General features: G+C 40.0%; 49 protein-coding genes (1 of these 49 cut by a window edge). 39 read left to right on the top strand and 10 right to left on the bottom strand.

Annotation, left to right across the window (positions count from 1 at the left end; translation table 11 throughout):
• The 7 genes from ACU696_RS20420 to ACU696_RS20390 form a co-directional block, all read left to right on the top strand.
• Nucleotides 1–1,124, top strand: the 3' portion of a protein-coding gene (locus tag ACU696_RS20420) for a class I adenylate-forming enzyme family protein (RefSeq protein WP_117162604.1). The gene continues 394 nt to the left of window position 1, outside the view; only the last 1,124 of its 1,518 coding nucleotides appear in the window; its start codon lies off the left edge, out of view; the stop codon is at nt 1,122–1,124.
• A 67-nt stretch (nt 1,125–1,191) separates the two neighbouring features.
• Entirely contained in the window at nt 1,192–2,760 is a 1,569-nt protein-coding gene (locus ACU696_RS20415; RefSeq protein ID WP_109912756.1) for an acyl CoA:acetate/3-ketoacid CoA transferase, read from the top strand.
• Nucleotides 2,761–2,786: 26 nt separating this feature from the next.
• Complete coding sequence (gene fabG, locus ACU696_RS20410; protein WP_209101757.1) at nt 2,787–3,524, top strand: 3-oxoacyl-ACP reductase FabG; 738 nt, start codon at nt 2,787–2,789, stop codon at nt 3,522–3,524.
• Nucleotides 3,525–3,533: 9 nt separating this feature from the next.
• Nucleotides 3,534–4,718 (top strand): thiolase family protein, encoded by a 1,185-nt coding sequence (locus ACU696_RS20405; RefSeq protein WP_109912755.1) that lies wholly within the window; start codon nt 3,534–3,536, stop codon nt 4,716–4,718.
• Between the two features lie 123 nt (nt 4,719–4,841).
• Entirely contained in the window at nt 4,842–6,182 is a 1,341-nt protein-coding gene (locus ACU696_RS20400; protein ID WP_123382220.1) for an MFS transporter, read from the top strand.
• A gap of 33 nt (nt 6,183–6,215) precedes the next feature.
• A complete protein-coding gene (locus tag ACU696_RS20395) occupies nt 6,216–7,391 on the top strand; it encodes a glycerate kinase (protein ID WP_123382221.1) in 1,176 nt (391 codons plus the stop codon).
• A gap of 14 nt (nt 7,392–7,405) precedes the next feature.
• The gene (locus tag ACU696_RS20390; RefSeq protein WP_004907773.1) at nt 7,406–8,560 is read left to right on the top strand and encodes a CdaR family transcriptional regulator; all 1,155 of its coding nucleotides are present in this window, start codon (nt 7,406–7,408) and stop codon (nt 8,558–8,560) included.
• 12 nt (nt 8,561–8,572) lie between these two features.
• Here ACU696_RS20390 and narL read toward each other — a convergent pair whose 3' ends face one another.
• Together narL and narX are read right to left on the bottom strand one after the other, a co-directional pair.
• Entirely contained in the window at nt 8,573–9,229 is a 657-nt protein-coding gene (narL, locus tag ACU696_RS20385; protein WP_004907776.1) for a two-component system response regulator NarL, read from the bottom strand.
• 21 nt (nt 9,230–9,250) lie between these two features.
• Nucleotides 9,251–10,993: a nitrate/nitrite two-component system sensor histidine kinase NarX gene (gene narX, locus ACU696_RS20380; protein WP_123382222.1), complete on the bottom strand. Its 1,743-nt coding sequence runs from the start codon at nt 10,991–10,993 to the stop codon at nt 9,251–9,253.
• Between the two features lie 331 nt (nt 10,994–11,324).
• Between narX and ACU696_RS20375 the strand changes: the two genes are divergently transcribed.
• From ACU696_RS20375 to narI, 5 genes are all read left to right on the top strand, one after another.
• Nucleotides 11,325–12,725 (top strand): NarK family nitrate/nitrite MFS transporter, encoded by a 1,401-nt coding sequence (locus ACU696_RS20375; RefSeq protein ID WP_102138107.1) that lies wholly within the window; start codon nt 11,325–11,327, stop codon nt 12,723–12,725.
• A 67-nt stretch (nt 12,726–12,792) separates the two neighbouring features.
• Entirely contained in the window at nt 12,793–16,554 is a 3,762-nt protein-coding gene (locus ACU696_RS20370; RefSeq protein ID WP_164529207.1) for a nitrate reductase subunit alpha, read from the top strand.
• Entirely contained in the window at nt 16,554–18,095 is a 1,542-nt protein-coding gene (gene narH / locus ACU696_RS20365; protein ID WP_109912751.1) for a nitrate reductase subunit beta, read from the top strand. The genes ACU696_RS20370 and narH overlap by 1 nt, the downstream gene beginning before the upstream one ends.
• Nucleotides 18,092–18,817 (top strand): nitrate reductase molybdenum cofactor assembly chaperone, encoded by a 726-nt coding sequence (narJ, locus tag ACU696_RS20360; RefSeq protein ID WP_004907791.1) that lies wholly within the window; start codon nt 18,092–18,094, stop codon nt 18,815–18,817. Before narH ends, narJ begins: the two co-directional genes overlap by 4 nt.
• Nucleotides 18,814–19,491 carry a respiratory nitrate reductase subunit gamma gene (gene narI / locus ACU696_RS20355; RefSeq protein ID WP_004907792.1) on the top strand — a complete coding sequence of 226 codons (678 nt, stop codon included), beginning with the start codon at nt 18,814–18,816 and terminating at the stop codon, nt 19,489–19,491. Before narJ ends, narI begins: the two co-directional genes overlap by 4 nt.
• A gap of 115 nt (nt 19,492–19,606) precedes the next feature.
• Here the strand turns inward: narI and ACU696_RS20350 are convergent, their stop codons facing one another.
• Complete coding sequence (locus tag ACU696_RS20350) at nt 19,607–20,389, bottom strand: IclR family transcriptional regulator (RefSeq protein WP_004907793.1); 783 nt, start codon at nt 20,387–20,389, stop codon at nt 19,607–19,609.
• Between the two features lie 245 nt (nt 20,390–20,634).
• Between ACU696_RS20350 and ACU696_RS20345 the strand changes: the two genes are divergently transcribed.
• The 27 genes from ACU696_RS20345 to ACU696_RS20215 all read left to right on the top strand — a co-directional run bounded on the left by ACU696_RS20345 (nt 20,635) and on the right by ACU696_RS20215 (nt 49,053).
• Nucleotides 20,635–21,630, top strand: a complete 996-nt coding sequence (locus tag ACU696_RS20345; protein ID WP_042851494.1) for a 2-dehydro-3-deoxygalactonokinase — start codon at nt 20,635–20,637, stop codon at nt 21,628–21,630.
• Nucleotides 21,631–21,663: 33 nt separating this feature from the next.
• Nucleotides 21,664–22,290 (top strand): 2-dehydro-3-deoxy-6-phosphogalactonate aldolase, encoded by a 627-nt coding sequence (locus ACU696_RS20340; RefSeq protein ID WP_115168032.1) that lies wholly within the window; start codon nt 21,664–21,666, stop codon nt 22,288–22,290.
• 18 nt (nt 22,291–22,308) lie between these two features.
• Nucleotides 22,309–23,745, top strand: coding sequence for an N-acyl-D-amino-acid deacylase family protein (locus ACU696_RS20335; RefSeq protein WP_198641692.1), 1,437 nt, complete (start codon nt 22,309–22,311; stop codon nt 23,743–23,745).
• Between the two features lie 13 nt (nt 23,746–23,758).
• The gene (locus ACU696_RS20330; RefSeq protein WP_004259329.1) at nt 23,759–24,151 is read left to right on the top strand and encodes a RidA family protein; all 393 of its coding nucleotides are present in this window, start codon (nt 23,759–23,761) and stop codon (nt 24,149–24,151) included.
• A 24-nt stretch (nt 24,152–24,175) separates the two neighbouring features.
• Nucleotides 24,176–25,627: a sodium:solute symporter family protein gene (locus tag ACU696_RS20325; RefSeq protein ID WP_004907804.1), complete on the top strand. Its 1,452-nt coding sequence runs from the start codon at nt 24,176–24,178 to the stop codon at nt 25,625–25,627.
• 21 nt (nt 25,628–25,648) lie between these two features.
• A complete protein-coding gene (locus tag ACU696_RS20320; RefSeq protein WP_117162596.1) occupies nt 25,649–26,902 on the top strand; it encodes an amino acid deaminase in 1,254 nt (417 codons plus the stop codon).
• Between the two features lie 243 nt (nt 26,903–27,145).
• Entirely contained in the window at nt 27,146–28,105 is a 960-nt protein-coding gene (locus ACU696_RS20315; RefSeq protein WP_117162595.1) for a D-2-hydroxyacid dehydrogenase, read from the top strand.
• A 30-nt stretch (nt 28,106–28,135) separates the two neighbouring features.
• Entirely contained in the window at nt 28,136–28,945 is an 810-nt protein-coding gene (locus tag ACU696_RS20310) for a class I fructose-bisphosphate aldolase (protein ID WP_196718271.1), read from the top strand.
• A 36-nt stretch (nt 28,946–28,981) separates the two neighbouring features.
• A complete protein-coding gene (locus ACU696_RS20305; protein ID WP_228367282.1) occupies nt 28,982–30,022 on the top strand; it encodes a zinc-dependent dehydrogenase in 1,041 nt (346 codons plus the stop codon).
• Between the two features lie 20 nt (nt 30,023–30,042).
• Nucleotides 30,043–31,545: a xylulokinase gene (locus ACU696_RS20300; RefSeq protein ID WP_117162593.1), complete on the top strand. Its 1,503-nt coding sequence runs from the start codon at nt 30,043–30,045 to the stop codon at nt 31,543–31,545.
• A 135-nt stretch (nt 31,546–31,680) separates the two neighbouring features.
• Complete coding sequence (locus ACU696_RS20295; protein WP_004907815.1) at nt 31,681–33,003, top strand: MFS transporter; 1,323 nt, start codon at nt 31,681–31,683, stop codon at nt 33,001–33,003.
• 80 nt (nt 33,004–33,083) lie between these two features.
• Nucleotides 33,084–34,229, top strand: a complete 1,146-nt coding sequence (locus ACU696_RS20290) for a glycerate kinase (protein WP_209101759.1) — start codon at nt 33,084–33,086, stop codon at nt 34,227–34,229.
• 175 nt (nt 34,230–34,404) lie between these two features.
• Nucleotides 34,405–35,562, top strand: coding sequence for a sugar diacid recognition domain-containing protein (locus ACU696_RS20285; protein WP_209101761.1), 1,158 nt, complete (start codon nt 34,405–34,407; stop codon nt 35,560–35,562).
• A gap of 1,485 nt (nt 35,563–37,047) precedes the next feature.
• Complete coding sequence (locus ACU696_RS20280) at nt 37,048–37,578, top strand: fimbrial protein (RefSeq protein ID WP_004907820.1); 531 nt, start codon at nt 37,048–37,050, stop codon at nt 37,576–37,578.
• Between the two features lie 79 nt (nt 37,579–37,657).
• Nucleotides 37,658–38,209, top strand: coding sequence for a fimbrial protein (locus ACU696_RS20275; RefSeq protein ID WP_109912690.1), 552 nt, complete (start codon nt 37,658–37,660; stop codon nt 38,207–38,209).
• A 20-nt stretch (nt 38,210–38,229) separates the two neighbouring features.
• Nucleotides 38,230–40,920, top strand: coding sequence for an outer membrane usher protein (locus ACU696_RS20270; RefSeq protein WP_209101763.1), 2,691 nt, complete (start codon nt 38,230–38,232; stop codon nt 40,918–40,920).
• A gap of 35 nt (nt 40,921–40,955) precedes the next feature.
• A complete protein-coding gene (locus ACU696_RS20265) occupies nt 40,956–41,708 on the top strand; it encodes a fimbria/pilus periplasmic chaperone (RefSeq protein ID WP_109912689.1) in 753 nt (250 codons plus the stop codon).
• Between the two features lie 13 nt (nt 41,709–41,721).
• Nucleotides 41,722–42,303: a fimbrial protein gene (locus ACU696_RS20260; protein WP_004907828.1), complete on the top strand. Its 582-nt coding sequence runs from the start codon at nt 41,722–41,724 to the stop codon at nt 42,301–42,303.
• Complete coding sequence (locus tag ACU696_RS20255; protein ID WP_004907830.1) at nt 42,296–42,850, top strand: fimbrial protein; 555 nt, start codon at nt 42,296–42,298, stop codon at nt 42,848–42,850. The genes ACU696_RS20260 and ACU696_RS20255 overlap by 8 nt, the downstream gene beginning before the upstream one ends.
• A 10-nt stretch (nt 42,851–42,860) precedes the next feature.
• On the top strand, nt 42,861–43,346 hold the full coding sequence (locus tag ACU696_RS20250; RefSeq protein WP_227024197.1) for a fimbrial protein: 486 nt from the start codon (nt 42,861–42,863) through the stop codon (nt 43,344–43,346).
• Nucleotides 43,346–43,876 (top strand): fimbrial protein, encoded by a 531-nt coding sequence (locus tag ACU696_RS20245; protein ID WP_004907834.1) that lies wholly within the window; start codon nt 43,346–43,348, stop codon nt 43,874–43,876. Before ACU696_RS20250 ends, ACU696_RS20245 begins: the two co-directional genes overlap by 1 nt.
• 17 nt (nt 43,877–43,893) lie before the next feature.
• Nucleotides 43,894–44,736, top strand: coding sequence for an MrpH family fimbial adhesin (locus ACU696_RS20240; protein ID WP_004907835.1), 843 nt, complete (start codon nt 43,894–43,896; stop codon nt 44,734–44,736).
• A 14-nt stretch (nt 44,737–44,750) separates the two neighbouring features.
• Nucleotides 44,751–45,020: a helix-turn-helix domain-containing protein gene (locus tag ACU696_RS20235; protein ID WP_004907837.1), complete on the top strand. Its 270-nt coding sequence runs from the start codon at nt 44,751–44,753 to the stop codon at nt 45,018–45,020.
• Nucleotides 45,021–45,388: 368 nt separating this feature from the next.
• Nucleotides 45,389–46,357, top strand: a complete 969-nt coding sequence (locus ACU696_RS20230; protein ID WP_209101766.1) for a siderophore ABC transporter substrate-binding protein — start codon at nt 45,389–45,391, stop codon at nt 46,355–46,357.
• Between the two features lie 3 nt (nt 46,358–46,360).
• Nucleotides 46,361–47,323, top strand: coding sequence for an ABC transporter permease (locus ACU696_RS20225; RefSeq protein WP_004907840.1), 963 nt, complete (start codon nt 46,361–46,363; stop codon nt 47,321–47,323).
• A complete protein-coding gene (locus ACU696_RS20220; RefSeq protein WP_109912688.1) occupies nt 47,310–48,293 on the top strand; it encodes an iron chelate uptake ABC transporter family permease subunit in 984 nt (327 codons plus the stop codon). The genes ACU696_RS20225 and ACU696_RS20220 overlap by 14 nt, the downstream gene beginning before the upstream one ends.
• Nucleotide 48,294: 1 nt before the next feature.
• Entirely contained in the window at nt 48,295–49,053 is a 759-nt protein-coding gene (locus tag ACU696_RS20215) for an iron ABC transporter ATP-binding protein (RefSeq protein ID WP_102138091.1), read from the top strand.
• A gap of 380 nt (nt 49,054–49,433) precedes the next feature.
• Here the strand turns inward: ACU696_RS20215 and ACU696_RS20210 are convergent, their stop codons facing one another.
• The 7 genes from ACU696_RS20210 to ACU696_RS20180 all read right to left on the bottom strand — a co-directional run bounded on the left by ACU696_RS20210 (nt 49,434) and on the right by ACU696_RS20180 (nt 57,130).
• Nucleotides 49,434–50,897 carry a hypothetical protein gene (locus ACU696_RS20210; protein WP_109912687.1) on the bottom strand — a complete coding sequence of 488 codons (1,464 nt, stop codon included), beginning with the start codon at nt 50,895–50,897 and terminating at the stop codon, nt 49,434–49,436.
• A 39-nt stretch (nt 50,898–50,936) separates the two neighbouring features.
• Complete coding sequence (locus tag ACU696_RS20205) at nt 50,937–52,505, bottom strand: SLC13 family permease (protein ID WP_447343217.1); 1,569 nt, start codon at nt 52,503–52,505, stop codon at nt 50,937–50,939.
• 90 nt (nt 52,506–52,595) lie between these two features.
• Complete coding sequence (locus tag ACU696_RS20200) at nt 52,596–53,228, bottom strand: hypothetical protein (RefSeq protein ID WP_209101769.1); 633 nt, start codon at nt 53,226–53,228, stop codon at nt 52,596–52,598.
• A gap of 10 nt (nt 53,229–53,238) precedes the next feature.
• Nucleotides 53,239–53,709 carry a CYTH domain-containing protein gene (locus tag ACU696_RS20195; RefSeq protein ID WP_109912684.1) on the bottom strand — a complete coding sequence of 157 codons (471 nt, stop codon included), beginning with the start codon at nt 53,707–53,709 and terminating at the stop codon, nt 53,239–53,241.
• A 164-nt stretch (nt 53,710–53,873) separates the two neighbouring features.
• Nucleotides 53,874–54,845 carry a LysR family transcriptional regulator gene (locus ACU696_RS20190; RefSeq protein WP_109912683.1) on the bottom strand — a complete coding sequence of 324 codons (972 nt, stop codon included), beginning with the start codon at nt 54,843–54,845 and terminating at the stop codon, nt 53,874–53,876.
• 242 nt (nt 54,846–55,087) lie between these two features.
• Nucleotides 55,088–55,588 (bottom strand): RidA family protein, encoded by a 501-nt coding sequence (locus ACU696_RS20185; protein WP_004259262.1) that lies wholly within the window; start codon nt 55,586–55,588, stop codon nt 55,088–55,090.
• A gap of 123 nt (nt 55,589–55,711) precedes the next feature.
• Nucleotides 55,712–57,130: an NAD(P)/FAD-dependent oxidoreductase gene (locus ACU696_RS20180; protein WP_004907849.1), complete on the bottom strand. Its 1,419-nt coding sequence runs from the start codon at nt 57,128–57,130 to the stop codon at nt 55,712–55,714.
• Nucleotides 57,131–57,671: the final 541 nt, after the last annotated feature.

Raw genomic sequence — 57,671 nt, 5'->3', positions numbered from 1 at the left:
GTAATCTAATACTTACTGAAGAAATTAACTTTACCAACCAAGTTAATGAGGAAGACCCCGCGGTTGTGATATTTACTTCGGGTACAACAGGTGCACCAAAAGGTGCGGTGATCACACACAAGAATATATTGTCTGCAGTATATGCCTATCAGGAAACATTAAAGTTATCTGAACACGATAAAACAATTTTAGCAGTACCGATTTATCATATTACTGGGCTTTCTGCTATTTTAGCGTTATTTATTCATATTGGTGGGACGGTTTATCTTCAAAAGAAATTTAATGCAAAAGATATTATTTCAACAATTGCAAAAGAAAAAATCACATTCTTACATGGTTCTCCAACTGTGTTTATATTATTAATTCAAAAAATAAAAGAAAATAAAAGTATTAATCTGGAAAGATTTAATTCATTAAAAATGATTGCTTGTGGTGCAGGTCATTTGAATGAAGGCACGATTAAAGAGCTTTCTTATCTATTCGCTAAAACATCCATTCATTCTATTTATGGTTTGACAGAGACATCATCCCCAGCCACCGTATTTCGTGAAGATATTCGGTACAGTGATAAAAAGGCGAGCTCAGGCACTCCGGTTCCTGGGTTACAGGTGGCCATAAGAGATGATAAAGGTGAAGATAAACCTGCTAACAGTACTGGCAATATCTGGGTTAAGGGGGATGTTGTTATCCAACGTTATTGGCCTGATAGCCCTGCGAATAGCACGTCGTTTAATGATGGTTGGTTTTTTACCGGCGATATTGGTTATAGGGATGATGATGGTTTCCTTTATATTCAAGATCGAATTAAAGACATGATTAACCGTGGTGGAGAAAAAATATATTCTATTGAAATCGAAGATTTGATTTCTAATTACCCAGGCGTTAATGAGGTCGCGGTCATTCCAATTGAAAGTACAATATATGGCGAAGAACCCATTGCATTTATTATTCCTGAGAACCAAGTATGTTTAACCAGTAAAGAAATTATTGAATGGTTAAAAGATAGAGTGCCAACGTATAAAGTTCCAGTAAGAATTATGTTTACACGTAATTTCCCTAGAACTTGGAATGGGAAAATAAGTAAGAAAGATTTGAAATTACGCTATTACTCTTTAAATAACTAAAATCTAAATTAGTTTTTAATTAATCAAAAAGGGGCTATGAAATATTAGCCTTCAGGTAGGTTTTATCATGAATAATAAATTTATTTCTAAACAAGATGCCGCTAAATTAATTAATAATGGCGATACAATTTGTACTGTGGGAATGACATTAACCAGTGCTGCTGAATCTATTTTATCGGCAATTGAACAACGTTTTTTATCCGAGGGCGTACCAAATCAATTAACTCTCGTTCATGCGGCTGGGCAATGTAACCGTATTCGCGGGAATCAACACTTTGCCCATGAAGGAATGGTGAAACGGATTATTGGTTCTCATTGGGGGTTAGCGCCTAGATGGATGCAGATGATTAATGACAATCAAGTCGAAGCGTATTGTCTTCCGCAAGGGCAAATGGTGCATTTATATGGCGCAATGGCCGCAGGCTTACCAGGACGCTTATCCAAAGTGGGGTTAGGGACATTTATCGACCCTGATCTTGAAGGCGGGAGGATGAACGTTAAAACGTTGGCGCTTCCTCCTTTAGTTGAAAAAGTGAATTTCAAAGGGGAAGAATGGTTATGGTACCCAGAAATTCCTTTAGATGTGGTGGTGATCAGAGGAACCCATGCGGATAGTAAAGGTAACCTCACCACCGATGAAGAAGCCATGGCGTTAGAAGTTTTACATGCGGTACTGGCTGCTAAACGCTTTGGTGCCAAAGTAATTGCACAAGTGAAGTATTGTGTTGAAGAAGGGACTTTACATCCTAAGCGTGTCACGGTTCCCGCCAGCTTTATTGACCACATTGTCGTGTGTGATAACCCTGAAGAAGACCATCGCCAATCCTCAAGCTGGTTTTTTGACCCAACGCTATGCGGTGATATTCGTACGCCTATCCAACAAACTACGCCATTACCTTTAGATATTCGCAAATTGATTGGGCGAATTGCATGCCGTTATCTATATGAAAACTGTGTGATTAATTTAGGAACGGGAATTCCAAACGATGTTATTGGTTCAATTATTCAGGAAGAAAATGCAACCAAGCGGGTTGATATTACCGTGGAGTCAGGGATCTGGGGGGGCGTTCAAGCCGGCGGTATTGATTTTGGCATAGGCCGTAACCTGTCAGCGATGATTAGTCACCAAGACCAAATGTTGTACTACAACGGGGCAGGCGTTGATATCACCTATATGGGCGCAGGGGAAATGGATGCCAGTGGTCATGTCAATGCGACATTGTTAGGCAATATTTGCCCTGGTGCAGGTGGGTTTATTGATATTACCCAAAATGCTCGGCACGTAGTGTTTTGCTCGACGTTCACGGCAAAAGGGTTAGATATTCGTTGTGAAAATGGGCAATTAACTATTGTGCGGGAAGGGGATATTAGAAAGTTAGTTAACCAAGTACGGCAAATTTCATGGAATGCGGATGTCGCACGAAATATCAACCAAACCATGCATTTTGTCACGGAGCGTGCGGTGTTCACTTTAGGGGGGAAAACACCAGTACTGGTTGAAATTGCCCCCGGTATTGACCTAGAGCGTGACATTCTTGCCCATATGGACTTCGTACCTGAAATTTCGCCTGATCTGAAAGTGATGGACTCTTCATTATTTGAAGAGGCGCCTTTTGGTCTGATTTCGTATTTGTAGTTTCAATATTAAAGAGGAATTTATCCATGTTAGTAAAAGATAAAGTTGCCATTGTGACGGGTTCTGCAAGAGGTATTGGTTTTGCGATTGCTCAGGTACTTGCAGAAGAAGGGGCAAAAGTTGTTATTTCTGATTTAGCCATGTCATCAGGTGAAGAAAGTGCAAAACAGCTACAAGAACAAGGCCATCAAGCCATTTTCATTCCTTGCGACATTGCTAAACGTGAAGAGGTGAATGCCTTATTTTCTAACGCATTAGCACATTTTGGGGTGATTGATGTACTGGTGAATAATGCGGGGATCAACCGAGATGGCATGCTGCATAAATTAACGGAAGATGATTGGGACAAAGTGATTGATATCAATCTGAAAGGGACATTTAACTGCATGCAAGAAGCGGCAAAATTAATGCGTGAGCAAGGAAGTGGCCGAATTGTCAATATTTCCTCGGCGAGTTGGCTTGGGAATGTTGGGCAAGCCAACTATGCCGCGTCCAAAGCTGGGGTTATTGGTCTGACTAAAACGGCTTGCCGTGAACTAGCCCGTAAAGGTGTCACAGTAAATGCGATTTGCCCAGGATTTATTGATACAGATATGACTCGTGGTGTACCTGAAAAAGTTTGGGACATCATGATTAGCAAGATCCCTGCGGGTTTTGCTGGCGATCCACGTGATGTCGGCCAATGTGTTGCATTCTTAGCCTCTGATAAAGCGCGTTATATCAATGGGGAAGTGATCAATGTTGGCGGCGGAATGGTGTTATAGGGGGAAATAATGAAACAAGCGAATGATATTGTCATTGTCAGTGGTGTGAGAACAGCAATTGGCACGATGGGAGGAAGCTTTGCAAATACGCATCAACACGACCTTGGGGCCGCGGTTATTCGTGAAGCCGTGAAAAGAGCTGGAATTGCTCCCGAAGATGTCGATGAAGTCATTGTGGGTAATGTTGGGCAAATTGCAGAAAGTGGTTTTATCGCCCGTATTTGCCAGCTGCGAGCTGGGCTACCAAAAGAAACTACAGCATATTCGGTTAACCGCCAATGTGGTTCCGGGTTACAAGCTTTAGCCGATGGCATGATGTTACTGCAGACTGGTCAATCCGATGTTGTGGTGGCATGCGGTACAGAAAATATGACGATGCTGCCGTACTACTTACGCAAAGCGCGTTATGGCTACCGCATGGGGAATGATGTGCTCGAGGATGGATTAACGTCCATCCTAACTTGGCCAGAGGGCCCTTATCACAACGGAATGACTGCAGAAAACGTTGCAGAACAGTTCAATATTACCCGCGAAGAGATGGACGATTTTGCATGGGACAGCCAGCAAAAAGCGTTAAAAGCGATTCAAGCGGGTTATTTTGCTGACCAGATATTGCCAGTAGAAATACCGGAAGGCCGTAAAGGCACACGTATTTTTGATACCGATGAACATCCACGTGATACACCACGTGACAAATTGGCTAAGTTGCGCCCTGCATTTAAAGCCGACGGTGTGATCACGGCGGCAAACTCGTCAGGGATTAATGATGGCGCTGCGGCATTAGTGATGATGCGACGTGAAGAAGCAGAAAAACGTGGTCTGAAACCAAAAATGAAAGTGGTCGATTGGGCAGTTGCGGGTTGTGAAGCGGCCATTATGGGCTTTGGGCCTGCACCAGCGACGCGCCGACTCATGGAAAAGCTCAAGATGAATGTAAAAGACATTGACTTAATTGAGCTAAATGAAGCATTTGCGGCACAAGCTATCGCAGTTATGAATGATTTATCTCTTGATAGCACTAAGGTGAATGTGAATGGTGGCGCAATTGCTTTGGGTCACCCAGTGGGTGCCAGTGGGGCTATTTTGCCCGTGAAGTTAATGTATGAAATGGAACGCCGTCAGGTTGCCACCGGGTTAGTCACGATGTGTATTGGTGGTGGCCAAGGGATTTCAATGTTGTTCGAAAGAGAATAAGAAAAACTGCAAGCAGAAAGCCCGACGTGGGGCGTCGGGCTGTTGCTGAAGTAAAAGCTACAGGTATGGGTCACTTAGAACCAAGAGCCGTACCTGTTTCACTACAACATGAGGATCTTATCTATGTTTTCTACAAATGCAAAGTTAGATTATGCGGCTCAGGGGAAAAAAACCAACGCAAAGATATACCGTAACCTGATGCCGTTGTTGATTTTAGCGTACATTATTAGCTTTATTGACCGAACGAATATTGGCATGGCAAAAAATGCGATGTCGATTGATTTAGGATTATCTGCAACCGCATTTGGTATCGGAGCAGGGCTTTTTTTCCTAACCTACTCAATTCTTGAGATCCCAAGTAATTTGATCATGGAAAAAGTAGGCGCGCGTTTTTGGATCACGCGGATCATGATCACGTGGGGGTTATTATCTGCGGCGATGGCATTTGTGACAGGGCCGACTTCTTTTTATATCTTACGGTTATTACTGGGAGCAGCTGAAGCGGGTTTATATCCCGGGGTTATTTTATATATGACATATTGGTTTAGCCAAGAGGAACGAGCTAAAGCAACGGGGTTATTTTTACTTGGGGTCTGTCTTGCGAATATTATTGGAGCACCGCTAAGTGGCTTATTGCTGAGTATGGATGGCTTATTAGGTTTCCATGGTTGGCAATGGATGTTTGTTATTGAAGGTTTACCCGCGGTGATCCTCGCATTTGTTGTGTGGTTTGTGTTGCCGAATAAACCGGAAGATGCGAAATGGTTAGATGAGGATGATCGGAATTATATTAAATATAAACACGACCAAGATAAAAACAGCATTAGTGTGAGTAATAGTAAATTCTCACTTAAGGCGGCATTTAAAAATAAAGCCTTTATGATGATTGTTGCTATCTATTTTACTCACCAGTTCTCCGTCTATGGTTTAAGTTACTTTTTGCCTACTATTATAGGTGAGTATGGCAAACTGACACCGATTCAAATTGGCTTATTAACGGCGATCCCTTGGATTTCAGCTGCAATTGGTGGCATTTTTGTGGCGAGAAAAGCCAATACACCGCGTCGTTCATCACGTATTTTAATTTCAGGTTATGCCGTGATGGCGGTTGGATTAGTGATAGGTGCACTGGGAGGCCCAGTTGTCGGCTTAATAGGCTTTTGCTTGACTGCATTTATGTTTTTTGTGGTTCAATCGATTATTTTCTCTCTTCCACCCACTTATATGAGTGGCAGTATGCTGGCGGGAAGTTTAGCATTATTGAACTGCTTAGGATTATTTGGTGGTTTCCTCGGCCCGTTTATTCTTGGTTTTTTTGAGGATTACACTGGAACAGCGACTTCTGGATTATGGTTTGGTGTCGGTTTGTTAGTTATCGGAACGATTATTGCTTCACGAGTGAATACTAACGGTATGAGCGAACCTCAACCATTACAAGTATCGGCTTCAGAGGAAAGCAAATAATTCAACATCGCCATTTACAATAGGAAAGTCTGCATGAAAATTGTTATCGCACTTGATTCCTTTAAGGGAAGTTGTTCTGCAAGGTTAGCATGTCAAGCCGTTGCTGAGGGTTTCAAGCGTGTATCCTCTGAATTAGATATGACGTTAGATATGACGTTATTACCCATATCTGATGGCGGAGAAGGTTTGTTGGAGTCACTGGAACATAGCCCGGCGCTTTCTGGTGTAACACCTTATATTTTTAGCTGTACTGGACCTTATGGTAGTAAGGTTGATGCAGGATTATTAGTGCTGGAGGAAAAAACTGCTTTTATTGAAATGGCACAATGCTGTGGGCTGGAATTAGTTCAACGCGAGCACCGTCGCGTTGAAAATGCCTCGACTTATGGTTTGGGGGAAATGGTCAAGCATGCACTCGATATGGGTTGCTCTCGTATTGTCATAGGGATAGGAGGAAGTGCAACTAATGATGGTGGTGCAGGGTTTGCTCAAGCATTAGGTGCTTTGTTTTATGATAAAAATTCTCAGCTTATTGAGGCGCCAATTTGCGGTAAAGACCTCATTAATATTGCAAAGATTAATTTTGATAAATTTGACTCGCGAGCCGCTAAGGTTGAATTTAATGTTTCTTGCGATGTTGAAAACCCTTTATTAGGCAATAACGGCGCGACTTATATTTATGGTCCTCAAAAGGGAGCGGACAAAGCCACACTTGATCAGCTTGAAATGGGAATGGCTCACTATGCGAAATTAATGTCAGCAATAACGGGAAAAGATGTTTCGCTGGAGGCGGGCAGTGGCGCTGCGGGTGGATTAGGTGCGGGGCTTCGTTGGTTTGTTTCGGCAAAGCTCGAAAAAGGAATCGATCTCGTTTTGGGGCTCCTTGGTGCGAAATCCTATATTCAACAAGCGGACTTAGTCATTGTAGGAGAAGGGCGGCTTGATAGCCAAAGTGCGAACGGTAAGGCTCCTGTGGGAGTGGCTCGTATGGCCAGTCATTATGGTGTGCCTGTTATTGCGCTTTGCGGAGGATACAGTGAAGATAGCCGTATCCTATATCAACATGGTATTAGCGCAATGTGGTCATTGTGCCCTGGGCCGATTTCCCTTGAGCAAGCCATGACAAATGGTGAGCGTTACTTGGCAGATACAGCAGAAAATTTGCTGCGAACCGTACTAGCGAATCCGAATAAGCAAATAAAACCCTAAAGTGAGGCGGTAAGATGCTACTGACTGAAAAATTAGCCAATGATATTGTCACGCGTGCAATGGGGATTATCCATCACAACGTCAATGTGATTAATAGTCAGGGCGTGATTATCGCCTCAGGGGAAAAAAAGCGTATTGGTGAAATTCATGAAGCCGCAGTGGAAGTGATTCGCTGCGGCAAACGGATCACTATTTACAATGAAAATGAAGCACGAGCTTATTCGAATGTAGCTCCGGGGATAAACCATCCGATTGTTGTGGCAGATAAAGTGGAATTAGTCATTGGGGTGAGTGGTGACCCTGTTGTGATCCAGCGTTATGCTGAGCTTGCCATACTGACGGCTGAGCTGCTAATTCAACAAGAAATTGAGCGGCGTAGTATTAACTGGCAGCACCGTTTGCGAGATATGTTATTTGTCCAGTTTATAGAAAGTACAACGCAAGCTCAGGGGCGCAGTGCGTTACTCAAACTGCATAACTCTGGTTTTGCATTCACTTTACCGACTATTCCTGTGATTATTAATATTGAAGCTATTCAGTATCGTCCTGAAATACTCGATACGATCATTACTGAATTATCAGCCATGGAAAAAAGTGATGTGTTATTGCTTAATAGCCGCGAAATTTTGATGCTATTTCCATCAACTCATTATCAAAATGAATCATTTATTCCTAATCTTCATTTCATTCTAGATAGCCAGCTTAGCCAATATTATATTGGTGTTGGTGTCCAGGCAGATACGCAGGAACATGTGAGGGATGCCGTTCATTTCGCACGTTCAGTCATTGAAGTTGGCCGGCTAACTGTGCCCGATAAACAAGTTTTTCTATTTAAAGAAATGGCATCTTTATGCCTCTTTAATGAATTGGAAAATAGCTATCTATTTAATTTCTTTTTGGATATTTGCCATAAAATATTGTTGCATGATTCGGGGGATATTTTAATTGAAACCCTTGAGTTATTCCTATCGCAAAATGGGGAAATAGGCAGTACCGCACAGCAATTAGGCATTCACAGAAATACATTAAGTTATCGGTTACAGCAAATTAAAAAGCAAACCAGTTTGGACCCGACAAGGTTTACGGATCTGATTCAATTATCTGTTGCTATGCATGGCTATCGTCGACGTTACCCAAAACAACAGCCATGGCTTGATGCATTAAGTTAAGGTGCAGTGTCATTACTTTTGTTGTAAAACCCAAATAGCCGCTTCAACGCGTGATTTTAAATTGAGTTTCTTTAGTAGGTGTTTGACATGGACTTTGACGGTGCTCTCTGTGATTTGTAATTTATTAGCAATCATCTTATTTGATAGCCCCTGAGAGATTAAATCTAAGATATGGGTTTCTCTTGGGGTTAATGCCGATAAATTATGCTCTGTAGAGGCTCGGTTATCTCTTAAGGATTCAGCTAAAATAGAGGCGAGCGTTGGGCTAACGACCATTTTACCACTTGCTGCTTCTTTTAATGCAATAATTAATTTTTCGGGTTCCATGTCTTTCAGTAAATAGCCATCAGCACCTCGTTTTAATGCATTAATTAAGTCTTCACCGTAATTGGATACTGTAAATAAGATAATACGGCCTGAAAGTTCGCGGCTACGTAAACTATCGAGTACTTCAAAGCCATTCATACCCGGCATATTGAGATCTAATAGGATTAAATCGGGGTCTTGCTCTTCAGCAATTTTAATACCCGTTATTCCATCGTCTGCTTCACCAATTACTTTTAATGTGGGTTCTAAACTAATTAATTGTTTAACTCCGTTACGTAGCATCGGGTGGTCATCAATCAGTAAAATGGTGGATTGCCCAGTTAGTTTATTTTCATTTTTCATTAATGAGTTACTCCAATTCAATTAAGCCACAGTCAGTGGAAATTCGACATTAACAGTAGTGCCTCCTTGAACTCTTGGCGAAATTTGATATTTCCCATTTAGGCTCAGAGCTCTCTCCCTCATAATAATCAATCCGTAATGGTTATTTTTTGTTGGCTGAGGCTGAATCCCTTCCCCATTATCTTCTATCGTCATGGTGATTAATCCGTTATTTTCAATTAATGAGACTTGTGACCAGTTTGCATTAGCATGTTTGAGAATATTGCTTAAAGCTTCTCGGATTATCTGGATAATATGGATAGATTGATGTGGGGAGAGGCTTTTTGCTGGAATTTGGTAATTTAATCCAATTTGAAAACCAAGGCGCTGACTGAATTCTTGGATTGTGCTTTCTAAAGCCGGGAATAAGCCGGGTTCAGTTAATTTTAGCCTGAAGGTTGTTAAAAGTTCACGTAATTGGCTATAAGCGGAATTTATTTCATTACGCATTTCGTTTAATAGTTCTTGGTGCTTAGTTGGCAATGTTTTAGGTTGCATTTGCAGATAACTAATTTGCATTTTGAGACAAGATAATGATTGTGCGATTGAATCATGCAATTCTCTCGCAATCGCCGAGCGTTCATCCATAATCAGTAACTGCTGTTGTTGTTCTAATTGGTGCTCCATCGCTAACATTCCCGCAATTTGTTTAACTAGCATCAGCACTAAATTATTTTGCTCTTCAGATAATGGCTGATTTATATCTATTTCAGCCAAAATCATGCCATAACGCTGTAAGTTATCGGAAATCTCCCATGATATTACTTTAAGTTGTTCAGTTACCTTGGGTGACTTGAGAGAGTGCTCTTCGTTTTCTGGGCAATGAATTTCATGAAAGTAGGTATCATTATTTTCTTCGTATAGTCTCAAGCTGATATTCTGTAGCGGTATTAAGCTTTTAAGCTCAGATAATACTTTTTCTAACCTGACTGATAATGGCCCAATGGCATGTAAGGTGCGATTAGATTGGTATAAATAGAGTAATACTTTATTTTTATTTTGCAGGTCAGCCGTTTTTTCGATAACTCGGGATTCTAATTGATGGTAACTTTGTGCAAGCTCATCCGACATTTGATTTAACGTTTGGCCCAGTGAATTTAGCTCATCTTGTTTTTTGCCTGCAGGAAAGCGCTGACTAAAATCTTGGTGACTAATCGCATTCACCATATGAAGTAACTTAAGCCAAGGTGTATAAATTTTCTTTCTAAAATGGCAGATAGCAAAAATAAGTAGCAACGAAACGAGGCTAATAAATACCATTTGAGTGATTGCTACATAGGTTATCTTTCGTTCTGTTTTTTCATCAATATTGCGAACTAATGCATCAAGCTTATTAACAAAAGCAACGACCGCAAGCCGTGCATCATTAGGCGAAACTGCATGGTTAAGTGCAGGTTTTAATTCTGTAACCCAATATTGATAAATCTCAGAAAATTGCGGTTTTAAATCTTCTATTTCGACGACTTGTGTCAGTTCATCGCTTAATAAATTTTTCTCAAGTTCACTTACATATACGTCAGAATATTGGTTGAGTGGTACTAATGAAAGTAAATGATAGCTTTGCATCCGCAATGAGCCTGATTTATTAATTGCATGTGCATTTCCTTGCACACTAATGATCATACTATTTGAGATTGTCATGCCAATAATACCGAGTACGGCAATCAATAACATTAAACCAATAACTTGGTTAATGATTGAAAATCGGTGATAAGCAATAGACATAAATAATCCTTTCTACGGTACATGTTTATTCATTATTTTTGATAACGTAGATATTGTTTCTCTATTATATAAAATTGAATATGCCACTTCGGTATTACTCCTTAATATCCCATTGAAATATTCGCTTTAAATTCCAATACATAAAATTACCGAGTAATAAATTTTTTTGTTTTAATTCAATTTGTTATTGGCTTGTACTCCTAATACCCCTCTAGTGGTTAACGAAAAAAAACGCGAATATTTCATTTAAGTCTCTCTTGATTTAGATCAGCTTCACGGTGGTCTATTCGCCACACACTGCGAACAGAAATTGTATTTATCGGGGTGATTTATGTCTCAACGAGATAATGTTAATAACGTAGTTGCACCGTCAAATAACGGAGTTATACAGGATTGGCGTCCTGAAGATACTCGGTTTTGGCAGCAAACAGGGCAGCGTATTGCAAATCGTAATTTATGGATTTCTATTCCATGTTTATTGCTCGCATTTTGCGTATGGATGTTATTTAGTGCAGTTGCAGTTAACTTAAATAAAGTGGGTTTTAATTTTACGACAGACCAATTATTTTTATTAACCGCATTACCTTCCGTTTCAGGCGCTTTATTAAGAGTCCCTTATTCATTTGTTATTCCTATTTTTGGTGGGCGTCGCTGGACGGCGATTAGTACACTATTTTTAGTGATCCCATGTATTTGGCTAGGTTATGCGATTCAAAACCCTGCCACGCCTTATCAAGTCTTTGTCATTATTTCCCTACTTTGTGGTTTTGCTGGCGCTAACTTTGCGTCCAGTATGGCCAACATCAGCTTCTTCTTTCCTAAAGCTCGCCAAGGCGGGGCACTTGGTCTAAATGGTGGGTTAGGCAATTTAGGGGTCAGTGTCATGCAATTGGTGGCTCCTTTCATTGTAGGTGTTGGCGTATTTACTTTTGTGGGTGGAGCTGGAGCGGCTCAGCCGGATGGCTCAACGTTGTGGTTAGAAAATGCCGCTTGGATTTGGGTGCCATTTCTGCTGCTTTTTACTGTGATGGCTTGGTTTGGCATGAATGATTTAGCGGCGAATAAGGCATCTCTTAAAGCGCAGTTACCTGTTTTGAAACGGGGTCATCTATGGGTATTAAGCCTGTTATATCTGGCAACATTCGGCTCATTTATCGGTTTTTCTGCCGGTTTTGCTATGTTATCGAAAACGCAGTTCCCAGACGTCATTATTTTGAAGTTTGCCTTTTTTGGCCCTTTCCTCGGAGCTCTAGCTCGTCCAGTCGGCGGCATGTTGTCTGACCGTTTTGGTGGTGTGAAAGTCACATTACTGAACTTTGTGGTCATGGCGGTTTTCTCCGGCTTGCTATTTTTTACGTTACCAGAAAACGGCCAAGGAGGCTCTTTTGGAGCATTTTATGGCGTATTTATGGTGTTGTTTTTAACGGCAGGGCTAGGTAGTGGCTCAACCTTCCAAATGATTGCTGTCGTTTTCCGTAAATTAACTATGGACAAAGCCATCTTAAGAGGAGCTTCAGAGCAAGAAGCCCAAAAAGAGGCGGTAACAGAAAGTGCTGCGGCTCTAGGGTTTATTTCTGCAATTGGGGCAATAGGTGGCTTCTTTATTCCAAAAGCGTTCGGTACATCACTAACACTGACGGGGTCACCGGCAGATGCGATGAAAGTGTTTTTTGTATTTTATCTTTCCTGTGTGTTTATCACATGGCTGGTATATGGCCGTAAACACAAATAATAACAAGTCATAAAAATCAATTTTAGCAATGTACGGCGCCGGTCGCCGTCTCTTTGGAGGCAATCCGATGAGCAAGTTTTTAGACAGATTTCGGTATTTTAAGCAGTTAGGCGAGACCTTTTCAGGTGATCACGGGCAAGAATTAAATGTAAACCGTGATTGGGAAGATGGTTATCGTAGCCGTTGGCAGCATGACAAAGTCGTGCGTTCCACCCATGGTGTTAATTGTACTGGCTCTTGTAGTTGGAAAATTTATGTCAAAAATGGGTTAGTCACTTGGGAGACCCAACAGACGGATTACCCACGCACTCGCCCAGACCTACCTGATCATGAACCAAGAGGATGCCCTCGTGGGGCGAGCTACTCTTGGTATTTATATAGCGCAAACCGTGTTAAATACCCAATGATGCGTAAGCGCTTACTTAAATTGTGGCGTGAAGCAAAAGCAGAGCATCAAGACCCTGTTGCAGCGTGGCTATCTATTATTAATGATCCACAAAAGGCACAAAGCTATAAACAAGCTCGTGGTCGCGGTGGTTTTGTTCGTTCAAGTTGGCAGGAAGTGAATGAACTGATTGCAGCGGCAAACGTCGCGACGATTAAAGAATTTGGTCCTGACCGCATTGTTGGCTTTTCACCAATTCCTGCGATGTCGATGGTTTCCTATGCCTCGGGCGCGCGCTATTTATCATTAATTGGTGGCTCATGCTTGAGCTTTTATGACTGGTATTGTGACTTGCCACCTGCATCCCCAATGACGTGGGGCGAACAGACTGATGTACCTGAATCTGCGGACTGGTACAACTCATCCTACATTATTGCTTGGGGTTCTAACGTTCCGCAAACCCGTACGCCAGATGCTCACTTCTTTGCAGAAGTCCGCTACAAAGGGACTAAAACAGTCGCGGTGACGCCGGATTACGCGGAAATTGCCAAATTATGTGACCATTGGTTGAACCCGAAACAAGGAACAGATAGCGCCATGGCAATGGCGATGGGGCATGTGATCCTCAATGAGTTCCATGTAAAACGTGAAGCAGAATACTTCCGTGAATATGTGCGAACTTACACCGATATGCCTATGTTGGTGATGCTCGATAAGCACGAAAATGGTGCCTATGTTGCTGGGCGTATGCTGCGTGCTTCGGATCTCGTTGATTCTTTAGGCGAAGAGAAAAATGCCGAATGGAAAACCATCGCGATTGATGAAGAGACGGGCGAATTATGTGCTCCACAAGGTTCAATGGGGTTCCGTTGGGATGGCGGTCAAAAATGGAATTTAGAGCCGCGTGCGGGACAAGATGCACATGACATAAAAATGAAACTCAGCTTGGCAGATAGCCATGATGAATTTGTTGAGGTTGGCTTCCCATACTTTGGTGGTTTAGAAAGTGAGCATTTTCAAAGCGTTGAACTGAAAGACGTCTTACTGCATAAATTACCTGCGAAACGTATTCAGCTTGCCGATGGCAGCGAGTCACTGGTTACTAGTGTGTATGATTTGATGCTTGCTAACTACGGTATTGACCGTGGTTTTGGTGATGAAAACTGTGCGGTTGATTACGATGATATGAAAGCGTATTCACCGGCGTGGGCAGAAAAAGTCACTGGGGTTAGCCGCCAAAATATCATTCGTATCGCCCGTGAATTTGCGGATACCGCAGAGAAAACTCACGGTCGTGCGATGGTGATTGTCGGGGCAGGGATTAACCACTGGTACCACATGGACATGACCTACCGTGCGATTATTAATATGTTGATTTTCTGTGGTTGTGTTGGGCAAAGTGGCGGCGGCTGGTCTCACTATGTTGGGCAGGAAAAATTACGTCCACAAACGGGTTGGTTACCTTTAGCATTCGGTTTGGACTGGCAGCGCCCACCTCGTCATATGAATAGCACCTCTTTTTTCTATAACCATTCAAGCCAATGGCGTTACGAAACGGTGGGAACAGAAGAGTTGCTGTCGCCTCTAGCCGATAAACACGCCTTTAGCGGCAGTTTAGTTGATATGAATGTACGTGCAGAACGCATGGGGTGGCTGCCGTCAGCGCCACAATTAAATGTAAACCCATTAAATATTGCGAAGAATGCACAAAATGCAGGTATGTCACCCACAGACTATACTGTTAAGCAATTGAAAGAAGGGAATATTCGCTTTGCAGCAGAGCAACCTGATGATCCTCAAAATTTCCCACGTAACCTGTTTATTTGGCGTTCAAATTTATTGGGGTCTGCAGGGAAAGGTCATGAATATTTATTGAAATATTTATTGGGTACTGAAAATGGTATTCAAGGCAAAGACTTAGGCCAACAAGGCGGCGTCAAACCTGAAGAAGTGGAATGGCAAGATAAAGCGGCAGAAGGGAAAGTTGACTTAGTGGTGACTCTCGACTTCAGAATGTCGAGCACCTGCCTGTTCTCGGACGTTATCTTACCGACCGCTACTTGGTATGAAAAAGACGATATGAATACCTCGGATATGCATCCATTTATTCACCCATTGTCAGCTGCGGTCGACCCAGCTTGGGAATCCAAAAGCGACTGGGAAATTTATAAGGGGATTGCCAAAGCATTTTCTGAGGTCAGCGTTGGGCACTTAGGCAAAGAAACGGATGTGGTGACGTTGCCGATTCAACATGATAGTGCAGCCGAGATGGCACAACCGTTTGATGTTAGAGATTGGAAAAAAGGGCAGTGTGAGCTTATTCCAGGGAAAACAGCGCCACATATTATCTGTGTTGAGCGTGACTACCCAAACACTTATGCACGTTTTACCTCTCTTGGCCCACTCATGGATAAACTGGGTAATGGTGGTAAGGGCATCAGTTGGAATACGCAAGATGAAATTGATTTCCTGAAAAAGCTCAATAAAACTCAGCCTGAGGGGGCTAATGCAGGGCGACCAAAAATTGAAACAGCGATTGATGCCGCAGAAGTCATTTTAACACTCGCGCCTGAAACTAATGGGCAAGTGGCAGTAAAAGCATGGGATGCGTTAAGCAAAGTAACGGGCCGCGACCATACTCATCTTGCTCGTTATAAAGAAGACGAAAAAATCCGTTTTCGCGATATTGTTGCGCAGCCGCGTAAAATTATATCGAGCCCTACATGGTCAGGGCTGGAAGATGAACATGTTTCCTACAACGCCTGTTATACCAACGTACATGAAATGATCCCATGGCGGACGCTCAGTGGTCGTCAGCAATTGTATCAAGATCACGAATGGATGCGCGCCTTTGGGGAAAGCCTTGTGGTGTATCGCCCACCGATTGACACTCGAGCGGCTCAGCCTCTTATGGGGAAAAAATCGAATGGATTTCCTGAAAAAGCACTGAACTTTTTAACACCGCACCAAAAATGGGGGATCCACTCTACTTACAGCGACAACTTATTAATGTTGACGTTAGGCCGCGGTGGTCCAGTTGTTTGGCTTAGCGAAGAAGATGCTCGTGAACTGGGTGTTGAAGATAACGATTGGGTTGAAGCTTTTAACAGTAATGGGGCATTAACCGCCAAAGCGATCGTTAGCCAACGTATTCCTGATGGCATGATCATGATGTACCACGCCCAAGAACGGCTGATCAACTTACCCGGCTCTGAAATTACGGCTCAACGTGGTGGAATTCATAATTCGGTCACGCGTGTTTGCCCGAAACCGACCCATATGATCGGTGGCTATGCGCACCTTGCCTATAGCTTCAATTATTACGGAACAGTAGGTTCTAATCGTGATGAATTTGTGGTTGTTCGCAAAATGAAACAGGTTGACTGGCTGGATGGTGAAGGTGATGCCTACCAGCAGACCTTGAGCGGAAAGGAGAAAGCATAATGAAAATTCGTTCTCAAGTCGGCATGGTGCTAAACCTTGATAAATGTATTGGTTGTCACACTTGTTCAGTGACCTGTAAAAACGTGTGGACTAGCCGCGAAGGGGTAGAATACGCATGGTTTAATAACGTCGAAACCAAACCGGGTATTGGTTACCCCCAAAATTGGGAAGACCAAGAGAAATGGAAAGGCGGTTGGATCCGCACCATTAAGGGTAAATTGGTTCCACGGATGGGAAACAAAGTGGGTGTTTTATCGAAAATCTTCGCTAACCCAGATGTACCTGCCTTGGATGATTATTATGAGCCATTTAATTATGACTACGGCCATTTAAAAAATGCCAAAGAAGGTAAGCACGTACCGACAGCACGTCCTCGTTCATTAATTACGGGTGAGCGAATGAGTAACGTCAAAATGGGACCAAACTGGGAAGATGATTTAGGTGGTGAATTCGCCAAGCGAGCCCAAGATAAAAACTTTGAACATATTCAAAAAGAGATGTATGGGCAGTTTGAAAATACATTCATGATGTATTTACCACGCCTTTGTGAACATTGTTTAAACCCAGCGTGTGTCGCGACCTGCCCAAGTGGGGCAATTTATAAGCGCTCAGAAGACGGTATTGTGTTGATTGACCAAGATAAATGCCGCGGCTGGCGTATGTGTTTAACCGGTTGCCCGTATAAAAAAATCTATTTCAATTGGAAAAGTGGTAAATCAGAAAAATGCATTTTCTGTTATCCACGTATTGAGTCAGGCATGCCAACGGTCTGCTCTGAAACCTGTGTTGGTCGTATCCGTTATTTAGGGGTATTGCTGTATGACGCGGACAAAATTGAGTCAGCGGCCAGTGTAGAAAAGGAAACTGACCTTTACCAGAGCCAACTTGATGTTTTCCTTGATCCTCATGATCCAAAAGTGATTGAAGAAGCGCAAAAACAAGGGATCCCATTAAGTGTGATCGATGCGGCACAGAAATCCCCAGTGTACAAAATGGCGATGGAATGGCGCTTAGCTCTGCCACTGCATCCTGAATATCGCACGTTACCAATGGTGTGGTATGTGCCACCTTTGTCACCGATCCAGTCAGTGGCAGATTCAGGGCTCTTAGCCAATAACGGTGTATTGCCGGATGTAGAAAGCTTACGTATTCCAGTGCAATACCTTGCGAATTTGTTAACGGCGGGGGATACCGAGCCGGTGTTATTGGCGTTAAAACGTATGTTAGCGATGCGCCATTTCAAACGGGCAGAAACCGTGGAAAACCAATGTGATACCAGCGCGTTAGAACAAGTTGGCTTAACACAAGCTCAGGCACAAGAAATGTACCGCTATTTAGCCATTGCTAACTATGAAGACCGTTTTGTCATTCCATCCAGCCATCGAGAATTGGCACGCGAAGCGTTCCCTGAAGCCAAAGCTTGTGGCTTTAGTTTTGGTGATGGTTGCCATGGCAGCGATAGCAAAGCGAATTTATTTAATAGCAGGCGCATTGATGCCATTGATATCACACCAAAAAATAATCAGGAGAAAGCACTATGATGACACTAAAAGTGATTTCTCGGTTATTGGAATACCCTTCGGAAGCGCTTTGGTTACATCGCGATGAGCTCATTGAAGCACTAGAACAGGCTGATGAGCTGCCTGTCACACGGGCTGTTCAATTGATGGTGTTTGTGCGCGAGTATCTCAACGAAGACTTACTTGATATGCAGGCGCAATATTGTGAGTTGTTTGATAGAGGCCGCGCAACATCATTATTGCTATTTGAGCATGTGCACGGTGAGTCCCGAGACCGAGGACAAGCGATGGTGGATTTAATGGCTCAATATCAGCAACACGGTTTGCAAATTGATTGCCGTGAATTACCTGACCATTTGCCCATTTATTTGGAATATCTAACGGTATTACCGACCAATGAAACTATCGAGGGGTTGCAGGATATTGCGCCAATTTTAGCGTTGTTAGGGGAAAGGCTGAAACAGCGAGAAAGCCGTTTCTCTGTTTTATTTGATTTTTTACTTGAGCTTTCTCATAGCGATATTGCGGCGGAGCAATTAAGCAAACAAGTGGCAACCGAAGTACGGGATGACACCCCAGAGGCATTAGATGCGGTTTGGGAAGAGGAGCAAGTGAAATTTTTTGCCGATGAAAAAACATGTGGTAGCGAAGTGGCGGCACATCAACATCGCTTCGCCAATGCGGTGGTACCACAGTATTTGGATCTCAGTGTGGGCAGCAGCCATGTAGGAGTTCAAAAATGAATTTTATCAATCAATTTTTCTTCGATATTTACCCCTATATCGCTGGGACGGTATTTATTGTCGGTAGTTGGTTACGTTACGATTATGGGCAATACACGTGGCGAGCGGGTTCCAGCCAAATGTTGGATAAAAAGAACATGCGTTTGGCATCAAACTTATTTCATTTGGGGATTATTGGGATTTTTGTCGGCCACTTTTTAGGCATGCTAACGCCTCACTGGATGTATGAATCTTTCTTGCCAATGCATATTAAGCAGTTAATGGCAATGATTGGTGGGGGCGCAGCAGGTGTGATGATGTTAATTGGTGGTGCGATGCTATTGAAGCGCCGCCTAACAAACCCACGAGTGAGGGCAACTTCATCCTTCGGTGACATCATGATTTTAACCTTGCTGGTGGTGCAAGTTTGCTTAGGATTACTTACCATTCCATTCTCAGCACAACATATGGATGGCAGTGAAATGCTGAAATTAGTGGGATGGGCGCAGTCTATTGTGACATTCCATTGGGGGGCATCCAATTACCTTGAAGGTGTTGGCATCGTTTTTAAACTGCATATTGTGTTGGGGATGACGATATTTTTACTCTTCCCATTCTGCCGTTTAGTGCACATTTGGAGTGCACCTATCGAATACCTGACTCGTCGGTATCAATTGGTGAGAAATCGCCATTAGGTTGGGTTCCACAAGGAGGTGGGCCAGTACATTGCTTTTGTACAACTTGTTCTTGTGTAAACAACAAATATTGCTATTTTGGCACCCCATCTCATATGAGATGGGGTTTTTTGTTTTATTTAGTGCTGGTTGGCTCGATATAGCCAAGGCGGCGGGAAATCAGTAAGCAAACGTGGGCAAGTTCTTCATTAACACGGTCTATTTTGGAAACCATTCTGTGAGTCGGCCCAGCGACACTAATCGCGCCGATCACATTACCGGTATAATTAAATATCGGCCTAGCTACACAGGTAAGCCCTTCTTCATTTTCTTCATCATCTAAAGAAAAACCTTTTATACGGATATCAGCCAAAACTTCATACAGTTTCATGCGGTCGATAACTGTTTTTTCAGTGTATTTGGTTAACGGTTTATCCAGTACTGCATCAATTTCTTCTAACGGTTGGAAGGCTAATAAAGCTTTCCCTATACCAGTACAATAAGCGGGTAGTCGAGCACCCAGTTTTGCGGAAGTTTGAATGGATAGCGTTCCTTCACTTTTATAGAGATAGACCACATGGCCACTGTTATAAACCCCTAAAAAGCAAGTTTCAAACGTTGAACTCGACAACGTTTTTAAATAAGGGATTGAAACTTCGACTAAATTAACATTCATTAAGCCTTTAATGCCTAATTCGAGGCTTTTTAAGTCAAGGTTATAGCGTTCTGTAAGATGGTCTAAGCTGACATATTGGCGTTCTTTTAGTGTTTCTAATACGCGAAAAGCCGTGGTTTTTGGAATTTCCGTATTCTTGACCAATTCGGCCAAAGAAATTCCGTCAGAATGGTTACTAATCTCTTCAAGTATGGTCAGTACTCTGTCGATACTCGACGAGTTTGCTTGACTTTCTTTCGTCATCGTAGGCTCCTCACTCACGCTAAGCTCTTTCATTGTACTCATTATTTAAACGTCGTTCCATTTTTACCTCGATGCAATTTTTTTCTCTGAAAAAACATGCAGTACGTAATGTATTGATCTTCATTGAATTTGATTTTTTGATTGTGATCGCTGTCGTTATTCTTATAAAAACGGAACGACATTCCTATATTTTAATGTATGTTATTAAAAAAGGAACGACGTTCCGTTATTTTAAAGGGATAAACATGTTGATAGTGACCATTGATACAGGGACAACGAATACCCGAGTTAGAGCATGGAAAAATAACGCGGTTGTTCGTGAACAAAGTGTTGAAGTTGGTATTAGGGATTGTGCAAAAAATGGCGATAAAACGCTGTTAATTCAATCAATAAAAATAGTACTAGATAAGCTGTTGTTAGGAGTGAGTGCTGAAGAAAGAGAAAATTATCAGCTCGTTGCATCTGGCATGATTACATCCGAAATTGGGCTGTGTCACTTACCTCACCAAGTGACCCCGGTTTCAATGCAGCAACTTGCTAAAGCCACAATGCCTTGTGTTATCAAGGAGATCAGTGAAAAACCGATTATTTTTATACCAGGCGTTAAAAATAACGTGGCAAATATGACGTTTGATTCAATTGAAAGTATAGATGTAATGCGTGGTGAAGAAGTTGAAGTTTTTGGCATTCTAACACAGCAACCGGATCTTGGCCCTGCCTTAGTCATTTTGCCCGGCTCGCATTCTAAGTTTGTACGTCTTGATGAAAATAATAATGTGGTTGCATTGGCAACAACGATGGCAGGGGAAATCTTCGATACATTAACGCACCAGACTATCTTAGCCAGTTCTTTAGAACACCAATTTGTTCAATGTTTAGATAAAGAATATTTACGCAAAGGTGCTGAGCTTAGTCTGCAAGTAGGGATTGCGAGAAGTTGTTTTTCGGTGAGGCTACTAGACCTTTTCACGGAAGCGACACTTGACCAACGCTCAAGTTTTTTATTGGGCGCTATTTTGGCGTCAGATTTACTCGCAATAAAACATAGCCAAGCTCTTAATATTACTAGCGATATAAAAATTGTTATTAGTGGAAAACCTATTTTAGCGGATGCACTTAAAGAGTTAATTAAAAATGATAGTTACTTCACTGGGGAAATACACCTATTAGACGATAAAAAGGAACAGCCTTTTTCTGGATTGGGTGCAATTTCAATATTAAAAGAAACGCAATGCAAATAAATATTATTAATGGTTTTTTATTAGGTGATTGTTATGAATTCTAAAAATGAAATACCGCTTATTGCAATATTACGGGGAATAAAACCTGACGAAGTTTTAGAACATATCGCTATCCTTGCAGATGAAGGTTTTAATTATATAGAAATTCCTCTTAACTCTCCCGAGTGGGAAAAAAGTATTCCATTAGCGATTGAAAACTACGGCGATAAATTAAAAATCGGTGCCGGTACTGTGCTCAATAAAAGCAATGTTGAAAAGTTGGCAATAATGAACGCTAAAATTATTGTCACACCTAACATTAACGTTTCTGTGATCACGACTGCTCTTGAAAATAAGATGGAAATATTTCCAGGTTGTGCAACAGCAACAGAAGCTTTTACCGCGATTGACGCTGGTGCTGTTAATTTAAAAATCTTTCCTACTGCGCCTTTTGGGGTTAATTATGTGAAATCGCTGATGTCAGTGATCCCAAAAAATATTGCCATTTATGCGGTAGGAGGTATCACGCCGAATAACTTGCATGAATACCTAAGTATTGGCTGCCATGGTGCAGGGTTGGGAAATGATCTTTATCGAATAGGCCAAACACCAGAGAAAACCAGAGAAAAAGCGAAAGCATTTATATCTGCATATATCGCATTTAAAAATCAAACTAATTAATCTTAAAGAGATATTCAAATGAAATACGATTATGTTTTTAAAAATGCCACTGTAATAGATGGTAGTGGTAAAAGTGAGTTTGTCAGTGATATTGCCGTTAAAGATGAATGGATTATTAAAATATCAAAAAATATAAGTGAAGATGCTGAAAAAATAATTGATTGCTCAGGTTTAATTTTATCACCTGGATTTATTGATGTGCATACTCATGACGATTTAATTGTGATTGATAAGCCTGAATATATCGAAAAAACATCACAAGGTGTAACGACAATTATTGTCGGTAATTGTGGTATCAGTGCAGCGTGTGCAACATTAAAGGACGAAGTTCCTGACCCAATTAATTTATTAGGTGAATTAAGCGAATTTCAATTTGCTGATTTAGCCAGTTATAAACAAAAAATTAATAATGTGAAGCCAACTGTTAATGTCGCGACATTAATAGGGCATACAACTTTAAGAAATAATTGTGTAACAGACTTATTAAAGCCCGCGACGCCAGACAATATCGCTCATATGAAGCAAGTATTGGCCTGTGCGTTAGATGAAGGGGCTTTAGGGCTAAGCACTGGTTTATCTTACGGTAACGCGATTAATTCTTCGACCGAAGAAATTTGTGAGTTGGCTGAATTATTAGCAGAGCATCAGGGAATTTATACCACTCATATGCGAACTGAATATGACGGTATCATTGATGCGATGCATGAAGCCTTCCATATTGGTCGTCATGCAAAAGTTCCTGTGCAAATTTCCCACCATAAGTGTGCTGGGGCAAAAAACTGGGGACGCACAAAAGAAACGCTGGCTCTCATTGAAAAATACCAAGTCATGCAGGATATCAATTGCGATTGTTATCCATATCGTGCGGGTTCATCAAACTTAGATATTACACAAGTTACTGAAGACTATGACATTCTAGTAACTTGGTCGACACCATTTCCTGAAGTCGCGGGTAAGACATTAAAAGAAATAGCCGCAATGTGGAGTAGCGATATTTTCCAAGTTGCAGAAAAAATTGTTCCTGCGGGAGCTATTTATTTCCAAATGCACGAAGACGATGTGCGTCGTGTGTTACAGCACCCAAGCAGTATGGTGGGTTCTGATGGCTTACCACGTGACCCTAATCCACATCCTCGTCTTTGGGGAACTTTCCCTCGAGTTATTAGCCACTATAGCCGTGATGAGCAGCTTTTCCCAATGACCACCGCGATTTACAAAATGACAGGCATGTCAGCACAACGTTTTTCTTTAAAGGATAGGGGCCTTATTCAAGAAAATTATTTCGCAGATATCGTTGTATTTGACCCTGAAAAAATTAATGAAACAGCCACATTCCAAGACCCAAAACAAAAAGCAGATGGCATTGAATATGTGTTTGTTAATGGTGTTCTGACCTATACCAAAAAAGAAATGACAGGGAATAGAGCAGGTAAATTCTTAGAAAGAAATAAATAAAAGAGAGATAAAAATGATTAAAAGATTCGGAATTGAAGGCTCAAAAGGTACTGGCGGGCAATCATTGCCTTTTGCTAAAGCGGTGTTAGCTGACGGATGGCTGTATGTTTCAGGGCAAACACCCATGATTGACGGGGAAGTGATTGATGGCGGAATTATCGCGCAATCTAAATTGGCTATCGAGAATTGTTTAAACATTATGAAAGATGCGGGATTTGCTACGCAAGATATTGTGCATATGAAAGTGGTATTAAGTGATGCGCGCTATTTCCAATCTTTTAATAAAGTATTTCAGCAATTCTTTGCAGATAACCCACCTGCGCGGGTGTGCTTTGTCGCTGACCTTGTCGTCGATTGTATGGTTGAAGTGGATATCACCTGCTTCAACAGCAAATTCAAATCTTAATTGCTAAGGCGATGAGAGGCTACTATGGAACATAATAATTTCTTAATGTGGTTTTTGTTATATGCATTTGTGATGATGTTTGTGGGTTGGTACGTCACAAGGCATCAAAAAACCGGTGAAGACTTCATTCTTGGGGGCAGAAAGCTCCCTATGCTACTCACTCTCGGTTCAACTGTCGGTACGATGGTGGGAACGGGCTCAAGTATTGGTGCAGTCAGTTTTGGTTATTCCAATGGTTGGGCGGGAATGCTGTATGGGATTGGTGGAGCGACGGGGATCTTACTAACGGCTTGGTTATTTGCGCCAGTAAGAAATTATCGCTTTATGACCATGAGTGAAGAGATCTGCTATTACACAGGCGGCAGCCGTTTAGTGAAAAACTTGGTTGCGTTATTAATATTTTTAGCATCGATAGGCTGGCTGGGCGCTCATATTCTTGGCGGCGGTTTATACCTAGCATGGGCGGCAGATATTGATATTACTGTTGCGAAGATCATTATTGCAGTTGGCTTTGTTTTTTACGTGGGGATTGGTGGCTATAAAGCGGTTTCATGGATTGATACACTGCAATCAATTGTTTTATTCCTCGGGTTTATCATTCTAGCGGTTGCTTCGGTAAGCTATGTTGGTGGTTGGGATGTTGTTGTTAAGAGTACAGACCCTGACGCCTTTACTTTATTCGGTATTGGTAAATTAGGCGTTTTACCTGCGATATCATTGGCTGTGGTCATTGGCATTGGTGTATTAGCGACACCGTCATATCGCCAACGTATTTATTCAGCAGCATCAACTAAAGCTATCCGCCAGTCCTTTATTATTACAGGGTTACTGTATATGGGGTTTTCGTTCCTACCTGCGATTATCGGGATGGCAACGCATGTGATGGAGCCGAATTTAGAAAACAGCAGCTTTGCTTTCTTATATGCAACTAATGCTTTACCGCACGTGTTAGCGATGGTGGTATTGATTGCAGGTATGTCTGCCAATATGTCATCAGGCAGCTCAGATGCTATCGCGGGTGTTTCTATTATCCTACGTGATATCTATACGATGGTAACAGGTAGGATGCCTCCACCTGAGAAAGCGATCAATTTATCTCGTATCTTCTTACTTGGCGTCATCTTGTTAGCACTTGTCTTTGCATTAACTTCGAATGACATTATCGGCTACATTACCAAAATGATATCAATGATTATGTCAGGCCTGTGTGTAACCGTGTTATTGGGTAAATTCTGGCATCGTTTTAACTGGCAAGGCTGTATTGCTGCATTGGTTGCGGGGAGTTCAACATCATTAACGATTATCTTGACGCCAGAGTGGTCTGCAAAATTAGGCAACCCAGTAATCCCTGCATTAGCCATCAGTTTGGTCTGCGCGGTTGTTGTGACATTGATAACACCAAAAAATAAACTCAGTCGTGAAGAAGTACTAGAAAATATTACTCACGAGAGAGAAAACACAGCCAAAAGCCAGTAACCAGCAAGTTGAGGGAAGAAAATGACGAAACTGAATGTGTTAGCAGGTGTAGGGCATAAATCAGCCACATTAAATCAGGAAGGTATTTCGGTAAACATTCTACATGAGGATGTGTGTTTGCCTGCGGTGGTAGTGAAGCGTAATGAACTGGAAAATAATATTGCATGGATGCAGCATTATTCGAATGTGGCGAATGTTTCGTTGTCTCCACATGGTAAAACCACCATGACGCCTGCCATTTTTAAACGACAAATTGCTCAAGGTGCATGGGGGCTAAGTGTAGGAACAGCTTATCAAGCCAAGGTGGCAGTGGAGTCAGGTGTTCAGAATATCATTATTGCGAATCAAGTCGTGGGTAAAACCAATATTCGATTACTTGCAGAGTTAGTGCAATTAAATCAAGCCAATATTTATTGTTGTGTTGATAGCGTGATGCATGCAAAACAGCTGGCGGCTATTTTTTCATCGTTAGATTTAACCATAAATGTGCTGATTGAGTTAGGGGTTAATGGTGGACGCTGTGGATGTCGAAGTGAAGAAGAAGCCATTACATTGGCAAATGAGTTAACCAAACTTCCTTCTTTGATGATTGCTGGCATTGAATTCTATGAAGGTGTTATTCATAGCGATGATGCCCAACAGGATATTGAAGAGATACAGCAATTTTTACAGCGAGTGTTAACCACCAGTCAAAAACTGGATAACTTAGGTGTATTTGCACGTTATTCAGGGGAGCTATTAATAACTGGGGCAGGTTCAGTTTGGTATGATCTGGTCAGTAAAAAAATGGCAGAGTTTCATCTTTCTAAACCTATTCGGTTTGTGATCCGCCCTGGATGTTATATTACACATGACCACGGTATTTATGATGAAGCTCAGAACGCATTGAAAGTTAGAGATAGTATGGCCTGCCAGTTAGATGGCGATTTGATGCCAGCGATGGAAATTGTGGCATTAATTCAGTCAGTACCTGAGAGGGGACGAGCGATTGTTAATTTTGGCAAAAGAGATGTCGCCTTTGATGCAGGTTTGCCTCAGCCTCTAATGCAATACCGAGAGGGGAAGCCAGTCTATTTTCAAACTAATAGTGCGAAAACAGTTGGTTTAATGGACCAACATGCCATTTTATCTTTTGATGAAAATTGTGATTTCCAAGTTGGTGATATACTGGTATTTGGGACATCTCATCCCTGTATTACATTTGATAAATGGAAAGTGATTTATCTTGTTGATGATAAATATGATGTTATAGAGGAAATGCCAACCTTTTTCTAATGTTGAGTTATTAACTCACTTTATTTTAAATCGGTCACTTGTTTTAAGTGGCCGATTTTTTATTCATCACATTCTTGTGATCGAATTCATAACAAATTGTGCATATGCACAATTATATTCAATTTTTTACATTGAAAACTAGTCATTCTTACAATGCCTTCCTGATAAGTGAATTATATAATTTTATTAAATCAAAAAGTCTAATTGATATTCATTTTGTTGGTTAATTGGGTGGTAATAAAAATGACAGTTAAAATCGTGTTTCTCGATCATGAAACTTTCCCCGAAGGAATAAATATTAAGAAAATAAATAAAGAATATAGTTTAGAACTGTATGGGAAAACATCGGAAGATGAAATTATTGAGCGAGTAAAAAATGCAGACATTATTATTACCAATAAAGTAAGAATAACTAAAAAAGTTATTGAAGCTGCAAAGAGACTTAAATTTATTTCTGTCGCTGCAACAGGAACGGATGTGATTGATATTGGTGCTTGCAATGAGCGTAATATATTAGTTTCTAATATCAGGAATTATGCAATAAATACAGTTCCTGAGCATACGTTTACCTTGATTTTAGCCTTACGTCGTAGCTTATTAGCCTATGCACAATCAGTACGAAATGGTCGCTGGCAAGAATCAGGTCAATTTTGTTATTTTGATTATAAAATTAATAACTTAGCTGGATCGACGCTTGGTATTATTGGTGATGGTGTCTTAGGTAAGGCAGTTGCTGATATCGCAAAAGTTTTTGGTATGAAGGTGTTATTTTCCACATACAAGGGCACGAATAATATGGGCCCACTATATACACCTTTTGAAGATGTTATTGCGAAAAGCGATATTATTTCTATTCATTGTCCATTACTCAAATCCACCAAGGATTTAATTAGCTTTCCAGAATTCGAACAGATGAAACCGTCTTGTATTTTAATTAATACTGCACGAGGTGGGATCGTTAATGAAGAAGCATTATATGGCGCTCTAATAAATAATAAAATATTAGGTGCTGGGTTTGATGTTTGTATTTCAGAACCACCTGAAAAAGAAAGTTATATGATGAAATTAACTCAGTTATCAAATTTTATTCTTACTCCTCATATCTCATGGGCTAGTTTTGAAGCCATACAAACCTTATCAGACATGATGATGGACAATATCGAAGCCTTTTTATCTGGCCATCCTCAAAATTTAGTTAATTAATTCACTCATTGATTTAAAGAGGTCATCAATATGTTTTTAGGAAAAGAAATCCGTTTAAAAAGATTATTAAATAAAAAATCTAGCCGTCTTCTTGCAATTACCATGGATCATCCGATTACACGTGGTGTATTACCGGGAATTGGTGATATTAAATCCGTCATGAAACAGGTTGTTGCGGGTGCACCTGATGCTATTACGATGCATAAAGGTATTATTGAAAAAGTTTATCCTCCATATGTTGCTTCCGATGTTTCTATCATCATGAAAGCGACAAGTTACTCCATACCTTACCATGAAGCTTATGACACACCCGTTGCTGACGTTGAAGAAGCCATTCGTTTAGGAGCAGACGCAATTTCAGTCGGCTGTATTATGGGCGGGCCAGAACAGGCACAGCAATTGACATTTTTAGGCCAAGTATCGAAAGCCGCTGCTTCCGCAGGACTGCCTTTAGTCGCACACATTTATCCAAAAGGCCCAATGATTGAAGACAGTTTTGATGCGAAAAATCTCGCTTACTGTGTTCGCGCAGGCGCTGAGCTAGGTGTCGATATCATCAAAACACTCTGGTCTGGTTCCCCTGAGACATTTAAATCTGTCGTTGATAGTTGCCCAGCTATGGTTGCTTTAGCTGGTGGTGATATGGGGAGCGATCTTGTTAGCTTCCTAACAAATACACGTAAAGCATTAGATATTGGTGTTGGTGGTGTGACATACGGGCGCTTTGTATGGCAGCACGAAAACCCAACAGCAGTCATTAAGGCTCTGAATGCATTAATCAATGATGATTGTTCGGTTGACCAAGCTATCGCGGAATATAAGCAAGCGGGTGGCAAATAACCAACGGTCATAGCTGTCATGCATGGGGAGGAAAAAATGAAAGCAGCGGTATTGTATGCGCCTAATGAACTTAGAGTGGCAGACGTTAAATATCCACAAGTTGGTAAAGGCGATGTGGTTATTAAAGTCAAGGCAGCCGCGATTTGTGGAACTGACGGACGGATTATTTCCGGTAAAAAAACCAAAGGCGTGCGTTACCCTTCTGTAATAGGGCATGAATTTTCAGGGGAAATTGTCGAAGTCGGTGAAAATGTGACTGACCTAAACGTCGGGGACGCAATCGCTGTTGACCCTGTCGTGCCATGCCGTTCTTGTGTTTATTGTCGTATCGGTAAAGAAAATGTCTGTTTAAACCGCCAAGCAATCGGTTATGAATTTGATGGCGCTTTTGCGGAATATGTTCGAATACCAGAGGTTGCTTTGTCATCGGGTAATGTCTTTAAGATACCGAAAGGGATGTCTTTTGAAGCCGCAGCATTAGCTGAGCCGTTAGCTTGCTGTATCAATGGACAAAAAAATGTGGGTATTGAGCTTGGTGATACGGTGGTCATTATTGGTGCGGGGCCTATCGGGTTAATGCATGTGCAACTTGCGCGTTTCTCAGGTGCGACAAATATTATTGTTAGTGAACTCAATGAACAACGCCAACAGGCTGCGTTAAATTGCGGTGCCACACGTGTCATCAATAGCCAGCAAGAAAACTTACTGGATGTAGTAAAAGGCTTGACGGAAGGGGTGGGCGCAGATGTGGTGATTATTGCTATTGGCATTCCTGGATTAGTTAATCCCGCATTGGAACTCGCTAGAAAAGGAGGACGAGTTAACTTGTTTGCCGGCTTTTCAAAGGATGATATGGCGCAAATTGATGTCAATATTATTCACTACAACGAGCTTATTCTTACAGGAGCCAGTGCGTTAAGTCGAGAAGGCTACCAGCAAGCCTTGACACTGATTTCTTCGGGCTTAATTGATATCGAGAAATTAGTGACTCACCGATTTGCTTTAGATGAGATCAACGAGGCCATGGCAACCGCTCAAAAAGGTGACGCGATTAAAATTATTATACATAACAATTAAAAGCAGGCGTTGGAGGCAGCATGATGGACAGTGTCTATTTGGGAATTGATGCAGGTAGCAGTAGCGTGAAAGTTTGTGCATTTAATTTCCATGGAGAATTATTGGCAAAGGCTTCACGTGATACCAATATTATTTCCAAATCTCCCAAAAATCATGAAATTGACTTAAATGACTTTTGGAAAAAGACCGCAGATGCAGTTAAAGAAGTGACTTCTCAAGTAAAGAATATCGTATCTGTGAGTTTTTCTGTTGCTTGCCCAACGCTGGTTTTATTGGATAAACATCATAAGCCTGTTGCAAATGGGATTACTTATCTTGATGGGCGTTCCGAAGGTTTCATACAGCAAACACTCGGGGAAAATATAACGCATGTTCGGGCACTTTCTTGTAATAGTCCAAGTCCGTCTGCATGTTGGGTGGGAACGTTAGGATGGCTACAAGAACAACAGCCGGAATTAATGCAAAAAGTTCATAAGGTCGTTCTACTTAATAGCTTTTTATCTTTAAAGTTAGGAAGTCAAAAAGCCGCCATTGACCCGACCCAAGCCGCGTATTCTGGCGCAGTCGTTTTGTCTAAAGCACCTAAGTGGTCAAAAGAACTATTAAGGTATTGGAAGTTTAATCACGATATTTTACCGCCAATTTACCAGTGCACTTCTGTGGTTGGTAAGGTGAGTAAAGAAGCCGCTCAAGAAACGGGGTTGAAAGAAAATACGCCAATTATTTTAGGGTCGGCAGATACTGCTGCTGCTGCATTTGCCGTTGGGTTACTTGACCCTGAAACAGCTTTTGAATCAACAGGAACATCAGGAGTCATTACGTTTTGCTTAGAAGAGCCGAACTTTGATCCTCGTTTTATGAACCGATATCACATCGTTCCCAATCAATGGTTGGCCCATGGAGCGATGTCGACAACTGGGGGGACATTCAGTTGGCTAAACCAGGCGGTTTGGCCGGAAGTTAATGACCATGAACAGTTGGAGATATTTTCAAAATCATCAGTACCTGGTGCTAATGGCTTAATTTATCTGCCTTATTTAGCTGGAGAACGTAGTCCTATTTGGGATGTTAATGCATCGGGGGCATGGATAGGCTTACGGCTAAATCATACTCGCGATGATATGGTCAGGGCGGCATTTGAAGGTACAGCATATGGTTTAAAACAGATTTTGAATATTGCTAATGAAAAATGGGGAGTGATATTAGATGAATTACTCAGCGTAGGGGGAGGATCACGTAATACGTTATGGACTCAAATTAAAGCGGATATTCTTCAGGTTGAATATAATATTGCCCAAACAGCAGATGCAGCGGCTTTTGGCGCGGCAATGGTTGGTGCGACAGGAGCCGGTTTTTTCTGTGGCATTAATGACCCTGATTTACCGATTATAAAAACAGAAGATATCACATTCACACCAAATCAAGATAAAAAAATACAAGATACTTATAACAAACAGTTTAATATTTACAATGGGCTGTATCCTTTATTAAAAGAAACAATGCATAGCTTGTCGAGTAAATAAAATTAGTTGAAGTAAGTTTAAATTAAATAACGTTCCTAAATGTTAATTTTAATGAATTAGCAAGGATCGTTTCATTCTTAAAAAAGCAGGTAATAAAACGTGTATTAAATAATAAACTGCTCTGGAGCGAAAATAATGATAAATTCAAATCCGATTAGGCCAAAGACGAATTATCGTTGGGTGGTATTAGCCCTGATTTTTATCGTCTATGCTGTAAATTATGCAGACAGAAGTAATATTGGTGCGGTTCTACCTTTTATTACTGATGAGTTTAAATTAACTAATTTAGAAGCGGGCTCTCTCGCGAGTATGTTTTTCCTCGGTTATGCTTTATGTCAAATACCCGCAGGCTTTTGGATGGCGAAACGTGGGATAAGAGGTATGGTGTCATTATCCATTCTCGGTTTTTCTGCCATGACTTGGTTTATTGGCTTAGCCCAATCTGCCTTTGCAATTAAGTGGTTGCGTCTTGGCCTAGGTATGGCCGAAGCACCAACTCCTGTCGGGCTAACGTCGACAATTAATAACTGGTTTCCAGCAAAAGAAAAAGCAACCGCCACTGGCGTTTATATTGCTTCAACGATGTTTGCTCCGATTATTGTTCCACCATTAGTTGTTTGGATTGCATTAACTTATGGATGGCGTTGGGTCTTTATTCTGTTCGCTATTCCCGGTATTTTTCTTGCAATTATTTGGTATTTATTTGTTAGAACAAAACCAGAGGAAAGTCGTTTTGTTTCGCAAAGTGAATTAGATTATATTCGTGCCGATAATTCAGAAATTGCAGAAAAGAAAATAGAAGGCAATATTGTTCTGAGTCCTAAATTTAATACGCTAGATAAATTTATTCGTGTTAAATCAGTCACTCCATTAAGTTCAGCTTCCCAAATATTTAAATCTAAAAATATTTGGTGTAATACTATTTCTTATTTCATGATGGTCAGTATTTTATATGGAATATTAACCTGGATACCTTCTTATCTGGTAAATGAAAAAGGCTTTTCATTTATGAAAATGGGCTTTGTTGCATCAATGCCATTTGTTGGTGGGTTTATCGGCTCGATTTTTGGTGGCTGGATCTCTGATAAAGTTTTTGGTCGTCGTCGCAAACCCACCATGCTTTTTACCGCAGTAGCGACGATTGCGATGATGTTAGTGATGTTGAATGTACCCGAAAGCACAAGCGCAGTTGCACTTGCCCTTTTCTCGGTTGGTTTGTTCTTGAATATTGGCTGGCCTGCATTTACTGCTTATCCAATGGGAGTCGCTGATAATAATAACTATCCAATTGCGATATCTGTTGTAAATAGTGGAGGAAACTTAGGTGGCTTCGTTTCACCTATGATGGCAGGGTTATTGTTAGATATGACTGGTAAGTTTGATGCTGTTTTCTCTTACTTTGGTATCTGTGCGGTGATTGGCTTAATTATGATCCTCTTACTCGATGAACCGAAATAATAAAAAGTCGTATCAGGTGGGCGAGTACCCACCTGAATTTTTAACTTATTGATAATAAAAATTTCTAAAGGATTATTTTTATGAAAATAGTCATTGCACCTGACTCATTTAAAGAGAGTTTATCTGCATTGAAAGTCGCAACGGTTATTGAAAACGGGTTCAAAGAGGTTTTTCCGCATGCAACTTATGTTAAGTGCCCTATTGCGGATGGTGGTGAGGGTACAGTTGTCACGATGGTTGAGGCTACCAATGGGGAAATCTATCATCTTGATGTTATTGGTCCTTTAGGTACGAGTGTTCAGGCATTCTATGGTTTATCTCAAAATAAACAGCAAGCATTTATTGAAATGGCTGCGGCAAGTGGGCTAGAGCTAGTCCCTATTGAATTAAGAAATCCATTACTAACGACATCATATGGCACAGGAGAGTTGATAAAGGCCTGCCTAGATACTGGGGTAAAGCAGATTATTATTGGTATAGGTGGAAGTGCAACCAATGATGGCGGAGCAGGAATGTTGCAAGCACTTGGGGCCAAATTATTAGATTCTCATGGGCAACAAATCAAATTAGGAGGGCAAGCACTTGCCGATTTAGCGAGTATTGATGTCAGCATAATGGACCCGAGGATAAAAGCGTGCCAATTTAGTATTGCTTGTGATGTTTCGAACCCATTAATAGGGAGAAATGGCGCATCTGTGATATTTGGCCCTCAAAAGGGGGCGACAAATGAACATGTTGAAATGTTAGACAAAAATTTAGAACATTTTGCAGATATCATTAAGCGAGATTTGCATGTTGAAGTTCATTATATTGCAGGAGCCGGTGCTGCAGGAGGAATGGGAGCAGCCTTACTTGCTTTTCTCAAAGCGGAACTCAAGCCTGGCTTCGATATTATTGCACAAACCTTGAACCTTGAATCACACATGGTAGGAGCAAATTTAGTTATTACAGGTGAAGGGCGGTTAGATAGCCAAAGTTTAAATGGCAAAGTGCCTTTTGGCGTCGCTCAGTTAGCGAGAAAACATAAAATACCCGTTATTGCCATTGTTGGAAGCCTTGGTGATGATCTCAGTCATTTACAACAATATGGTATTGATTCAGCGTTTAGTATTTTGCATAAAATTAGTTCACTAAAAGAAGCTTTAAATAATGCTGAAAGTAATTTATTTAATTGTACTAAAAATATTGCGAATACGCTGAATATTAAAATAGATAATAAAAATTGAAATAATAGTTTTAAAATTTAGCTTTGTTTGCTGTATTTTAAATGAAATTTATTTTTCTTGATTTTTTCAAGGAATATTGAATACTGGAGTTAATTAAATTAAAAATAAACATTATTGAAATTTATGATTGGAAAGTTTATTTCTATTTTACAGCACCAGTAAAAGAGGTTGAAATATGTATGATTATTGTCTTACCTCCAAATTAGCGCAAGAAATTGTTGATAGAACCATGAAAATTATTGATTGTAATATTAATGTTATGGATGAAACTGGATGTATTATAGGAAGTGGAGATAGTAATAGATTGGGTGAATTCCATGAAGGTGCATTACTCGCAATAAAGCAAAAGCGAACAGTTGTTATTGATGACGCCACTGCGAATCATTTACATGGGGTTAAACCAGGTGTTAATTTACCTCTTTATTTGAATAGTAAAATTATTGGTGTAATAGGATTAACCGGAGAGCCAACCCAAATTAAACAATTTGGGGAGCTGGTTTCCATGACGGCAGTAATGATGTTAGAGCAGGCAGAGATTTATAACCATTTGAATTTAAAAGATCGTTTTAAAGAAGAAATTATTCTAGCGTATATTGAAAATGGAACCATTCCTGATAACATAACTGAATGGTCTAAAAAGCTTAATATTAATTTTTCTATTCCACGAGTCGCTATTATTATTGAAGTAGATAGCGGACAATTAGGTGTAAATAGTGCATTTAGTGAATTACAAGAAATTAAAAAATTAATAGAGTATAATAATCCTGATAACTTAGTCGCTATTCAATCTTTGACGGAAATTGTCTGCTTAACTCCTGCATTAAATAAGTTCAATCGCTGGGATATTGACACTGCAAAAAAGAAAATTTTAAAATTAGAATCGGATATTCTTAAATTATTTAAATTACAAGTGAAAATATCATTAGGTAATTTCTTTTTAGATCCTGCAGAGGAATCAATTAAAAAATCATATGAGACAGCTAAAATTACCATGCAAGTAGGGAAAGCTAAAAAACCCCAGTTAAAAATTTATTGTTACCAAGATATCATGCTACCGGTATTATTATACGGGTTAAATTTTAAATGGTCTTCAGAAGAACTATTAAAACCATTGAATACATTATTACATGAAGATTCTAATGGTGTATTGATTAAAACATTAACAGTCTGGTTTAAAAATAATTTATTATCTCGTGAAACAGCTAAAGAATTATTTATTCATAGAAATACATTAGATTATCGTTTAAAAAGAATATCTGAGATAACAAAATTAGATCTACAAACGATTGAAAGTAAGGTTCTATTGTATGTTGCTCTACAGCTGAAAAATTAATCCAATAACACTATTGATGATCATCTCTCATGGAGTAGGAGAAGAATATGTTAGCCTTGTTGGCAATCGCCTCAAACTCTGACGCCACGAAGTGGCAGTAAAATTTCTACTTCTTATCTTATATTTTGACTAGTTAGAGACTATCTGCCTACCCACCGATGCTTAGAGCATGATATGGCTTCTTGCCTACTCACATGTACCATCTCAATGAATACCCTATCAAGAAAATAAAGACGTATTGACATCAAACTAAGCTAGCATAGATTGTTCTTAATCTGATTGAGATCAATCTATTTTATATTTGACTCAATAATATCTACTTTCATCATATTTTAGTTCCTTTGTTCTTGAGTAGTACATTAAGTTTTTAGCTACCTACAAATGCGAAAATAAGTATGTCGATAATGTTAAAAATAAAGATGAATTATGTTTTACTTGATTAGTGTTTTTACTTAAATGTAGGGTCTCTATATTTAATTTCACTATTATGTCAGTGATGTAATTATCGATAACAATTTAAGATATCATACTTACTCATTGTGAGTTTTCTAATAAATTATTTTATCTAACTTATCTTAATTAAATGGGTTAATTTCATTATAAAATAATTCAATTGTTATTGAAAATATTTTTTTTGAAATTTTCAGGTCTTAAGATAAGGTTTTTGTATTTATAAATTAATTAAAAATTACCTTTAATTACCTTTTGAAATATTTTGTAATGCCAAGGTTTTTCTCGATCATGCCTTTTTTTAAATTTTCACTTAATTGTTTCTATTTTTATTTTAATTTAAAAAAATGTTTTATGATATTGTTCTTTTTTCGCTGATTTCTATATTTTTATGTATGTTAATTGTTGGCTATATATTTGATATTTCTACCATTATTTTTATTTTTTAATTTTCAAGATAAATGTAACAATTAATGAATTAAGAAATATTATGAAATTATTTAATTCTTTTTTTTGGGATATTTCTGATTAATTATCCACCGATAAAAATTTCGTTTTAATAATTTAGGCTTGTTTTAATGTTAGCGTTATTTTCTGAACCATTTTTTTTCACTAATAAGAACCCGTTTTATGAGTATAAAAAACTTTATTAATATTGAATGGGTTTATTTTGTGGTTTTTTATTAAGAAAAAATCAATTTAATTAGGTATGCATCACTTGTTTATCCTGTAATGGTGTATTCAAAATAGAGTATATTGTGGATATTATATATATATCACTAACTTACAGTGAAGGTTGTTAATTAATTGGTGGATTTGACATAATTAAAATGAGATATAATAATGGCAACGCATTGATACATTGTTTAATTGTCTTATTTATTAATGGAGTTTGATAAATAGGAATGGTTATTAGTGTCAATCCTTAATGTTTACTAACCGAATATATTTTAAGAAAAAAATTAAAATAATCAGATTAATAATAACTTGTTATTTTAATTTGTATTGTCTTTTTATCTAATGGAAATGTATAAAATGAAATTAAATAAACTTGCTTTAGTATTAGGTTTAGGTCTGGCAGTGGTTGCTGGTTCTGCTTCTGCAAACCAAGGTGGCGGCCAAGTCACTTTTAAAGGTTCAATCATTGATGCTCCTTGCTCAATTCCACCAGGTTCTCAAGCATTTGAAGTACCAATGGGTGCTATCGCAACATCTGCATTAAACGGTGGCGGTAAAAGTATTGCTCGCGATTTCAACATCCAATTAGAGCAGTGTGATATCACGACTCTGAAAACTGTTCAAACTACATTTACTGGTACGCCAAGTGCTTCTGTAACTGATGGTTTAGCTATCGCTGGTACTGCAAAAAACGCAGGTATCGTGATCACTGATTTCAACGGTACTAAAATTGCTTTAGGTGCTAAATCTCCATCTCAAGCTTTATTCACTGGTGCAAACACACTGCGCTTCCAAGCGTATTTGCAAGGTGATGCTGATGCAACAAATAAACCAGCTGTACCAGGTGAATTTGACGCAATCGCAACATTTGCTCTGAGCTACCAGTAATTGGTACCGCCCGTACAAGGATGTATGGGCACTAATTTTAATGCGTTGAAATTGGTTATTAAGTTGAAATGGAGTCGCTATGAATCACTTTGGCATCATTGTCATGGTGCTTTCAGGAATGATATTTGCCCCGATAGCGAGTGCGCAAAATCAAAATTCTCGGGCACAAAGTCAGTTCAAAGGAACTGTCACTATGGGTGGTTCAATTATTGAGAGCCCTTGTGCAATTGATGCAGATAGCCGAGATCAATCAGTTAACATAACAACTGTACCGGTTAGCCAGATAATTAACGATAGAGAAAGCCCTGCAAGTAATTTCTCTATACGCCTTATCAATTGTGTTCTAACACCGGTAACTCCTGGAACTCCTAATTGGCAAACTTTCAATATTACATTTGATGGCCCGACAGATGGCCGCAGCTTCGATGTTTTCGGGCATGCAAATGGATTGTCAGTAAAAATTTCTGACACAGCTGGAAATGTTGCAATACCTGGTAAGGCAATGCCGGATTTACCCATCAGAGCAGGGGAGACAACTCTGCACTATAAGGTGCAGGTAGTACCTAATAATAAACGCTTAAAACCAGGAAATTATCAGACAACTATCCGTTTTAAAATGGATTATTACTGAGTTATTACTAAGGGACTATTATGGCTCTGCGATTAAAAAGTAAAAATAAAGTATTTAATAACTCAGTAAGTTATTTTTTAACGCCTGTTGCTACCATGGTGTTTATAGCTATTGCTCATATAAATTTAGCTAATGCGAATAATGATAATATTGAGTTTAATACGGATGTTTTAGACCTTCAGGATAAAAGCAATATTTCCTTAAATGAGTTCTCTCGAGCAGGCTATGTCATGCCAGGGAAGTATCCATTTAAAATTAATTTAAATAGTCGCGACTTAGCTGACACTTTTGATATTGAATATATCGCGGATCCTAATGATCCAAGTATGACAGAGCCTTGTTTAACGCCAGATGTTGTCGACCATATCGCTTTGCGCGATGAATGGAAACAGAAGGTTGAGTTTTCTAACAATGGCCAATGTTTAATTCCAGAAACGATTCCAGGAATGACAATAAATGGCTCTTTAGCTAAAGAAACTATCACAATTACGGTACCTCAGGCTTATATCGAGTTTACTTCTGATAACTGGGATCCACCATCTCGTTGGGATGAAGGGGTGCCCGCTCTAATTTTTGACTATAACTTGAATGCTAACGTGACAAGGCCTGCGGATTCAGCCAATACCCAGTCGGTTACTGGTAATGGTACAACAGGTTTTAACCTCGGCGCGTGGCGTTTTAGGGCTGATTGGCAAGCTAGTTATAATCGGACTAATAGGCAGTCAACCGATCGTAAATGGGATTGGAGCCAGTATTATGCTTATCGAGCAATCAAAGAGTTAAATGCAAAGCTAACGATGGGTGAGCAATTTTTACGCTCAGGTTTGTTTGACTCATTCCGTTATATGGGGGTGAGCCTGATCTCAGATGAGAGAATGCTACCACCAAATCTACGTGGTTATGCACCTGAGGTAACAGGTGTTGCAAGAACCAACGCAAAAGTGATTGTAACTCAGCAAGGGCGCGTTATTTATGAAACGCAAGTCGCTCCGGGACCTTTCCGTATTCAAGATTTAAGTGATGCGGTTAGCGGTAAGTTAGATGTACGAGTAGAAGAGCAAGATGGCTCTGTACAAGAGTTTCAAATGAATACCGCCTCTATTCCTTATTTAACACGTCCAGGCTCAGTGCTATTTAAGATAGCGGGTGGTCGACCGAATAATATGGAACATGAAACCGAAGGGCAAGGGTTTGTTACGGGGGAGTTTAGTTGGGGGGTTTCTAACGGTTGGTCATTATTTGGTGGTGGTATAGCAGCGGGTGATTATAACGCGTTATCACTGGGTGTTGGTCGAGATTTACTTGCCTTCGGTGCAATTTCATTCGATATCACCGAGTCACGAGCAAAACTGAAAACAGATAACAAAATCTATACGGGTGCATCGTATCGCTTAAGTTATTCAAAACGTTTTGAAGAATATGATAGCCAAGTAACCTTTGCTGGATACCGATTCTCTGAACGTGACTTTATGAGTATGAACCAATACCTCGATCGTCGTTATAGAGGTGTGGAGTTCGATAATAGTAAAGAGCTATATACGATTACATTTAATAAGTATTTCACGAATGCAGACCTAACCGCGTATCTGAACTATAACCACGAAACCTATTGGAATAAGCCAGCGGCAAAACGCTATAACGTTTCTATTGCGAAATATTTCAATATCGGTCGTTTTAAAAATATCAATTTAAGTTTAACGGCATTCCGCAACAAATTTGATAATAGAAATAATGACGATGGGCTATACATGAACCTCTCTTTGCCATGGGCAGATAGAGCATCAATTAGCTACAACAATATGATAACGAGAGATGGTAACTCACACACTGTCAGCTATTTCGACTCCGTTGATGATAAGACCAACTATCGTGTTGGTACTGGGGTGAGTAGCCGAGGTCGTGGAACTATTGATGGCTTCTATACGCGTTACGCTGATTTAGCAACAGTAACTGCAAGTACCAGCTATATCAATGGTGATACTTCTTCAGCCGCCTTTTCTCTACAAGGTGGTGCAACAGTCACAGGGCATGGTGCCGCACTGCACCGTATTAATACCCCAGGTGGTAGCCGTGTGATGGTGGGTACTGAAGGTGTGAAAAATGTGCCTATTCAAGGTTTCGGGCCGACCACGGAAACCAATATTTTTGGTAAAGCGGTAGTTGCTGATATCAGTGATTATTACCGTACTAATACACATATTGATGTGACTCAATTGCCTGACAATGTGGAAGCTATTCGGACATCTCAGCCAATTACGCTGACCGAAGGGGCGGTTGCTTATCGTGAGTTTGAAGTGTTATCGGGTATTAAAACTATGGTGAGATTGGCATTGGCCGATGGAAGTTATCCGCCATTTGGCGCCACAGTGAGAAATGAAAAAAATAGAGAGCTCGGTATCGTGACTGATAATGGCTCTGTGTATATCTCTGGTGTCAATCCAAATGAAGTTTTAGATGTGCATTGGGATGGAAGCACGCAGTGCAAAATTCAGGTTCCAGAAAATATTACAACGGCTGAATTTAACTCACTGTTATTACCGTGTACAAGCAGCCCCAGTGTTGAACCTGGGTATATGCCAGCAAAAGCCGTTCCTGTTGGGCAGCCAGCACCAGTTTACAAGCCTGCACCGATTAAACAGGGCGTAGCACCCAGTCAGCGTTGGTTATTGAAACTACCGGATATTGCTTACAGCGTAGATTATACCGAGTAACCCAAATTGCTTGATTTTATAACTAGTTGGTACATATGAACATTAAGAAAATTGCATTTTTTACTACAACAATCACGTTATCCGCGGTGCTATGTGGGCAGGCTTTGGCCGCGATTGCCCTCGATAGAACACGCGTCATTTATAATGGGGCTGAAAAGACCATTAGCTTGAATATTAAGAATGAAAACACAGAGTTACCATACCTTGCACAGGGGTGGATTGAAGATGCAAATGGTAACAAAATTGAAAGCCCACTCACAGTTTTACCCCCGGTTCAACGTGTAGAAGCGGGTGAAGGTAGCCAAGTTAAAATTCAAGCTCTTCCTGATATCGCGACATTGCCTCAGGACAGAGAGAGTGTTTATTACTTTAATTTACGTGAAATTCCACCACGTAGTAAAGAAGCGAACGTATTACAAATTGCATTACAGACGCGAATTAAATTGTTTTATCGACCAAAAGCGTTATATGCCACACGCACGGATTTAGAGAATCCATGGCAAGAGAAAATTACGCTAACACGTAAAGGTGATGCCTACGAAGTCACGAATCCAACCCCTTATTTCGTCACCATTGTAGACGCAAGTACAAAAGTGGGCGGAGACACGGTGAAACAGTTTGAGCCTGTCATGATCTCACCAAAAAGTAATGGAATGCTTAAAGGTAGTGCAAGTGCGATGGGGGCAAAACCCGTTCTAACTTATATCAACGATTATGGTGGAAGGCCTAAACTGACGTTTGGTTGCGCTGGTACAACTTGCAAAGTTGAATCTTCGACGGATAGATAACGGGGAATAACGTATGAAAAGGACTCTCCTGTTCAGCACTATCTTATTCGGTTTAGTTCCAGTGTTCACCTTTGGAGCAGACAGTTGGGATATTGATGGATTACATGGAACATTGACAGTCAATGGCATGATGACCGAAGCACCTTGTACGATGGATGTGACTAATTCAATGCGCCAAGAAGTGTCTCTAGGGGAGATTCCTTCTTATTCACTGCGTAAACCTGGTGATAGAGCTGAGCCAGTTTCATTCGAATTAGAATTTAGACATTGCATTCGCACGGAAAGCCGAATGAAAGACACAAGAACGGGAAGATCGCTTTGGGATGCAATGCAACCGGTGATAACTGTCTCTTTTGTTGCCGTATCGGATCAACATTTTCCAGAAATGTTAAGTGTAAAAGGCGTCTCTGGCTTGGCGTTAGAAGTGACAGATGCACAACGAGAAGATATCAGACTAGGAAGCCGAGGTCGTCCTCAATTTCTCGATGCACCGCAGGGTACTCTTCAATACTTTGTAACGCCAGTGAGAACCCCTGAAAAATTGACTGAAGGAAGTTTCAGCGCCGTAATGGACTTTAAGGTGGATTATGAGTGATTTAAACAAGCAGCGGTACCTGCTGGCATCTTGTCTCGCTGGACTATTTTTTACATCGGTTTCTTATGCAGGATTACCTGATTCGCGTATTAGCCCATCGGGAAATACACGGGCAACAGTTACACCCGGTATGATAACTGTACCGATTAAAGGGGTTGTTTTGGCTCCACCGCCTTGCAAAATTAATGGTGGAAATATAATCAAAGTTAATTTTGATGAGATCATGAGTACCCGAATTGACGGTAATGCCTATTCGAAGCCCATAAATTACAATATTAATTGTGAAAAAAGGCCAACATCACAAATGAAAATGACGTTGATTGGTATTCCTGCATCTTTTGATAGTGGGGCAATTGAAACAGATCTTCCGGGTTTAGGGATTGCTTTTCGTTATAACGGAAGCAAGCTTCGATTGAACCAAGAGGTCAAGTTTGTGTACCCAAATGCGCCTCAATTTGAAGCCATACCTGTTCGTGATTTATCCACAACTCTGACAAAGGGTGGGGTTTTTCATGCAGGCGTCACTATCAAACTTGATTATCAGTGAGGGAAAAATAATGCAAAGAATAATGAAAAGACTTCCTCTGATAATGAGTTTGTTAGTTATACCTAGCAGTGCCGTGATGGCAAATGATGTGGAGTTTACTGGAACCTTGCTAATTCCACCGCCTTGCACTGTTTTTGAAGATAAAGTCCACGTTATTGAATACAAAGATATTGGTTTACATAAGATTGATGGTATCAGATTTACGAAACCTATTAATTACGCTTTGAAGTGTGAAGACAATTTAAAAGGTTGGGACTTAATGCTAACTATCAAAGGGACAGCAACAGATTTTGATAAGTCGGCACTGGAAACCAATATTCGAGATCTTGGCATGCGTATTACCCAAAATGGTTTAGGTTTTGAAATCAATAAACCATTGAAAATTACTTATGGGCAACCGCCTGTTTTAGAGGTTGTTCCTGTCAAGCGATTGGGAGTGACGTTGCCTGAAGGGGGCTTTACTGCAACAGGCACATTGCTAGCGGAGTACCAATAATGAACAAAGTAATCCAATGTGCAGTAGCAGGCGCCTTACTTATTAACTTTAATGCTGCTTTTGCTGTGCCTGATAATTTAAGAGTTATCGGTAATTTAGTGGAGGAGCCTTGCACTATTTTACCGGGTGATGAAAACATTCCGATGGATTTTTTTGATACACCGGAGAAAAACTTTTATGCCTATGGTGAAACTCCGCCTAAAGAGTTTGTGATTAAGTTGTCTGACTGTGACACGACAATAGGCAAATTTGTGGAAGTGACTTTTTCAGGGACACCTAATCTTGCACTTCCTGGTTTTTTAGCATTATCAACAAGTAGTGTTGCATCGGGTTTCGCGGTGGGGCTGCAAAATTCAGATAAAACACCACTGGCTATTGAACAGAAAGGCTCGAAGCTAACGCTACAAGATGGCGCTAACCAATTGCGGTTCTATGCCTATTTAAAAGGTGAACCGGATGCTATTGCTGATAAGACAATAAAAGTAGGGCCTTACAGTGCTGTAGCAACATTTAAATTAGATTATGAATAATAAGGCTGTGAACTAATATGAAAGTATTTTTATCGCTATTAATTGGTGCAGTCATGTTTTCGCCTTCTGCATCAGCTTATATTTTTTCCTATATCACTGAATCAAGACCCGGTAATAATCCAAATAACGGAGATGCAGATTATAAATATGTGATTGCTCGTTGGGATCCTGAATCGCCGAGTACGCCTAATCCTTGTTATGGGTGGTCGACATGCTATCTCACCATAAGTCATAAGCATACCGCTGATGGAACACCGGGGGCTGCAACAGTCAATTTGGCCGAAATTTCTAAGTATCGATATATGATAGATGTTCAGAATATCCCCGGGGTTTTGGCAAGAGCGACAGCTCCAGCAACACAGTGGGCTGTTCATACCGGAGTTAGGTTACAGAATAATCAAGAGTGTGTGGGGCTGTTTTACCAAGATCGCACTGGTGTTACAAGCAGAGGAGGTCTACTTCCTGGTTCTCAATGTGGTATAGCTCCGCCACCAATAGGAGCTTGTAAGATCAACAATAACATCCCGGATATTAACTTTGGCCCAATTAGCGAAGCTGATCTCGCTGGCCAATCAAAACAAGTGAACGTTAGTGTGACATGTAACTTAGCGATGGATGTTTTGGTGATTGCCACTGGTGTGAACGTGACAAATGGACGTGTAAATTTACGAGCAGATAATAGCTTATATGCGAATTTGTATTTAGGTGGGAATGATACTCCAGGGGAAAATGGTTACAAAATCCATGTGCCTGCAGGTGGAACAAACTCGGTATCCCTAAAAGCCGTATTAGGTACCAATGGCCGAGTTCAAGCTGGTCAGTTTGAAGGTGCCGCAGCCCTTATTTTAACTGTGCCTTAATAAATGGTGATAATATGTATTCAGAAAATGGCAGCGAAAAAATCCATTATATGGTAGGTCAGAGGATCTTAGAAAAACGTAGAGAACTGGGATATACAGGGTTTCAGTTAGCTCAATTGTTAGGTGTTAGTCAACAGCAAATCTCACGCTATGAAAGAGGTAAAATCAAGATTGATTTGTTTCATTTATTTAAACTTGCATTTTTGATGAAAACGCCAATTGATTGGTTTCTTGAAGATATTAGTTCTCAGCTCAATGAAAATGGGCAATTAGATGACATGTAATCATGCGCATTTAAATGGGAATTAATGGTATATAGGTTGAGATTACGGATTTATATCGTCTGCTGTCATAAAAATAGTTAAGCAAACAAATACAGTCGCAGGCTCAACCTATTTATTTTACCCAATGAAGTGCAGTCAAATCACGTTTTACTCTATTTTCCTGATTTTCTATATCTATCCTCTTTGTTTAAACATTAAAACCTACGTGGTCAATTCATTGAATTGATGTTTTTGTGCGTTAAGACAACTTTTTAGTGAATGCAAATGCAAACTAATATCATTTGCGCTTGTTTGCGTGTAATATACGCCAAATTGTGAATCACAAAATTTAATCATCAGTACTTTTATCGATGGACGGAGGAAATTAGATGTTTGCAAAATCATTAGTTTCGGGTATTGCTTTGTTATCTGTGTTAGTATTAGCCGGTTGTGATAACGCGAAAGACACGACAGAAACAACACAAGTTGCAGAAAAACAAACTATCACGATAGAACATGCCCAAGGCAAAACTGAAATTCCTCGTCATCCTCAAAAAGTCATTGTGATGAACATGGAAACATTGGACATCATGGATGCACTTGGAGCCCCAGTTGCGGGTGTTCCACAAACCAACGTTCGCTTCCCTGAATTCTTAACGAAATATAGTGGTTCTGAATACGTCAATGGCGGAACATTATTTGAACCCGCTTATGAAACATTAAGTAATGCTAAACCTGACCTGATTTTAGGTGGAAGCCGTGCCCGTGATGCTTATGACAAACTCAGTGGCGTTGCTCCAACTATCTCATTAGACATTGATAACAAAAACTTTATTGGTAGCTTAACTGAGCGTACTAATGAACTTGGTGCATTGTTTGGTAAAGAAGAACAAGCCAAAAAATTGATTGCTGACTTCAATACTAAAATTGAAGGTATCAAAACTAAAGCACCTACCGCGGGTAAAGCGATGGTGATCTTAGTCAGTGGCGGTAAAATTTCCGCATACGGTCCGGGTTCTCGTTTCGGCTTTATCTTTGATGTATTAGGTTTTGAACCTGCTTATGTATTTGAAGAAAACACGGGTCGCCACGGTAACATCGTTAATGCAGAGTTACTGGTGAAATTAAACCCAGATTGGTTATTTGTTATCGACCGTGATAGCGCGATTGGTAAAACAGATGCACAGCCAGCAGCAGAAGTATTAGATAACGCATTAGTGAGAAAAACCGCAGCGTGGGAAAAAGGCCAAATTACATACCTTGACCCAACTGCCGTATATATTGCAGGTGGTATTCAAACTTACTCTAAGTTAATGGACGATATCAATACAGCATTAGAGAAGAGCCAAGCAAAATAACCGATGAAAACGCTTTATCTTTTTTGTGGAATTATCGCGTTATTGGTTTTAGCGGTATTAAGCTTGTTTATTGGAGCGGGTGACGTGTCACCCGTTTCGCTTTTCACCGACCCAGAGATGCAAGACATCTTTTTTATTAGCCGAATTCCCCGAACCGTCTCTTTGATTTTAGCAGGTAGCGCCATGAGCGTTGCTGGGCTAATCATGCAATTATTAACACAAAACCGCTTTGTTGAACCTTCTCTTGCAGGGACAACCCAGTCAGCCAGTTTAGGTTTATTGGTCGTTATGGTGCTTTTCCCTGCAGCAAGTATTATGACTAAGATGGTGGTCGCTAGCGGTTTTGCGCTTCTTGGCACCATGTTGTTTATGGTGCTATTGCGTCGTGTCATTTTAAAATCCGCCCTGATAGTCCCATTGGTAGGGATTATGTTGGGAGCAGTGATTAGCGCATTGACCATTTTTACTGCTTATTATTTCGACTTATTACAATCACTTGGTGCATGGATGAGCGGTGACTTTTCTAGCATCATTCAAGGCCGATATGAACTATTGTGGTTAGTAGGAATATTAACGTTAATTGCTTGCTGGATTGCCGATAGCTTTACGGTTGCCGGTATGGGGCGTGAATTTTCAATTAATGTTGGCCTAAATTATCGCAAAGTAATGACCATCGGTTTATCGATTATCGCTTTAATTAGCGGCGTAGTGGTCGTGGTGGTCGGCGCGTTACCTTTCCTAGGCTTAATTATTCCAAATCTCGTGAGCTTAGTGATGGGGGATAACATACGTAAAACCATCCCTTGGATTTGTATTGCTGGTGGTGGTTTAGTTTTACTGTGTGACATTATTGGGCGTTTAATTCGCTATCCATTTGAAATCCCTGCAAGTGTGATTTTAGGTGTTGTTGGCGCGGTGATTTTTTTATATTTATTGTTGAAGCAACAACGTTATGCAAAAAGTTAATACATCAATAGCGTTACCGAAGAAAAGGGTAACGCCGTTGCAAAGAATATGGATACTACTGGCTTTGTCATTGTTATCCATTATTCTTTATATGACGGTCAATTTGGGCAGTAACCTTGCCTATATTTTGCCGCATCGAGGCTATATTGTTCTCACGATGATCGTGGTGGCTTTCGCTGCTGGGGTTTCAACAGTTCTCTTTCAAACCATTGCTAATAATAAGATACTGACCCCATCTATCATGGGGTTAGAAGCATTATTTATATTATTACAAACCATTTTTGTCTTCTATACCGATAGCTTTCCATCCTCTTGGTTATTGAATATTGGTAAATTTTTATTAGAGTCCACATTACTTGTGTTGTTCTCTGTTCTGCTTTATCGCTGGTTATTTGTGTCAGTTAAAATGAATATCAACCTAGTATTGATGGTAGGTATCATTCTTGGCACATTATTTCGCAGTGTAGCGACATTACTACAGCGTTTAATGGACCCCAATGAATTTTCCATTTTACAAAGCCGGATGTTTGCCACCTTTACGAAGGGGACGCCTGAGCTGATTGTATTCACACTGCTGATTACAGCGGTGGTAGGGGTTTTGTTGTGGCGCATGCGCTATTGTTTTGATGTTATCGCGTTAGGGCAAGCCAATGCGGTGAACTTAGGGATTAATTATCGCCAGCAAGTCACGGTTATTTTGTTACTTATTTCAATCTTGGTTGCTGTTTCTACAGCACTGGTTGGCCCTTTAACATTCTTAGGCTTGATGGTCGCGAACTTAGCTTATTTAGTGGCTGGCAGTAGCCAACACCGCTATTTGCTCCCCGTTTCCTTTCTACTTGGTGTCATTGCGCTGATTGGTGGCCAGTTGATTCTTGAGTACGGTTTAAATATGGCGGGAACATTATCAGTCGTTATCGAATTTGTCGGCGGAATTTTCTTTATTTATATGGTGTTAAGAAGGTTTTAGTATGATTGAAATTAGTCAGATATCGAAAAGTTATCAGGATACTAAAGTCTTAGATAACGTGACAACAACAATTAAAAATAGCGGTATTACCTCAATCATCGGGCCTAATGGTGCAGGTAAATCAACACTGCTGTCGATTATTGGGCGTTTGTTACAGCCCGATGATGGCGGTTATGTCAAAGTGAATGAGCTTGATGTTTCAACAACACCCAGTGATAAATTAGCAAAATGCTTATCGGTTTTGCGCCAAGAGAACCAATTTGCGAGTCGATTAACCGTCGAGGAGCTGGTTGGTTTTGGGCGTTATCCGTACACGAAAGGCCGTTTAACTATTGATGATAAAAAGAAAATTGATGAATCACTCTCTTTTCTCAATTTGTCAGATTTGCGCCACCGCTATTTAGATGAGTTATCGGGTGGCCAGCGCCAACGAGCTTATGTTGCAATGGTTTTATGCCAAGATACAGAATATGTTTTACTGGATGAACCACTCAATAATCTCGATATGAAGCATGCGGTGATTATGATGAAGTTATTACGTAAAGCGGCTGATGAACTAGGGAAAACCATTATCCTAGTGATCCACGATATAAACTTCGCTTCTGTTTATTCAGATTACATTGTTGCACTGAGAAACGGGCGTCTGTCTTATCATGGCAAACCAGAAGAGATCATGAAATCTGAAATTATTGAGGATATTTTTGATACGCCAGTGGATATTAAGCGGGTGGATGATCAGTATATTGCTCTCTACTACTAAATTTGCGTCATCTTTCGCACTGTAGTTGTGTTGGCTACGTTTAGCTACTCCGGGTCACATACTTTTGTATGTTCCCAATTTTCGTCATCCTTCGAGCTGTAGCGGTGTTGGCTACGTTCAGCTACTCGGGTCACATACCTTTGTATGCTCCCCGAGGTATCTTTTCTTGCCGCCTTGCTGCCGTTCGAATGGTTTAGAAAATTAAATTTTCGTCATCCTTCGAGCTGTAGCGGTGTTGGCTACGTTCAGCTACTCGGGTCACATACCTTTGTATGCTCCCCGAGATATCTTCTCTTGCCGCCTTGCTACAGTTCGAATGATTTAGAAAATTATCGTGAATTAGAATATTTTTCTTGAGAAGAAAATAAAAAACAAAATATTTATGGTGAAATTTCAATATCTTCATCGGTTGTCAGTAAATCTAGTGACTGCAACACTTCTAAGCGTTTAATTCCATCGGCATTCACCACTAAACGAGCTAGCTCATTATAAGTTTTTTTGTTAATTGTGACGCGACGGCAAAGGTAAATGTGATACACCTTTTCACCAATAATCGCAGGCTCATCATCATTCACAGTGAGTTCTTCATAGCTAATATCAATATATTTTAGGAAATCCGAAATATTAAAACGCGTAATATCTGCGATTGATGATTGGTTTTTTTCAAACACGGATTGGCGGTTATGTAGCAATACATCTTTGCGGTAATACAGAATATCTTCCATTCGCTGGACGTTAACTAAATTGACCCAATGCGATTTTTGCCGCATTTCACGGATATCTGGGGAAAGCATATTTTCATTAATAAAACGAAAAGACTCTTTACAAATACCGACTGGTGCTTTCACTCCTTCGCGGTAAATACGTAATTGCCGGTCAGGGATCCATTTTTGAAATAAGCGATACAGCTGCTCTCGACCTACTTCTTTCAGCCTATCTTTGAAGATATAGCCGATGACCATAGCCAAAAATAAGTTGGCACTTAAAGCCCCATATTTTCCTTGCCAGAAAAAGGCGATAACAGTTGCGAAAAGCATTGAAATTGCAGCAGCAATACCATAAATAGAGTGCAATAACAGGGGAAGTCCCCGCTTGTGGCGAATTTCTAAATAGAGATAGCGATTGATATATTTTTTCAATAAATTACGGCGATATGTGACTAATTCAGCATCCGTCTCATCACTAGGAAAACAATCAGGGTATTGTTTCTTTAGGTAACGCATTTCTTGATACCAGAAATGACGTATTTCTTCGCGCAATGGCATTTGCTTATCGGCTAATAAATCACGTAAATAATTCATGGTGTAATACGTCATGAATTCGTCACAATAAGAAAATGCATTGGAATGGATTGCTTCTTCAATTTTGGTTGACTGTGTTGCTAATTCCCGATAAGTACAGAGACATTTTGCGATGTTTGCCATGAACTCAGCTAAGTATTCAGGCGTTTGCCGTTGGGGATTTTGGCTTACCATTTTAACATTCAAACGAACGGTTCTTTTGAAGGTTAAAGCATAGCGCTTTAGCCTATTTTCATACTCGTCTAATGAAGGTAAGTTTTGTGGCGTACATTGTTGTAACCACTGTTTTAGTTCATCTAATGCCCCGTTTTCATCAGTCAGTGATGATAATTTTACGGTCGGTGGGCGCAGCCGAATATAGTTTTTGAGGCTGCGCTGGAGGTTTGATGCTGTGTAGAGGTCTGGGTTAATCTGTAATGATGAAGGCAAAAAGAAAAAGGTCTCTACTTGGTAACGGATCTCTTTAGACTTACGTGGAAACAACACTTTTTGTTTGATTTCAAACTGTTTTTTTCCATGGATCTTGAGAGATTCTTTAATCATATTTTCCTTCACACTGTTCTTTTGGCCAATATTCTATCTTTACCAAAGATAACTATTAAATCCCATGAGTGGCATAATGTAATGTGTCCATAGTATTAGTAGTATCCAGATAAGAATGAGTTGAATCATACCATATTTAAATGAGTCACCGGTTGAATATTGGTCAGTCAAATAACTGATATTAGCAGGCTTAGAGTTAAAATAGAGAACATAAACCTGATTAATCATAAACGCCATTGGTAAACAGAAGCCAACTAAATCCCAGTTATATCGTTGAGCAATGGCAATAATAATAGGGAATAAAATAATTGTACGTGCTGTTTTACTTTCACTAATCAATGTGGTGAGTGCAAATACTGCGCTTAATACAGCGAAAACAAGCAGTTTTCCAGCACCTTGAGGGTCTATGTTCCAATGGTCAAAGGCTTTGTGGACATAAAGGCCGACAATATCCGTCTGGTCCATCATACCGCCTAATACGTAAGCACCAAAACTAAACATTAACATGTGCCATGGAATATCAGCATCATTCCATTTCATGACACCCATTGCTGGCAGCCGTGAAAAAGAGGGCATCAGGACAATACAAGCACCTGCTAATGCGACAACTTCAGCTCGTAAGCCTGTCCATTTACCCGTGGACCATAATAGTAAAACAAGAATAAATACGACCCCTGCTTTAATTTCACTGATTTTGACTTTACCTAATGCATTATATTCCGAGCGTAAGCGGTCCATGCCACCTTCGAGTTTCGGTGTTTTTTCTTCATCTGTAATCCTAAAAATAAACCGAGTCCCAGTCCACCATGCGACTAAACATTGAATGACAGCCAATGGGAATAGTGCAATAAACCAATCTTGATAAGTGACTAATGCACCTGCTTTTTCTAGCATTGCTGCCGCTAATAAATTGGCCGCAGAACCTGTTAAGAATGCGCTAGCGGAGACATTATTCGCCAGTAAGTTAAGGAGCACCATATTACGGCCAACATTGTTACGCTGAGCACCACCAGTGGCACCGTAGATAGCCGAAATCACCATAAATAATGGCAGCAGTAGTGCCGTTTTTGCCGAGGTTGCACTAATAAATGCACCAAAAACCAAGTTTAATGCCACAAAGCATAGGAATAACATGGTTAAATGATTTTTAGTTTTGAGTACTAGCATGAGTGAAATACGTTTTGCCAAACCTGTCGTAACTAATGCGCTCGCTAGGATAAAGCTGGCAATATTTAGAATCATGACGGGTTCACCCAGCATCGCGAAGGCAGGGCGCATTTTCATCACACCAGTAATGATAACGACAACAACGACAATTAATGACGTGAGATAATTTGGAATAGCTTCAGTGAGCCATAAAATCAGTGAAGCAACAAAAATCCCCATTGCACTATAGCAATGAGCTGCGGGAACTTTTGTTTGTGCTTCAAATACATCGATTGTCCCACACCATTGTAATTCGAAAAATAGAAATGAGAGAATAGCTAAAGGTACACCAATGAGTTTGAGATTTTGCATTAGTGCGCCAGCTTTGATATCACGGAATTTTTCTAATGAATAATTACGCATATCAAGTGGGTCAAAGCTTGGCTTACTATTTGCTGACATACATATCTCCTTTTATTATTATCATTCAAGGGTCGGTGTTATTTGACTCGACCCATATAGATGAACAACGATATGCATTACATAAAAGAGTTACATGCCAACAACACGCTTGGCGGCTTTCAAATAATTTGTATTAGGTAATTTGTTGATACCTAAGGCATTAACGACGGCTTGCATTTTTTCGTAATCTTCACTTTCACAACAAGCGGTTTCCATTAGTGCCCCATTGAACCAAACGCGTGCAAACTCACAAATAATGCCATCGACCATAAAGCCATAGCGCATTTTTTCAACGGTGACTGCATTGAGACAAGAGTGTTGGCGCACAATAGCTTTGAATTCCTCAATTTCATAGCTGTCTTTATCGAGAGGAATATCAACTTCAAGGTGAGATAAAATAATATTTAATTCTTCTTTTTTTACTGGAAATTGGAATTTACCTCTCGGTTGGAATATTTCATAGCCCTCTTTTGTTTCACCAACTTTAACTTTAATATCTAATAATCCATCACGTACTTTTACATTGGCATCATTCGTTTTTTCAGATAAAAAATAGGTTTCTATTGGCATTTTTCGCGCAGCGTATAAGGTTGCTTTGACATCCCAAATTTTAGTTTCTATTTCGTTAATAAGGTCATGTCCAAATATTCTAAATTCTGCTCTAGGTACTATTTTACTTGCATCTTCTTCTGATATCGCAATATTTTTAGTTAATGTATTCATAAAATTCCCCTTATTTTTTCCATGTGGTATAAGGATTAGCAACAAGATTAGAATTAAAATATTTGGGGTCTGAAGATATTTCGTCGCCTACCCATTCGGGTTTTTTAAAGGATTGGTTTTCATCGCTAAGTTCGACTTCAGCAACAATTAACCCTTCGTTAACACCAAAAAATTCATCTACCTCCCAAATTAAGCCATCGAAGGGGATTTTATAACGTTTCTTGTCGATAATGGGTTGTTCTGCTAATTGCGTCAGCATAGCAACACAATCAGCATGGGGAATTTCATATTCATATTCAGTTCGAGTAATACCGACGGTAATTCCTTTAATTGTTAAGAAGGCTTTATCATCGATAGTTCTTATTCTAACGGTACGTTCTTTCTGGCTATTTAAATAACCTTGGGTGTAACGAACACCATTGGCTAATTCTCTCCATGAATCACCCGATACTAAAAATTTACGTTCAATTTCTTTAGCCATTATGATTACTCCTGAGAAGAACAAAGTGGTTAATTTTTATTATTAACCATGCATTTTATTTAAAACCATCTTTGCACATTCATAGAGGAACCAAAAATCAGCAAGTTGTATGCGTAATATAAGTAAATATTATAGTTGCTTATCTGTTGTATAATTGATGCGATTTAGATATTTTCGGTATGAATAAGTTGCGCTATATCACTATTTAATGATATTTCGTCAGATATTTCGCGTAATAGCATAATAAATTGAAAAGCAGCTGCGGAAAGCGAACGATTAGTTTGATAAGTTAAATAATAATCTGCATCAACATCAAAGGCATTAATTTGTAGCTGGATCAATTTTCCAACACTAATATCATCGATAACACTTAAATAAGGCAACGCGGTAATCCCAAAACCACTTGCGACTAATCTTTTTGTCGCCTCTAAATTAGTGACAGTAATAATAGGGGGAGGGGAATCATGGAGTGCAATATGTGCTTTTAGCCAATCTTCAATTTTAGCACGAGTGCGTGTTCCCTTTTCCCTCATCACGAGAGAAGCGTTTGTGAACTCTTCTATTGTTAATGGACGCTGAAGTTGTAGAAGTGGAGAATTGGGACCGACAACGGCGATATAGGGCTCCCGGTGTAAGAATACTTGGTTTACATTCGGTACAATAGGGACTCGGCCTGCTAAACCAATTTCTGCCTCTTGTTCTGCTACCCAATCCATCACTTGCTGTGAATTGCCAATTTTTATTTTTATATGAATCAGCGGATAGCGAGTATTAAATTGTTTTAGGATATCTGGCAAATAATAACTGCCCATAACAGCAGTTGCTGCAATTGTTAGCGTTCCAGTTTGTAATAAATTTAAATCTTGAAAGACATGCTCTATCTCATCAAATAATGAAAATAACCTTTTGGTATAGCTATAGAGTACTTTTCCTTCACTGGTTAAGGTGATTTTTTTTCGGGAACGATCAAATAAAGCAACCCGTAGAGAATTTTCTAAACCTTGGATTTGTTGGCTAACAGCTGGTTGGCTCAAAAATAAAATATGTGCTGCTTGAGTAAAGCTACCACTTTTAGCCACGTAATGAAAAGTTTTAAGATGGTCTAAATTCATTCGACTGACAGTATTGTGAGTCATTTTTGTTTACCCGCGATGTCATATTTTTCAGCCCTGATCCGTTCTTTGAAATTATAAGTAGGTGTGAAACGGTTGCACAGAAAAGGAGTGATAATTTGTGACCGCACAGAGGATAGGGGGATAAATAATAGCGGTAGCGTGAAGTAATGTATCAAAAAAAGAATGGAATAGGGTTATTAGCGGGAAATATAATGGGGCATAATGATTATGCCCCATTATTGATTATTCTTCGTTAGAAGAACTTATTTTTTTGCAGCAGGGCGTACCGCTGTCACTTCGATTTCTACTCTCCAAGCTGGGTTAGCCAGTTTAGCGACTTGGAAGGTAGAACGAGCTGGCAGATTAGTAATTTTCTCAGACTCATAGAACTTGTTGTAACCAGCCATAAAGCCAGCGAAGTCCATAGTACCTTGAGTTTCTTCACCACCAACTAAGAATACTTGCATTTTAACAACGTCATTCATCGTCAAGCCCATACCTTCGAGGTTAGCTTGGATTTGTTTTAATACGTTGATTGTTTGTGCTTCGGTATTACCATAAGACTCTAAAACGCCTTCTTTTGCGTCAGCAGAGATTTTAGAAGGAACTTTTCCGCTTAGGAAAATGAGGTTGCCCGCGTTGATTTCTACTGATTCAGAGATAGGGAATCCTTTCACTGGAACGCGTTTAACATCATCGGCTGCATTCGCACTTGCTACACCTAAAATCAAAGGCAGAGAAAGCAATAAAGTTTTATAGCGCATGTAAACTCCTTAACATTATCAAAGTAAATAGGATCTATTAGTTTTATCAAAAATTAAACTTTCATGTAACTTTAAACTATTCGCTAATAGATCCACAGTAAAAATCGCTTTTTTTCCTGTTTTTTAGCTAAAACGGGAAAGTTTATACGGCGTAGGATCGATAAATGGTGTTTCGCCCATTAACAATTCTGCCGTTAATCGACCAGATGCAGGGCTTTCCGTCATACCCCAGCCTGTGGCGGTGTTGATGACTAGTCCTGGATACTGCTCGATTGTTGAAATAATTGGAATTTCATCATCTGTTGGTGCAACGGTACCACCCCAACGTTCAACCACTTTAGACTCTTTAAATACTGGGAATTCTTTTCTCAGTCTTTCCAGAACGCCATCTAAGTGTTCGTTGTTTGGTGTATTAGTTGCGGTACGGAACTCTTCAAAAGGTGTTTTCTCGTCTAAGTTCCAAGACGTTGCCATCATGAAGGAGTTGAATAAATCTTTACCAAGAGAGAACTCTAATGGTAATTCCCCGCCGCCTAATACGTGTAGGAATCTTGGTCCTAACAGGAAGCTGTCTTTTACGATAGAGCTAGTAAAGATACGTGGCGCAACGGCGTAGGTACCATCAGCTTGTTCACGGAAGTGAATACCGTTAGGTAAGTGGACGTTACCTTTTGGTGCGCCTGGTACGCCAGTAATACGCTGTTGTGATAGGTAAACGTTCAGTGTTGGAACATCAATGCCTAAGTTACCCATGAACAGACGCGACCAAATACCGCCCGTCAGAACAACACGAGAAGTTTTGATTGCACCTTTTTCTGTGACAACATCAGAAATTTTGCCGCCCGCCGTTTCAATACCACGTACTGCGCAATTGGTGTAGATGCGAATACCGATTGATTTTGCGTAGTTTGCCATGGTTGGTGTGACAACTTCAGGGTCAAGGCTACCTGAGTCTTCTTCAAATCCACCGATTTTCCATGGAGTTTGTGCATCAACCAGACGATTCGCCAGTTCAGTTCCTTCAATCATACGGGTACGTAAAGGTGTATCGAAACCTGGATTTTCAGATGCAGATTTAATCCACGCTCTTGAAATTTCTAAATCTTCTTCGCTTGAAGGTACTTCAACACGGCCTTGAACACGGTAGCTGGTATCAGCACCGATTTTTTCGTTCATGCCAAGCCATTGAATTTTTCCGTAATGGTGTAAAGGGAAAATAGCTGGGGAAGTCTTATAACTGATAATTTGGCTATATGCACGGCCTGATTGCTCACCACCGACAACACCTTTTTCACAGATAACAACATTAAGACCTTTTTCAGCAAGGTTAATTGCAGTCATGATCCCTTGAAGGCCGGCACCAATGATGACTGCATCTGCAGACTCTGGTAATTTGCCTTCTGTGCCAGCAACAGCTGGTACACGTGATTTAGTCGATTCAAAACGACCTTCACGATTGATCATAGGAACAACCGCAGCACCCCCTGCTAAAACACCAGCAGCACCAACCCCTAATAATAGCTTTCTTCTCGAGATTTTCATCTATAACCTCAATAACAATCTTGTTTTTTATATAGTAAATAATTTCAAATTGAGATTATGATCTTATCATATATTTCATAATTATTAAGTATGGGTAGCATTTGTTAATAAAGTTGGGTGAATGATTCGCGAAAGTAAATTGATATTGTCAGTGTTGTAAAGGGTTTGTCGGAGATTATGCTGTTTTTCTAATTTATGATTTATTATTTTTTATAACTAACTGTCATGAAAAGTGTACAGGTGTAAATATAAATATTTCGCTTAAATAGTGTTATTAAGAGTGAAACCAAAATAAGGGATGAATATTTCATCACAGAAGAAAGTGCTGAATATCCCTTAAATGCTAAAGGGGGGAGTGAATATAAAAAATATGTTTTAAATGAAATAAATGAGTTATTTTTTGTTCGTTTGATTATTAATTATACGTAGAGTCAGAGTAATATAATTCATATTGATTTAAAAATACTCACTTATTTGTATGTATTTTATACATCTAGGTGGTGTTTTTTAATTTATTGATAATTATGATTATTTTGTTTTC

It is taken from the genome of Providencia sp. PROV_01, assembly GCF_053098325.1.
Note: the sequence above shows the minus strand (reverse complement) of the source record. Positions and strands in the feature narration are given on the sequence as shown.

Coding starts and splice junctions, on each gene's coding strand:
- narJ (WP_004907791.1), top strand. CDS start 18,092: ATGATGACACTAAAAGTGATTTCTCGGTTATTGGAATACCCTTCGGAA.
- ACU696_RS20210 (WP_109912687.1), bottom strand. CDS start 50,897: ATGATTAAAGAATCTCTCAAGATCCATGGAAAAAAACAGTTTGAAATC.
- ACU696_RS20275 (WP_109912690.1), top strand. CDS start 37,658: ATGAATCACTTTGGCATCATTGTCATGGTGCTTTCAGGAATGATATTT.
- ACU696_RS20225 (WP_004907840.1), top strand. CDS start 46,361: ATGAAAACGCTTTATCTTTTTTGTGGAATTATCGCGTTATTGGTTTTA.
- ACU696_RS20205 (WP_447343217.1), bottom strand. CDS start 52,505: ATGTCAGCAAATAGTAAGCCAAGCTTTGACCCACTTGATATGCGTAAT.
- ACU696_RS20290 (WP_209101759.1), top strand. CDS start 33,084: ATGAAAATAGTCATTGCACCTGACTCATTTAAAGAGAGTTTATCTGCA.
- ACU696_RS20235 (WP_004907837.1), top strand. CDS start 44,751: ATGTATTCAGAAAATGGCAGCGAAAAAATCCATTATATGGTAGGTCAG.
- ACU696_RS20345 (WP_042851494.1), top strand. CDS start 20,635: ATGTTGATAGTGACCATTGATACAGGGACAACGAATACCCGAGTTAGA.
- ACU696_RS20200 (WP_209101769.1), bottom strand. CDS start 53,228: ATGAATACATTAACTAAAAATATTGCGATATCAGAAGAAGATGCAAGT.
- ACU696_RS20295 (WP_004907815.1), top strand. CDS start 31,681: ATGATAAATTCAAATCCGATTAGGCCAAAGACGAATTATCGTTGGGTG.
- ACU696_RS20300 (WP_117162593.1), top strand. CDS start 30,043: ATGATGGACAGTGTCTATTTGGGAATTGATGCAGGTAGCAGTAGCGTG.
- ACU696_RS20340 (WP_115168032.1), top strand. CDS start 21,664: ATGAATTCTAAAAATGAAATACCGCTTATTGCAATATTACGGGGAATA.
- ACU696_RS20320 (WP_117162596.1), top strand. CDS start 25,649: ATGACGAAACTGAATGTGTTAGCAGGTGTAGGGCATAAATCAGCCACA.
- ACU696_RS20265 (WP_109912689.1), top strand. CDS start 40,956: ATGAACATTAAGAAAATTGCATTTTTTACTACAACAATCACGTTATCC.
- ACU696_RS20185 (WP_004259262.1), bottom strand. CDS start 55,588: ATGCGCTATAAAACTTTATTGCTTTCTCTGCCTTTGATTTTAGGTGTA.
- narH (WP_109912751.1), top strand. CDS start 16,554: ATGAAAATTCGTTCTCAAGTCGGCATGGTGCTAAACCTTGATAAATGT.
- narX (WP_123382222.1), bottom strand. CDS start 10,993: ATGTCTATTGCTTATCACCGATTTTCAATCATTAACCAAGTTATTGGT.
- ACU696_RS20350 (WP_004907793.1), bottom strand. CDS start 20,389: ATGACGAAAGAAAGTCAAGCAAACTCGTCGAGTATCGACAGAGTACTG.
- ACU696_RS20255 (WP_004907830.1), top strand. CDS start 42,296: ATGAGTGATTTAAACAAGCAGCGGTACCTGCTGGCATCTTGTCTCGCT.
- ACU696_RS20180 (WP_004907849.1), bottom strand. CDS start 57,130: ATGAAAATCTCGAGAAGAAAGCTATTATTAGGGGTTGGTGCTGCTGGT.
- ACU696_RS20195 (WP_109912684.1), bottom strand. CDS start 53,709: ATGGCTAAAGAAATTGAACGTAAATTTTTAGTATCGGGTGATTCATGG.
- fabG (WP_209101757.1), top strand. CDS start 2,787: ATGTTAGTAAAAGATAAAGTTGCCATTGTGACGGGTTCTGCAAGAGGT.
- ACU696_RS20240 (WP_004907835.1), top strand. CDS start 43,894: ATGAAAGTATTTTTATCGCTATTAATTGGTGCAGTCATGTTTTCGCCT.
- ACU696_RS20270 (WP_209101763.1), top strand. CDS start 38,230: ATGGCTCTGCGATTAAAAAGTAAAAATAAAGTATTTAATAACTCAGTA.
- ACU696_RS20215 (WP_102138091.1), top strand. CDS start 48,295: ATGATTGAAATTAGTCAGATATCGAAAAGTTATCAGGATACTAAAGTC.
- narI (WP_004907792.1), top strand. CDS start 18,814: ATGAATTTTATCAATCAATTTTTCTTCGATATTTACCCCTATATCGCT.
- ACU696_RS20415 (WP_109912756.1), top strand. CDS start 1,192: ATGAATAATAAATTTATTTCTAAACAAGATGCCGCTAAATTAATTAAT.
- ACU696_RS20335 (WP_198641692.1), top strand. CDS start 22,309: ATGAAATACGATTATGTTTTTAAAAATGCCACTGTAATAGATGGTAGT.
- ACU696_RS20375 (WP_102138107.1), top strand. CDS start 11,325: ATGTCTCAACGAGATAATGTTAATAACGTAGTTGCACCGTCAAATAAC.
- ACU696_RS20250 (WP_227024197.1), top strand. CDS start 42,861: ATGCAAAGAATAATGAAAAGACTTCCTCTGATAATGAGTTTGTTAGTT.
- ACU696_RS20260 (WP_004907828.1), top strand. CDS start 41,722: ATGAAAAGGACTCTCCTGTTCAGCACTATCTTATTCGGTTTAGTTCCA.
- narL (WP_004907776.1), bottom strand. CDS start 9,229: ATGAAAAATGAAAATAAACTAACTGGGCAATCCACCATTTTACTGATT.
- ACU696_RS20325 (WP_004907804.1), top strand. CDS start 24,176: ATGGAACATAATAATTTCTTAATGTGGTTTTTGTTATATGCATTTGTG.
- ACU696_RS20310 (WP_196718271.1), top strand. CDS start 28,136: ATGTTTTTAGGAAAAGAAATCCGTTTAAAAAGATTATTAAATAAAAAA.
- ACU696_RS20370 (WP_164529207.1), top strand. CDS start 12,793: ATGAGCAAGTTTTTAGACAGATTTCGGTATTTTAAGCAGTTAGGCGAG.
- ACU696_RS20390 (WP_004907773.1), top strand. CDS start 7,406: ATGCTACTGACTGAAAAATTAGCCAATGATATTGTCACGCGTGCAATG.
- ACU696_RS20285 (WP_209101761.1), top strand. CDS start 34,405: ATGTATGATTATTGTCTTACCTCCAAATTAGCGCAAGAAATTGTTGAT.
- ACU696_RS20395 (WP_123382221.1), top strand. CDS start 6,216: ATGAAAATTGTTATCGCACTTGATTCCTTTAAGGGAAGTTGTTCTGCA.
- ACU696_RS20405 (WP_109912755.1), top strand. CDS start 3,534: ATGAAACAAGCGAATGATATTGTCATTGTCAGTGGTGTGAGAACAGCA.
- ACU696_RS20315 (WP_117162595.1), top strand. CDS start 27,146: ATGACAGTTAAAATCGTGTTTCTCGATCATGAAACTTTCCCCGAAGGA.
- ACU696_RS20230 (WP_209101766.1), top strand. CDS start 45,389: ATGTTTGCAAAATCATTAGTTTCGGGTATTGCTTTGTTATCTGTGTTA.
- ACU696_RS20280 (WP_004907820.1), top strand. CDS start 37,048: ATGAAATTAAATAAACTTGCTTTAGTATTAGGTTTAGGTCTGGCAGTG.
- ACU696_RS20245 (WP_004907834.1), top strand. CDS start 43,346: ATGAACAAAGTAATCCAATGTGCAGTAGCAGGCGCCTTACTTATTAAC.
- ACU696_RS20190 (WP_109912683.1), bottom strand. CDS start 54,845: ATGACTCACAATACTGTCAGTCGAATGAATTTAGACCATCTTAAAACT.
- ACU696_RS20400 (WP_123382220.1), top strand. CDS start 4,842: ATGTTTTCTACAAATGCAAAGTTAGATTATGCGGCTCAGGGGAAAAAA.
- ACU696_RS20220 (WP_109912688.1), top strand. CDS start 47,310: ATGCAAAAAGTTAATACATCAATAGCGTTACCGAAGAAAAGGGTAACG.
- ACU696_RS20305 (WP_228367282.1), top strand. CDS start 28,982: ATGAAAGCAGCGGTATTGTATGCGCCTAATGAACTTAGAGTGGCAGAC.
- ACU696_RS20330 (WP_004259329.1), top strand. CDS start 23,759: ATGATTAAAAGATTCGGAATTGAAGGCTCAAAAGGTACTGGCGGGCAA.